This is a genomic window from Lacisediminihabitans changchengi (assembly GCF_016634425.1).
In the GTDB taxonomy this organism is placed as follows: Bacteria; Actinomycetota; Actinomycetes; order Actinomycetales; family Microbacteriaceae; genus Lacisediminihabitans; species Lacisediminihabitans changchengi.
The window spans coordinates 1-57,671 of sequence record NZ_JAEPES010000005.1; the positions used below are offsets into that span (position 1 = coordinate 1).

The 57,671-nt window shown below is 64.5% G+C and carries 44 protein-coding genes, 1 tRNA gene, 1 other RNA gene and 1 pseudogene (1 of these 47 running past the window's edge); 38 read left to right on the forward strand and 9 right to left on the reverse strand.

Features of this window, described 5'->3' with window-relative positions:
- Nucleotides 1-467 precede the first annotated feature (467 nt).
- The 11 genes from IV501_RS13945 to mobF all read left to right on the forward strand — a co-directional run bounded on the left by IV501_RS13945 (nucleotide 468) and on the right by mobF (nucleotide 15,331).
- A complete protein-coding gene (locus IV501_RS13945) occupies nucleotides 468-1,163 on the forward strand; it encodes a cytochrome b N-terminal domain-containing protein (RefSeq protein WP_200556989.1) in 696 nt (231 codons plus the stop codon).
- On the forward strand, nucleotides 1,160-2,173 hold the full coding sequence (locus IV501_RS13950; protein WP_200556990.1) for a hypothetical protein: 1,014 nt from the start codon (nucleotides 1,160-1,162) through the stop codon (nucleotides 2,171-2,173). Before IV501_RS13945 ends, IV501_RS13950 begins: the two co-directional genes overlap by 4 nt.
- A 1,087-nt stretch (nucleotides 2,174-3,260) precedes the next feature.
- The gene (locus IV501_RS13955) at nucleotides 3,261-3,713 is read left to right on the forward strand and encodes an L-2-amino-thiazoline-4-carboxylic acid hydrolase (protein WP_200556991.1); all 453 of its coding nucleotides are present in this window, start codon (nucleotides 3,261-3,263) and stop codon (nucleotides 3,711-3,713) included.
- A gap of 14 nt (nucleotides 3,714-3,727) precedes the next feature.
- Nucleotides 3,728-4,582, forward strand: a complete 855-nt coding sequence (locus IV501_RS13960; protein ID WP_200556992.1) for a DUF4396 domain-containing protein — start codon at nucleotides 3,728-3,730, stop codon at nucleotides 4,580-4,582.
- Between the two features lie 539 nt (nucleotides 4,583-5,121).
- The gene (locus tag IV501_RS13965) at nucleotides 5,122-7,314 is read left to right on the forward strand and encodes a heavy metal translocating P-type ATPase (RefSeq protein ID WP_200556993.1); all 2,193 of its coding nucleotides are present in this window, start codon (nucleotides 5,122-5,124) and stop codon (nucleotides 7,312-7,314) included.
- Between the two features lie 149 nt (nucleotides 7,315-7,463).
- Nucleotides 7,464-9,017, forward strand: coding sequence for a permease (locus IV501_RS13970; protein WP_200556994.1), 1,554 nt, complete (start codon nucleotides 7,464-7,466; stop codon nucleotides 9,015-9,017).
- A 2-nt stretch (nucleotides 9,018-9,019) separates the two neighbouring features.
- A complete protein-coding gene (locus IV501_RS13975) occupies nucleotides 9,020-9,523 on the forward strand; it encodes an ArsR/SmtB family transcription factor (RefSeq protein WP_200556995.1) in 504 nt (167 codons plus the stop codon).
- Complete coding sequence (locus IV501_RS13980; RefSeq protein ID WP_200556996.1) at nucleotides 9,520-9,939, forward strand: DUF6153 family protein; 420 nt, start codon at nucleotides 9,520-9,522, stop codon at nucleotides 9,937-9,939. The genes IV501_RS13975 and IV501_RS13980 overlap by 4 nt, the downstream gene beginning before the upstream one ends.
- A gap of 96 nt (nucleotides 9,940-10,035) precedes the next feature.
- Nucleotides 10,036-10,629, forward strand: coding sequence for a DUF305 domain-containing protein (locus IV501_RS13985; RefSeq protein WP_200556997.1), 594 nt, complete (start codon nucleotides 10,036-10,038; stop codon nucleotides 10,627-10,629).
- A gap of 268 nt (nucleotides 10,630-10,897) precedes the next feature.
- Nucleotides 10,898-11,389 (forward strand): hypothetical protein, encoded by a 492-nt coding sequence (locus IV501_RS13990; protein ID WP_200556998.1) that lies wholly within the window; start codon nucleotides 10,898-10,900, stop codon nucleotides 11,387-11,389.
- 504 nt (nucleotides 11,390-11,893) lie between these two features.
- The gene (mobF, locus tag IV501_RS13995) at nucleotides 11,894-15,331 is read left to right on the forward strand and encodes a MobF family relaxase (RefSeq protein ID WP_200556999.1); all 3,438 of its coding nucleotides are present in this window, start codon (nucleotides 11,894-11,896) and stop codon (nucleotides 15,329-15,331) included.
- Between the two features lie 298 nt (nucleotides 15,332-15,629).
- Here the strand turns inward: mobF and IV501_RS14000 are convergent, their stop codons facing one another.
- Both IV501_RS14000 and IV501_RS14005 read right to left on the reverse strand, forming a co-directional pair.
- A complete protein-coding gene (locus tag IV501_RS14000) occupies nucleotides 15,630-16,940 on the reverse strand; it encodes a Fic family protein (protein ID WP_200557000.1) in 1,311 nt (436 codons plus the stop codon).
- Between the two features lie 124 nt (nucleotides 16,941-17,064).
- A complete protein-coding gene (locus tag IV501_RS14005) occupies nucleotides 17,065-17,259 on the reverse strand; it encodes a helix-turn-helix domain-containing protein (protein WP_307812308.1) in 195 nt (64 codons plus the stop codon).
- 111 nt (nucleotides 17,260-17,370) lie between these two features.
- Between IV501_RS14005 and IV501_RS14010 the strand changes: the two genes are divergently transcribed.
- Both IV501_RS14010 and IV501_RS14015 read left to right on the forward strand, forming a co-directional pair.
- Nucleotides 17,371-17,934, forward strand: coding sequence for a helix-turn-helix domain-containing protein (locus tag IV501_RS14010; protein ID WP_200557002.1), 564 nt, complete (start codon nucleotides 17,371-17,373; stop codon nucleotides 17,932-17,934).
- 28 nt (nucleotides 17,935-17,962) lie between these two features.
- Nucleotides 17,963-19,258, forward strand: a complete 1,296-nt coding sequence (locus IV501_RS14015; RefSeq protein WP_200557003.1) for a site-specific integrase — start codon at nucleotides 17,963-17,965, stop codon at nucleotides 19,256-19,258.
- Nucleotides 19,259-19,337: 79 nt separating this feature from the next.
- Here IV501_RS14015 and IV501_RS14020 read toward each other — a convergent pair.
- Together IV501_RS14020 and ffs are read right to left on the reverse strand one after the other, a co-directional pair.
- A tRNA-Ser gene (locus IV501_RS14020) sits at nucleotides 19,338-19,422 on the reverse strand.
- 101 nt (nucleotides 19,423-19,523) lie between these two features.
- Nucleotides 19,524-19,620, reverse strand: an RNA gene (ffs, locus tag IV501_RS14025) — signal recognition particle sRNA small type.
- Nucleotides 19,621-19,679: 59 nt separating this feature from the next.
- Here ffs and pta point away from each other — a divergent pair.
- The 3 genes and pseudogenes from pta to IV501_RS16250 all read left to right on the forward strand — a co-directional run bounded on the left by pta (nucleotide 19,680) and on the right by IV501_RS16250 (nucleotide 23,523).
- Nucleotides 19,680-21,782 (forward strand): phosphate acetyltransferase, encoded by a 2,103-nt coding sequence (gene pta / locus IV501_RS14030; protein ID WP_200557004.1) that lies wholly within the window; start codon nucleotides 19,680-19,682, stop codon nucleotides 21,780-21,782.
- Nucleotides 21,779-22,947 (forward strand): annotated as a pseudogene (locus IV501_RS14035) (acetate/propionate family kinase). The gene pta and the pseudogene IV501_RS14035 overlap by 4 nt, the downstream one beginning before the upstream one ends.
- Nucleotides 22,948-23,175: 228 nt before the next feature.
- Nucleotides 23,176-23,523, forward strand: coding sequence for a hypothetical protein (locus tag IV501_RS16250; RefSeq protein WP_234698628.1), 348 nt, complete (start codon nucleotides 23,176-23,178; stop codon nucleotides 23,521-23,523).
- A 118-nt stretch (nucleotides 23,524-23,641) separates the two neighbouring features.
- Here IV501_RS16250 and IV501_RS14045 read toward each other — a convergent pair whose 3' ends face one another.
- Together IV501_RS14045 and IV501_RS14050 are read right to left on the reverse strand one after the other, a co-directional pair.
- Complete coding sequence (locus tag IV501_RS14045; RefSeq protein WP_200557005.1) at nucleotides 23,642-24,289, reverse strand: NAD(P)H-binding protein; 648 nt, start codon at nucleotides 24,287-24,289, stop codon at nucleotides 23,642-23,644.
- Nucleotides 24,290-24,415: 126 nt separating this feature from the next.
- Nucleotides 24,416-25,453, reverse strand: coding sequence for a LacI family DNA-binding transcriptional regulator (locus IV501_RS14050; protein ID WP_234698629.1), 1,038 nt, complete (start codon nucleotides 25,451-25,453; stop codon nucleotides 24,416-24,418).
- A gap of 145 nt (nucleotides 25,454-25,598) precedes the next feature.
- Between IV501_RS14050 and IV501_RS14055 the strand changes: the two genes are divergently transcribed.
- The 9 genes from IV501_RS14055 (at nucleotide 25,599) to IV501_RS14095 (ending at nucleotide 38,321) form a co-directional block, all read left to right on the forward strand.
- The gene (locus IV501_RS14055; protein WP_200557006.1) at nucleotides 25,599-26,516 is read left to right on the forward strand and encodes a carbohydrate ABC transporter permease; all 918 of its coding nucleotides are present in this window, start codon (nucleotides 25,599-25,601) and stop codon (nucleotides 26,514-26,516) included.
- A 1-nt stretch (nucleotide 26,517) separates the two neighbouring features.
- A complete protein-coding gene (locus IV501_RS14060) occupies nucleotides 26,518-27,444 on the forward strand; it encodes a carbohydrate ABC transporter permease (RefSeq protein WP_372430756.1) in 927 nt (308 codons plus the stop codon).
- A 48-nt stretch (nucleotides 27,445-27,492) separates the two neighbouring features.
- Complete coding sequence (locus tag IV501_RS14065) at nucleotides 27,493-28,845, forward strand: ABC transporter substrate-binding protein (RefSeq protein ID WP_200557007.1); 1,353 nt, start codon at nucleotides 27,493-27,495, stop codon at nucleotides 28,843-28,845.
- Between the two features lie 97 nt (nucleotides 28,846-28,942).
- A complete protein-coding gene (gene arfA / locus IV501_RS14070; RefSeq protein WP_307812309.1) occupies nucleotides 28,943-30,469 on the forward strand; it encodes an arabinosylfuranosidase ArfA in 1,527 nt (508 codons plus the stop codon).
- Nucleotides 30,466-32,526 (forward strand): beta-galactosidase, encoded by a 2,061-nt coding sequence (locus tag IV501_RS14075; protein ID WP_200557008.1) that lies wholly within the window; start codon nucleotides 30,466-30,468, stop codon nucleotides 32,524-32,526. Before arfA ends, IV501_RS14075 begins: the two co-directional genes overlap by 4 nt.
- A 211-nt stretch (nucleotides 32,527-32,737) precedes the next feature.
- On the forward strand, nucleotides 32,738-35,074 hold the full coding sequence (locus IV501_RS14080; protein WP_200557009.1) for a DNA polymerase III subunit gamma and tau: 2,337 nt from the start codon (nucleotides 32,738-32,740) through the stop codon (nucleotides 35,072-35,074).
- A 2-nt stretch (nucleotides 35,075-35,076) separates the two neighbouring features.
- Nucleotides 35,077-35,676 (forward strand): recombination mediator RecR, encoded by a 600-nt coding sequence (gene recR, locus IV501_RS14085; protein WP_200557010.1) that lies wholly within the window; start codon nucleotides 35,077-35,079, stop codon nucleotides 35,674-35,676.
- Nucleotides 35,677-35,979: 303 nt separating this feature from the next.
- Nucleotides 35,980-37,245: an aspartate kinase gene (locus IV501_RS14090; protein WP_200557011.1), complete on the forward strand. Its 1,266-nt coding sequence runs from the start codon at nucleotides 35,980-35,982 to the stop codon at nucleotides 37,243-37,245.
- Nucleotides 37,242-38,321 (forward strand): aspartate-semialdehyde dehydrogenase, encoded by a 1,080-nt coding sequence (locus tag IV501_RS14095; protein WP_200557012.1) that lies wholly within the window; start codon nucleotides 37,242-37,244, stop codon nucleotides 38,319-38,321. Before IV501_RS14090 ends, IV501_RS14095 begins: the two co-directional genes overlap by 4 nt.
- 20 nt (nucleotides 38,322-38,341) lie before the next feature.
- Here IV501_RS14095 and IV501_RS14100 read toward each other — a convergent pair whose 3' ends face one another.
- Nucleotides 38,342-38,782 (reverse strand): VanZ family protein, encoded by a 441-nt coding sequence (locus IV501_RS14100; RefSeq protein ID WP_200557013.1) that lies wholly within the window; start codon nucleotides 38,780-38,782, stop codon nucleotides 38,342-38,344.
- A 43-nt stretch (nucleotides 38,783-38,825) separates the two neighbouring features.
- Here IV501_RS14100 and IV501_RS14105 point away from each other — a divergent pair, with 43 nt between their 5' ends.
- The 8 genes from IV501_RS14105 to IV501_RS14140 all read left to right on the forward strand — a co-directional run bounded on the left by IV501_RS14105 (nucleotide 38,826) and on the right by IV501_RS14140 (nucleotide 47,378).
- Nucleotides 38,826-39,140: a putative quinol monooxygenase gene (locus tag IV501_RS14105; protein ID WP_200557014.1), complete on the forward strand. Its 315-nt coding sequence runs from the start codon at nucleotides 38,826-38,828 to the stop codon at nucleotides 39,138-39,140.
- Nucleotides 39,141-39,206: 66 nt separating this feature from the next.
- On the forward strand, nucleotides 39,207-39,881 hold the full coding sequence (locus IV501_RS14110) for an SGNH/GDSL hydrolase family protein (protein ID WP_200557015.1): 675 nt from the start codon (nucleotides 39,207-39,209) through the stop codon (nucleotides 39,879-39,881).
- Between the two features lie 21 nt (nucleotides 39,882-39,902).
- Nucleotides 39,903-41,384, forward strand: a complete 1,482-nt coding sequence (locus IV501_RS14115) for a malate:quinone oxidoreductase (RefSeq protein WP_200557016.1) — start codon at nucleotides 39,903-39,905, stop codon at nucleotides 41,382-41,384.
- Nucleotides 41,385-41,523: 139 nt separating this feature from the next.
- Entirely contained in the window at nucleotides 41,524-43,503 is a 1,980-nt protein-coding gene (locus IV501_RS14120) for an intein-containing Rv2578c family radical SAM protein (protein ID WP_200557017.1), read from the forward strand.
- A gap of 171 nt (nucleotides 43,504-43,674) precedes the next feature.
- A complete protein-coding gene (locus tag IV501_RS14125; protein WP_200557018.1) occupies nucleotides 43,675-44,883 on the forward strand; it encodes a sensor histidine kinase in 1,209 nt (402 codons plus the stop codon).
- The gene (locus IV501_RS14130; protein ID WP_200557019.1) at nucleotides 44,880-46,040 is read left to right on the forward strand and encodes a hypothetical protein; all 1,161 of its coding nucleotides are present in this window, start codon (nucleotides 44,880-44,882) and stop codon (nucleotides 46,038-46,040) included. The genes IV501_RS14125 and IV501_RS14130 overlap by 4 nt, the downstream gene beginning before the upstream one ends.
- A complete protein-coding gene (locus IV501_RS14135) occupies nucleotides 46,027-46,704 on the forward strand; it encodes a DNA-binding response regulator (protein ID WP_200557020.1) in 678 nt (225 codons plus the stop codon). The genes IV501_RS14130 and IV501_RS14135 overlap by 14 nt, the downstream gene beginning before the upstream one ends.
- Nucleotides 46,704-47,378: a thymidine kinase gene (locus IV501_RS14140; protein ID WP_200557021.1), complete on the forward strand. Its 675-nt coding sequence runs from the start codon at nucleotides 46,704-46,706 to the stop codon at nucleotides 47,376-47,378. The genes IV501_RS14135 and IV501_RS14140 overlap by 1 nt, the downstream gene beginning before the upstream one ends.
- A 28-nt stretch (nucleotides 47,379-47,406) precedes the next feature.
- Here IV501_RS14140 and IV501_RS14145 read toward each other — a convergent pair whose 3' ends face one another.
- Complete coding sequence (locus IV501_RS14145) at nucleotides 47,407-48,351, reverse strand: sugar-binding transcriptional regulator (RefSeq protein WP_200557123.1); 945 nt, start codon at nucleotides 48,349-48,351, stop codon at nucleotides 47,407-47,409.
- Nucleotides 48,352-48,528: 177 nt separating this feature from the next.
- Between IV501_RS14145 and IV501_RS14150 the strand changes: the two genes are divergently transcribed.
- The 3 genes from IV501_RS14150 (at nucleotide 48,529) to glpK (ending at nucleotide 53,943) form a co-directional block, all read left to right on the forward strand.
- Nucleotides 48,529-50,265 carry a glycerol-3-phosphate dehydrogenase/oxidase gene (locus tag IV501_RS14150; RefSeq protein WP_200557022.1) on the forward strand — a complete coding sequence of 579 codons (1,737 nt, stop codon included), beginning with the start codon at nucleotides 48,529-48,531 and terminating at the stop codon, nucleotides 50,263-50,265.
- A 218-nt stretch (nucleotides 50,266-50,483) separates the two neighbouring features.
- Entirely contained in the window at nucleotides 50,484-52,331 is a 1,848-nt protein-coding gene (locus IV501_RS14155) for an alpha/beta hydrolase family protein (RefSeq protein ID WP_200557023.1), read from the forward strand.
- Nucleotides 52,332-52,425: 94 nt separating this feature from the next.
- Complete coding sequence (glpK, locus tag IV501_RS14160) at nucleotides 52,426-53,943, forward strand: glycerol kinase GlpK (RefSeq protein WP_200557024.1); 1,518 nt, start codon at nucleotides 52,426-52,428, stop codon at nucleotides 53,941-53,943.
- Nucleotides 53,944-54,017: 74 nt separating this feature from the next.
- Here the strand turns inward: glpK and IV501_RS14165 are convergent, their stop codons facing one another.
- Nucleotides 54,018-55,040 carry a LacI family DNA-binding transcriptional regulator gene (locus IV501_RS14165; RefSeq protein ID WP_200557025.1) on the reverse strand — a complete coding sequence of 341 codons (1,023 nt, stop codon included), beginning with the start codon at nucleotides 55,038-55,040 and terminating at the stop codon, nucleotides 54,018-54,020.
- A gap of 137 nt (nucleotides 55,041-55,177) precedes the next feature.
- Here IV501_RS14165 and IV501_RS14170 point away from each other — a divergent pair, with 137 nt between their 5' ends.
- Both IV501_RS14170 and IV501_RS16255 read left to right on the forward strand, forming a co-directional pair.
- Nucleotides 55,178-57,241: a beta-galactosidase gene (locus tag IV501_RS14170; RefSeq protein WP_234698630.1), complete on the forward strand. Its 2,064-nt coding sequence runs from the start codon at nucleotides 55,178-55,180 to the stop codon at nucleotides 57,239-57,241.
- A gap of 41 nt (nucleotides 57,242-57,282) precedes the next feature.
- On the forward strand, nucleotides 57,283-57,671 hold the start of the coding sequence (locus tag IV501_RS16255) for a carbohydrate ABC transporter permease (protein WP_234698631.1). Its footprint extends 499 nt past the window's final position; 389 of the gene's 888 nt are visible here — the first part of the coding sequence; its start codon is at nucleotides 57,283-57,285; the stop codon falls past the right edge of the window.

Sequence of the window (57,671 nt, forward strand, 5' to 3'; positions counted from 1 at the left end):
AGCGGTCATCGTGATGGTGCCTTTCGAGTGGAGGTAAGAGACTTCTCGAAGGTCTCACACGGTGACCGCGCTTACGTCTCGCGACGAGCCGGCCACCAAGAGTTACACCACTTTATGGGGCACTACTCCTCAGTACGGGGCCCACACTTGGGGGGTCACTCCAGTCCTCGGTGCCGCCTGAATGGTCGGATCGGGGATTCTTTGGTTAACGGGAGGCTGCAACCCAAAGGCTTCCGTCGACTGTGCTCGATGTCAATGCCGTCCCGGTGGAGCTCGCGTTGCCTGGTCGACCAGAGCCACTTCCTGAGAGCGTCCCAGGTTCGAGCGTTGGCGACCGGACAGGGCCTTAAGGCCCTCGAGAGCCTTCCAGATCACCAATACCGTTTACGAGTAGCGGAGACAAACCTTTCTCTGATCTCGTATCGAGGAGACCGAAAGGGCCAATGATGCCCGGACCCACTGAACAAATGACAGCCACACCCGCAGAAGAAGCCCCAACAAAGTGGGACCGCTTCAATACGCGAGTGGCCGAGCACGGGAGGGTGCGCGCCGTTCTGGAGTCGTTCGCCTACATTCGGCCCTTCGGCGGCATGTTCGGGAAGATTGTGCCGTTCTATGCGGAGTCGTACTGGTATGCGCTGGGCGGGCTCGCGTTCTTAATGTTTCTCTTCTTGACCGGCAGTGGTATCGCGCTTGCCCTGCTGGGACCGTTCTGGTGGCTCACCAACCCAGTGGGGATCTTCCTGAAGTCCTTCCACTATTGGAGCGCTGAGGCCTTCTTCTTCTTCATGCTGTTGCATATGTTGCGGGTCTGGGCGACCGGTTCATTTCGCGGGCGCCGCATTTTCAACTGGTGGATCGGTATCGCCATCTTCACGTTGGCGATGGGCGAGAACCTGTTCGGGCTGCTGGCCCGCGGCGACTGGGAGTCCCAGTTCGTGGCGATGCATTCCGACAACATGCTCTTCATTCAACCGTTCTTCTTCAACCTCTTCAGCCCGGCCAATTTCACCGCCGACCTGGCAATCCATATCGCCGTTGTCCCCGTTGCCATATTTGCGCTGATCCTGGCGCACATCGTGCTGGTCCGGCAGTTCGGGATGCATCCCCCGCTGACGTCAGAAACCGAGAAGGCGGACGACAACGAGAAGGTGTTCGAATGACCGAAAACGGCGGAAACGTTGGCAGCGACCGTCCGCCTGTCGTGAGCACGGACGCTCCGCCGGAACGTCTGGTTCGGCACGTGTTCTGGAAGTATCCGCTTCTGTCGGTAGTGCTGCTCGTCGTGCTTGTCGCTGTGGCGGCCGTGGCGGGGTCCCCAAATTCTCCGGACGCCACGATTGCCGCCGCCGCGAAGCAAGACGCCGGCGGGGCGGTGCTTGCCTTCGCACAGGAATTGGATGGCACCTCCAGTTCCAGTGCCAACGCTTCGGAGTACGGCATGGGTGACCCTGCGCAGATCTTTGTCGTGAAGCCGCTACGTGCGGCAATTCCCCTTTTGGGGCCAATCAGCCTTCCCAATTGGCCAACCCTGCACGCTACCGACGTGCGGGATGCGGTCGCTATGTACTCTGCGGCGACAGCGAAGCAGCAGATCGACTGGGCCTCCGCGTACGACAAGGCGCTTGGCACCATCACTGCGAAGCCATCAGGCGACGCGATGGGAGCTATGACCAGCCCAAGCTACGCCAAGATTCCGGCTCCTACCGGCAATTTCGGGCCTGTGCCGGTGATGGTCGAGGCGGATGTCAAACTTGCACAAAACGGTTACCTTGAGCAGTACCTTCAAGCCTCCGCGCCCGGCCATTCCACCCAACTCCCCGTCATCTGGCTATACGACCACCCCAAAATGCTGGCCACAGCGAGCCGACTTGGCCTTACGGATGATCAGTGGGGAATGGTGAAAGAACGCGGTTTCCCCGTCGGCCCTTGGTATTTGGCCGTCCCGGCGGTATTTCACGTATATCTGCCAGGCGGTGCCACCGGAACAGGGTTCGTGCTCTGGAACCTTTTGTTCTTTGCCATCATGCTCTTCGCTGTCCCACTCCTCCCCGGGCTTCGACACCTCCCCAGACGCCTAAAGCTGTACCGGTTCATTTACCGCTACCCAACCCCGGGAGAACTAGACAAGCCAGGATTCAAGGAACGATTTGGGTCAACCCATGGAGACTAAATCGGAGTCAACCGATCACGAGGAGGCGGGAGCGGTCCCCACCTCGAGCGATACCCACCCCGCCATCCCACCGCGAAAGCGGCGCGGCGGGGAAATGGTGATACTCCTCCTCGTGTCGATCGTCGGCACATTCGCGTTGGGGATGGGAACCCAGGGGGTGTTCGAGGCCGGGCACCTCAGCGATCTTGTCTGGTTCGCTGTGCTCGGAGGGGCGCTCTTCGTCATCTTCTCCCAGATGGGTCGAGTACACGACACGTGGCCGCGAAACGGCAAGCCGAGCATGCGTGAAAGATTCCGCCAGCGCCCCCGGCGAAAAGATCGGGTTCGCAATTCGCCAAATACGAAGGGAACGACATGAAGATCTTCAGAAGGATCCACCGCGACGTCTACTCGATCACGGTCGCCATTCTCGTATTCCTCGGACTAATTGCGTGGCTGCTCATAGTGGTGGCCCCGATAAGGTGACGATCGCTAGGCCCCAGCCACTCGTCGTGTTCCCATGTCAGAACCGCCAATGCGCGCCCGGCCGCGCACTCTGCTCTCCCTTCCGCCAAAGGTGTTTGTGCCCGGGCGGAGGGCAGTTCAGGAAAGGGGTCGAAGGTCCCTAACGCGGCGAAACCGGTCGACGTACGGTGAGAAACGGAGGCGCGCAGCTAATGTACGAATGGGACGATAGCAACGGGGGCTCCCGCGCCCAGGTTCCGGATGAGTGGCTCGCACGCAGCGAGATCGACGAGGATGAACGCAGAGCACGTCGAGTCGAACAGCGGCCCACGCAATGATGTCCCAGCCCTTGAGTCCCTCACGCCTACTAGGTAGGCGCCGGGTGAGTCGTCGTCTGTCACCGGCAGCTCAAACGGCCGTGATCGCAGTTTTGAAGCCATGGGCGTCATGGGCCGCACGCTCTGCGGTGGTCGGCCGCGACAAGTCGCGCACTGACCCATCGGCGGGCCGGTTCAGTCGCCGGGATGTGCTCCGTGTACTAAAGACGGCATGGGCGCGCTTCGACGCCCTGGCACCGGATCTCCCGGCTGAGCCGACACTCGGGAGCCGCCTCAACGTCATGCTCGCGTGCCTGACAATGGCAATGCTGGACGCACTAACCGCCGCGGGTGTCGAGCGCGGTTACGGAATCGAACTCGTCGGCGATACCTGCTGGAAGATCTACGCCCAATGGGGTCGACTGCCGCGTGCCATGGCGCTAGTGCGTACCCGTGACCCGGCGAAGCGGATGCGCTTCAGCGTAGATGCCTTCTTGCGCTTCCCGTTCAACCGGCCTGGCTACCGCTACGAGGACGTGCCCGAACCGGCGGGGAGGGCGCTGAACATGGTGCGTTGCCCGGTCGCCGACTACCTCGGCGTTCACGGTGCCTCCGACTTGACCGTCGGATCATGGTGCAATCTCGACTTTCAGCTCGCCCACATGTGGGGAGGATCGCTCGAACGGCATGGGTCGATCGCTGGTGGTGCCCCGCTCTGCGATTTTCGGTTCCGAGCCGGGACGCTCGAACCGGCGGAAACGGGGGAACTGGCGAAATGATCCTTCAAGGAATCATGATCCTCTGGTTCGCGGAGGTGGCCGGCTCGGTTGTGTTCGTCGCTGGCGACATCCTCAGAACACCCGAATCCCCAGTTCTGAAGTGGGGGTTCGTTATTGTCACCCTCTTCACCGGTCCGATCGGGCTCGTCCTCTATATCCTCTCCTGCCGGGAACCCCTGCCCGGAGTCCACGAAAACTACGTTCGGGCCCGCTGGCGCCAAGTTGTGGGATCTACAATGCACTGCGTTGCCGGTGACGGTATCGGGATTCTTGTCGCCGCCGCCGTGCTCTCCCCATTGGGGCTGCCCGAGTGGGTAAATTTCCTAGCCGAATACGGCCTCGGCTTCCTGTTCGGCTGGACAATATTCCAAGCCCTCTTCATGCGGGCAATGGTCGGCGGTAACTATTTACTCAGTCTCCGGAAGACCTTCCTGCCGGAGTTCGTGTCGATGAACGCCTTGATGGCAGGGATGATCGCCCTCAGCGTGCCATGGCGGCAAGCGCTCGGGATGCTGGCGACGCCGACGCATCCTGAGTTCTGGTTCATCATGTCGATCTCGCTCACGCTCGGTTTCATCGTGACCTACCCGATGAACTGGTGGCTTGTCTCCGCGGGCCTCAAACACGGCATGATGACGATCCGACCCGAGGGGCACCCAGTCCCACTAGCGGCGGGGCTGGCCCTCGCCGGTGCGGCGATCAGCCCTTCACGCCAAAACCCGTCGATCCCATCCTCCAAAGCGAGCCCCCAAAGCCCCAGCGCGAGGGCCCGCAACTTAGATAAGGCCCGGATGATCGTCGTCAGCCTCGCCCTCCTCAGCATCGGCCTGACCATAGCGGGGACCGTCGGATCACTCACCACCAGCTAGCGCCCGTCGGCGCAGCACACCATGTCGGGACTAAGGACTCTGCCCCATCGTCACCGGATAGCGAATGCTCGATTACAAGTGTTAGCGTTCCCGCGCCCACTCAAAGTCCAACGAAATGAGGCTCACCATGATGTGGGGAAACTACGGTGCCATGGGCTGGGGTTGGGCAATCGGCGCCATATTCGTGATTCTTCTCGTGGCCACCGCCGTGGTTCGCACGGTCAGGACCACTGCTAAGTCGCGCAGGACAAGTGCGGGGCCCTCTCCGAAGGAGATCCTCGATGGGCGTCTTGCAAAAGGCGAGTTGACCCCGGACCAGTATCAGGTTCGCCTCAAGGCGCTGGGGTAGAGCTCCCCATGACCTTGGCAACGAGTGCGCCGCCCATGAGACCGCGACCACACAACGCTCAAAGGCAAACGAGGCGTTCGATCGCCACCCAGACAGCGAGTACCCAAGATCGTGTGTCCGCGATAATTCCCGCGTCCGAATCGATCCCGTCCAGTTTTGATCCATCTCTCCCCGGCGAACGGAAATAGCCATGAGTAGCCATCCCAACAATCAGAATTCGTCGCCCGCGACCGCGGTGGCGGAGCAACCCCAGCCTGACGAGCATCGCGATTCGCAACCGAGCCTCGACCCCTCCTCAACGAGCCACTCGCCCGTGGATCACGCCATGATGAATCACGGCACCGATCACGGCACACACGTGAGGCAGTTCCGTCGACTGTTTTGGATCATGCTGATCGTCGCCATACCGGTGGTCGGGTTCAGCCACCTGTTCGCCATGTTCCTCGGCTACAAGCTTCCCGATCTTGCGTTCGTGGCGTGGGTTTCCCCGGTCCTAGGCACGGTCATGTATGTGTGGGGTGGCCGCCCTTTCCTGACCGGTGCTATCTCGGAGGTACGAAGCCGAAAGCCCGGGATGATGCTTCTCATCGCCCTGGCGATCAGCGTCGCCTTCATCGCATCATGGGGGGCAAGCCTCGGCCTGCTGGATCGCCAGCTGGATTTCTGGTGGGAGCTGGCCCTCCTGATTGTGATCATGCTCTTCGGGCATTGGATAGAGATGCGTTCGTTGGCGCAAACCTCAACCGCGCTCGAGTCGCTGGCAGCGTTACTGCCCGATCAAGCCGAACGTGTCACCGGTGACATCGTCGAGGTAGTCGCTCCTGCGGACCTCGTGGTAGGCGATGTGGTGATCGTTCGTCCCGGAGGTCGTGTCCCAGCCGATGGGACCGTGGTTGAGGGCACGGCCGATGTTGACGAATCAATGATCACCGGCGAATCCCGAGCAGTAAGTCGGGGCCCCGGAGCGCACGTTGTGGCTGGCACTGTCGCCACTGACACCGCTATCCGGGTGAAAGTCACTGCTGTGGGCGACGACACTGCTTTGGCTGGGATTCAGCATCTGGTGTCTGAGGCGCAGAACTCGTCCTCACCAACCCAACGCATTGCCGACAAAGCCGCGGGATGGCTGTTCTGGTTCGCCCTCGGCGCGGGGATCATCACTGCGATCGTCTGGACCATGGTCGGGAACCCAAACCAGGCCATCATCCGAACCATCACCGTGCTGGTGATCGCGTGCCCCCACGCGCTTGGCCTGGCTATTCCGTTGGTCGTCTCCATCTCCACAGAGCGCGCGGCGAAGGCGGGCGTGCTAATCAAAGACCGCATGGCGTTGGAGACTATGCGGAATGTCAACACTGTCCTCTTCGACAAGACCGGCACTCTCACCAAGGGTGAGCCGATCGTCTCAGACATCGCCGTCACCGCCGGCAACACCGAGGACGAGGTGCTGGCTTTGGCTGCCTCCGCCGAAGGCGACAGTGAGCACCCGCTCGCGAAAGCGATCGTCCGTGCAGCACACGCACGCAACCTCGCACTCGGCAGCGCGACCGGATTCCACGCATCAACCGCGGTCGGTGTCACCGCCATCGTGGCCGGGAAGAAGATCTCCGTCGGCGGGCCGAGCATGCTCGCCAACAACAAAACCCACCCGCTGCCAGAAACCTCCGCGTGGGCAGAACAGGGTCAGATCATCCTCCACGTCCTTGCCGATGGAAAAGTTATCGGGGCAATCGGTCTGGCCGATGAGATCCGAGCGGAGTCCAAGCCCGCGGTCGACGCGCTCCATGCTCTTGGCATTCAGGTAGTGATGATCACTGGCGATGCAGAACCCGTCGCAAAGTCCGTTGCCGACACCCTGGGCATCGACCGAGTCTTCGCCGGAGTCCACCCGGACGACAAAGTTGCGAAAGTTGCGGAGCTTCAGCACGAAGGACGAAAAGTTGCCATGGTTGGCGACGGAGTCAACGACGCCCCCGCCTTGGCGCAAGCCGATGTTGGGATCGCGATCGGTGCCGGAACCGACGTCGCCATCGCCTCAGCCGGTGTCATCCTCGCAAGCGACGACCCACGCTCTGTACTCTCCGTCATCGAACTGTCCCGCAAGAGTTACCGGAAGATGAAGCAGAACCTTTGGTGGGCCGCCGGCTACAACCTCATCTCGGTGCCCCTGGCCGCTGGGGTGCTCGCCCCGATCGGATTCATTCTCCCCATGGAAGTCGGCGCCATCCTCATGTCAGCGTCCGCCGTTGTCGTCGCCCTCAACGCTCAACTCCTGCGCCGGCTCGACCTTCGACCGGAGCACCTCAGCGCCATGGTCTCGACGGCCGGTGTCACAGAGCCGGCACCCGCGTTGCCGCGCGAAGGTGAGCAGCAGCGTAGATAGTGGCCGCAGAGGCGCAGCCGGCCAAAATCTACCCTGCGACTTGACCCCGGGGGAATATCCGCACATCCGCACGGGTTTACACTTGAGACAGCCGTCGTGGTTCACTCAGTGAATGCCGCGGCGAGGATCTCAACTGATTGGGTGATGCAATGACGGTACTGACGGCGCTGTGGGACGGATTGTCCGAGGGCTTCTTCATGTTCTGGCAGACCTTGTGGGCGCTGGTTCTCGGATTCGCCCTTTCCGGGGCCGTGCAGGCCTTCGTGTCCCGGAAGCAGATGCGCACCGCGCTCGGTGATCACCGGCCAAAGACACTGGCGAAGGCATCGCTGTTTGGCATGATCAGCTCCTCCTGTTCTTATGCAGCCTCCGCTCTAGCGAAATCGTTGTTCGCACGAGGCGCCGATTTCACTTCCTCGATGGTGTTCATGATTGCCAGCACCAACCTCGTCGTTGAGCTAGGGATCGTGTTGTGGTTACTCATCGGCTGGCAGTTCGCGTTGGCGGAGTTTGTTGGCGGTGCAATCATGATCATCCTTCTTGGGATCATCCTTCCCCGGGCCATCCCCGCAAAAATGACGGATGAAGCCAGAACGCGATTGAACCGCAGCGCATCAGACACGCACGCACATGCTGCTCACGACCACACTGCTCATGACCACACTGATGACGTCGACGAAGACGAACTCGAACAGCAGTCATCGACCGGGTCATTCCGGCAACGGATCTCCAGCCGCACGGGTTGGGCCGATGCCGCCAGCTACACGATCAGCGACCTCACGATGCTGCGCAAAGAACTCGTGATCGGATTCGTGGTGGCCGGGTTCCTGGCCACCCTCGTCCCCAACTTTGTGTGGCAGTCCGTGTTTCTCAGCGGCCACGGGTTCCTCTCCAGCCTCGAGAACGTTCTCATCGCACCGCTAATCGCGATCATCAGCTTCGTCTGCTCCGTCGGGAACGTGCCCCTGGCTGCCGCACTCTGGCACGGCGGAATCAGCTTCGGCGGAGTCGTGTCCTTCGTGTTCGCCGACCTGGTCACCCTGCCACTGCTGTGGATCTACAAGAAGTACTACGGCACCCCCATCACCCTGCGAATCCTGGCTGTCTTCTGGGCGACAATGAGCGCCGCGGGGCTCGCAGTGGAATACCTATTCCAACTGATCCACATCCCGAACCCACCACGACCCACCCAAATCGTTCATATCGGGTTCGCTTGGGATTACACCACCTTCCTCAATATCGCAGCACTGATCGGTTTTGGGGTCCTCTACTGGCTCTACCGGACCCGGGACAAGACGGACACACGGTACGCCAAGGACCCGGTCTGCGGGATGCAGGTCGAAACCGCCAACGCTCCCGCAACCCGGAGGGTCGACACCGGAACGCAGTACTTCTGCTCAGACCGTTGCGCAGAACGATTCGACACCGACCCCGCTCGATACACGAACGCAATGCCCATCGGTACGACGAAGGAGAACGAGATGGCACCCCACGGTCACGCAGGGCACGAACTCGAGAATTCGACTGGGACCGCCATCGACCCGGTGTGCGGAATGAGCGTCGACATCGCGACCGCGCAACACAGCCACACCACGGACGACGGCACCGTCTACTTCTGTTCGGCTGGCTGCCGGTCCGCGTTCATCGCTAACCCCGCCACATACCAGCTCGCCGGTGGAGCAAAACCTCACCTCGAGGGATAGACATGACGATCACCAACCACACCCACCCGATCGACCCAGTGCGGGTCGCGCACGCCCGCGACCGGCTCCCCACCCCAGAGGCGACAACCCGCCTGACCGGACTGCTATCGATGATGGCCGACCCGGTACGGCTGCGCCTCATCTACGCACTCGATGTCACCGAGGAACTCTGTGTCGGCGATCTCGCCCTGGCGCTGGATGTGTCGGAGGACTCCGTCTCCTACGCACTCCGGCTACTGCGAACCGCCGGGTTGCTGGTGACCCGGAAGGAGGGCCGTGTGGTTTACAACCGACTTGCCGACGACTTCCCCAAACCCTTGCGCGACCACTGCCTGCGACAACTCATCGCCCTCACCTATGCGCCCGCAGAAGACGAGGACGCCCAGCATCATGACCACGCGGAACACTCTGATCACGACCGCTCGGCGCACGATCGCGCCAAAAAAAGCTCGACCGGTCCCAAGGATCAGACTGGCCACGAGCATCAGCACTACGATCAGACATGACAATCGGTTTCTCGAGGTTGGGAAAACTCTGGCCGCAACGATCCTTGCTGCCCGCTCTTGGCGTGATCGCTATATTGCTCGGCCTGCTCGGAATGCACTACCTGCCCGTCGATTCACTGATCGCGAATGACTCCATGGTCGCGATGTCGACCTCAGGTGACATCGGTGGGCCAGCGGCCCCCGTTCTCTCGCCGGCAAGTCATCGGCCAGCTGCTCATGAAACAAGCATGGCCATGGAGGAAATGGCCTGCGTGCTGGCGATCTCCATCACGGGCCTGTTTCTTCTCATCGGGCCCGGATTGCCAACCGGCTGGACCGGACTAAAAGCGCTGAGATCACCGCCCCGGGACTGGCGAACGACGACGCCCCCACCGCGACCACCCTCACTCGATCTCCTCTCCATCAGTCGAACCTGATTCGCAGCTATCCGCACCCCCACGGATCACGCTCCACAGGCGCGCCTTTGACGCGCTTTCGAATCTGTCGTTCCACTGACCTGAAAGAGAAAACCAATGAACACTCGATCCACCCTGCTCGTCTCGAGCGCTCTCGCCCTCACTGTCCTGCTGGCTGGCTGCAGCACCGGAACCGTGTCTGGCACCAACCACAGCTCGTCGGCCCCAGCCGCAAACTCGACCGCGACGGGACCCCATAACGACGCCGACATCGCATTCGCTCTCAACATGGCCGCGCACCATCAACAGGCCATCGAAATGGCGGACATGGTTCTCGCCAAAACCGGCGTCGACGGAAAAGTCACCGATCTCGCCAAGAAGATCAAAGCTGAGCAAGCACCCGAAATCACGCTCATGAAGTCCTGGCTTACCGCGTGGGGACAGTCGACTGATTCAAGCGGGATGAGCGGCATGGAGATGAACGGAATGATGTCGCAATCCGATATGGATGCCTTGAAATCGGCCGACGGCACCACCTCCAGCACCCTGTTTCTCACCCAAATGACTCAGCACCACCAGGGAGCCATCGACATGTCAAAGGAAGAGCTCAGCACCGGCAAAAACGCGGCCGCGTTAGAACTCGCCAAAAACATTATCAGCGCTCAAACGACAGAAATCAGCACAATGAAGCAACTGCTCGCAGGCAACTAGTGCGCACCAGAGGATGCCCACGCCTGCCACGCCAGAGAGCGTGGGCATCCTCTCACTACGGCTGCCCGGCACCAGATGACGAGCCCGGAGAGAGAACCCACCGCGCTGAAAGCCCACTCCGACTTGCTCATCGTCATCAACATCGTCGCCGCGACCGCCATCATCACCGCACAGGTCATCACTGTCCGCGTCCGACTCAAGGAGGGAAAACCGTGCCCATATCCAGGCGCTACGCGACGAGACTGAGGTCACAAACGAGGAGTCGGCCATGCCAATCGGACTGACCATCGCGCTGATTACGGTACCGCTGGTATTGTTCACGGCCCGCGCGATCTTCCCCCAACTCCCGTGGAAGCGCTACGCCCGCACATCGTCGTGGCCGGACATCGGCCTCCTGAGCTTCGGCTCCATAGGGCTGATATTGCACTGCGCCGCAATGTTCTACCGAGATCTCGTCCAGACAATCCCTGGTACCGATGGGTACGTCAAGTGGGTCAACGAGATGGGCTGGGTTAGCATCGTCCTCTACGTACTTCCGGCGTCGGTCGTTGTGGTCGCGCTGCGACGCCAGCACCCCCTGGCCGTCGCGATTGTCGCGCTCACATTCATCGCCGTGGGAGTCACAATGTACAACAGCGGCCCACTCAGCACGCACCTCACGATGATTGCCCTCGCCGCCACCGCGCTCGTAGGGACAACATCGATGCTCTTACGCACGCAGCTCAGGCGGAAGGGGCCAGACACGGGCATGGCGGACTGACCTCCGAGCCTCATCTGCCGCGTGCGCGTGATGACCAGGACGTCGTCGACATCTTGCAGCGCCCCCACCCCAGACCTAAATATCACATGCTTTTGTGTTGCCTCGCTGCCAGTGAGCGACCGCCCGTCTTGCTCTCTGCGCGGCCGCGGCAACTGTCCGAAAACGACCGATTTCGGGGCGCCCGGAGATCCCCGTCACCGGGTCACGACACGAAGCACGATCGTGCACCGAAACTATCTACCGAAGCCTTCGCGAGTCGAGAAAGTCTGCTGACCGTTCCGGTAACGCTCAGGCAACTCGCCACAGGGGTGAGCGTCAGAGGAATCCGGCCGACCGGAATCGCTTAGCCGTGCAGCATTAGTGCTTCGCGGGATGTGGCGCCCCAAAGCCCGCCAAATCTCTTCCGGCGCGCACGAAACTCCCACACGACTAGTTCTCTTCTGAATGCACGTATGCTACCGTAGTAGATACACAGCACGCGCTATTAGAAACGAGAGATGCGGGATGAAGGGCGGGGTGATCCTGTTTCGGGGCGCGGGAGCGGATGCCCGCCGCTACCTGGAGTCCGACCGTTCGCGGGCGGACGACTACTACCTGGAAGGCGGCGTTGCCCTGGCCGAGTTCTCGGCCGTGAACGGTGCCGGCGAGGTGATTGGCGAGGTTGGGCTGACGCCGGACGAGTACGCCTCCTGGGTGGATTGGGCGAACCCGCTGACCGGGGAGTCGATGGGCGCCCCTCGCCAAGCCGGGAGTGGACGGCGGGGCTCGCCGCGTTTCGCGGAGATGGTGGTGAACGCGCCGAAGTCGCTGTCGATTGCGGCGGCCTTGCACCCCGAGGTGTCGGAGGCGCTGGACGCGGCGCAGGCCGATGCCGTGGGGGAGATCCGCCGTTGGCTTGGACAGCACTCGGTTACTCGTGTAGGCCCGCGGGGGAGGCAGGAGGTTGTGCCGGTCGAGCAGCTGGAAACTGTTTCGGTTGTGCATCGGACGTCGCGGGCGGGTGATCCGCACTGGCATATCCATTTTCAGATCGGCACGCGGGTGTGGGCGGCCGGAGCTTGGTGGGGACTGGACACGGGGGCGCTGTTCAAGCAGCAGGGCGCAATACGGGCGCTGGGTACCGCGGTGATCGCCGCGCATCCGCAGCTCGCCGCCACACTCGAGGCGCACGGCCTGACTTTGGATCCGGTCACCGGCGAGGTGGCCGAGCTGGAGCGCTACAACCGTGTCATGTCCAAGCGGGCGGAGCAGGTCACCCGCAACCTGACCATGTTCGAGGCCGACTGGCGCGCCAAGCATCCAGGTCAGGAGCCCGGCCCGGTGGACCGTTCGCGGTTGGAGGCGATGGCGTGGGATCACGAACGACCCCACAAGAAGCCCGCCGCGCTCGGAGGCGAAGCGGCGTGGCGCGCCGAGTTGGCGAAACTCGGCTACGCCCCGAGTCCGACGCGTGTACTGGCGCGTGTGCCGGTGTCGCTTGATGATCTGAGCGTTCAACGGGTCGCGTCGCGGGCTCTGGACCGTTGTGCGGCTGCCGCGTCGACCTGGACTGTGCACACTGTCCAGGAGCGGGTCACCGGCATCATCACCGAGGCGGGGGTGCGCGCCACCCCGGAGGCGTTGCGCGACATGGTTGCGATGAGTACCCGGCTTGCGGTGGAGGATTGCCTGTCGGTGTTGCCACCGGAGAGTGTGCAACCCGACCATGTTGCACACCTCACCACAGTGCATGTTGTTGCGGTCGAGACGCGCTTGCGCGACATGCTCGCAGCCCGCGCAACGAAGGGCGTGCACCGTGTATCGGAGGTGACAGGCCTGGCGGGCAAGGGGAACCTTGACCCGGATCAGGCGCACGCTGCCGCCGCAATCGCGGGCACCGAGAGTCTCGTGGTGGTGGAGGGTGCGGCCGGTGCGGGGAAGACCACCATGCTTGGCGCGGCGATCGAAACCGCCGCCGGCCAGGGGCGCGCAACGCGGGTGGTGACGCCGACGAAGAAGGCTGCGGATGTGGCCGCGCAGGAACTTGGTGTATCGACCGACAGTGTGGCGAAGCTGGTTCACGAACACGGCTGGCGGTGGAACGCCGATGGGGTTTGGACCCGCCTGGCCATCGGCGACACCGACCCGGAGAACGGCAGCACTTACAGCGGGCCATCCGTGACTGCGCGGCTGACCCGAGGGGAGCGGATCGTGGTGGACGAGGCCGGGATACTCGACCAAGACACCGCCCTCGCCCTGCTGACCGTCGCGGACGAGCACGACGCAACCCTCGCCTTGGTTGGGGACCGGGCGCAGCTGTCCGCGGTCGGGCGTGGCGGTGTGCTCGATATAGCCGCGCAACTCGCCGGACGCACGTACGACATGACGACCGTGCACCGCTTCACCGACCCGGAGTACGCGAAGTTGACGGTGCAGATGCGTGGCGGAGAGCGTCCCGCGCTGCTGTTCGACCGGCTACACGACCTGGGGCTGGTGGTTCTGCACGACAGCGATGAGGCCGTGCAGGAGTCGATCGCGGGCGATGCGCGCGACGGGGAGGCGATCACGACCGCAACCAACGACGAAGCGCGGGAGCTGAACGCGCGCATCCGCGACCAGCGGGTACAGAGGGGAGCGGTGGACGATACACGCACCACTACCGGCAGCGATGGCCTCTCGATCGGACGAGGCGACGTGATCCAGACCCGGCAGAACAATGCAGACCTACAGGTAGCGAACCGGCAAACGTGGACCGTGCAGGCCGTCGGACAAGACGGAACCGTGTGGGCGAAGGAGAACGCAACCGGCCGGAAGCAGCAGCACACAGTCCGACTCCCAGCCGAGTACGCGTCCCAATACATGCACCTCGCCTACGCCACCACCGCCTACGGGGTGCAAGGCGCAACGGTGCCCAAGTCGCACACGATCCTGACCGACGCGCTCGACGCGGCGGGCTTGTATGTAGGCATGACCCGCGGCCGCACGACAAACCGGCTCCACATCGTCGCCGCCGATCTGGACGACGCACGGGAACAGTTCACCGCCGCGCTCGAGCGTGATCACGCCGACCGCGGCCTTGAGATCGCAACCCAGGCCGCACACGATGCCGTCGCCGGTCTCACCGCCAACGGGCCGGTACGCGTGGTGAACGCCGAGCGCGCCCGCCTGACCCAACAGATCAAGCACGCCAGCCAGCAGGCCGACAAGTGGGCACACGCAGTCGCCGCGCTCGTCCGGCAGGCCGATGCGCACCAAGCCGAATCCGACGAGCAGCAGGAGACCGTCGCCCCCGCGGACATCCGCGCCGCCGAGGTCCGCGCCGAGGTCGTCGCTCCGCTCATCGAGCGGGCCACCACCGACGGGATCGCGTACATCACCAGCCGAGAGCGGATGTGGGAAGCGAACACCGCGCGCGCCGGACGGCTAAGTAAACGTGCCACTAACCGTGTGGCGACACAGGCGACCAGTGAGCATCGCGCAATCGAGACGGCCGCACGGCAGCGCTGGGGCGGACTCCCGGAGACCCTCGCCGGACTCCTACCGTGGGCCGCATCGGTCGTGGAACAGGAAGCCGACGCCAACCCGCGCGTGAGCCAGGCCCGCCAGCACACCACCGACGCCCAGCAAGAGCAGCAACGCCTTATTGCCCGGCAGTCGCGGGAGCGCGCCGACCTCCACCGCCAGATGTTCGGCAACCACACGTCCGGCTCCGCGCAGGCACAAGCCGCCCGGTGGCGGGAACATGCCGAGACTGCTCGGCGCGACCTCGCGGCGATAGAGGCCCTACCGCCCGTCGAAGCGGCGCAACTCATCCGCAACCGCACCGAGCAGGAACAGGCCCAACGTACGGCCGCCGACCGCACTCTGGCCGAACGCCGGGCGCGCGCCGGACGGCTCCATGTCTTCACCCGGCGACCGCCCGACCGTGGCCCGATACCGCCCGACCGCGGGCTTGGGCGATAGCCCGCCTACCATCGAACGAGGCTACTCGGATGCGCCGGGCTAAACCCACAGAGCAGACGACGCAGGTTGTGAACCTACTTGCCGTGATCTCTGCCGCACAACGCCGAGGCGAAGTCATACCGAGCACGGGCGGCTGTATGACTTAGCCGGACAACTCATATTGGGTTCGCTCGCCAGTCGGTGCAGCTCGCACCGGAGTGCATCCTCACTGGTCGTCGCGCCGGCCTCGGTAAATCTTTTCCGACCACCCCAAGGGACGCCTCCCGCACCGCTCAGCCGCGGACGTGGACCGTTGGCGTTACAGCCCCATAGCGTCCCGTCGGATGGGGTGGTCAGGTCGCAGCGTGCTGCTGAACGCGCTCCGGTGTGGTGCGGCGGGACCGAGCCGTGGCTTCCGGTCTCGTGTGTCGCCGCCACCGACGCGGTTGCTGCGCTCGGTTAGTGCGACCAGGGCGAGGTGGCGGTCGGCCGTCCAGCAGATCAGTCGGCCCTTCTCTTTCGCCCGGCCGAGGATGCCTGCCTCTGCCAGTTCGGTCAACGCGCGGTGCGCCGCCGCGGGCGAGACCTGTAGGCGGGCGCTGACAGATTCGGCGGTGAGCACAGGGTCGGAGGCGAGGGTGTCGAGGATGCGCAGCACCACCGCGTCCCGCCGCGGAATCGCCGGGCTCAGGCCGCGCGCACGGCGGAACCGCACAAACTCCTCACCCACCTGCGCATCCAGTGCGGCGATGTCCTCGGAGAGTTGGACGGCGTTGCCGGCGGAGCGTTCGGCAGCCTGGGCGAACCCGATCACCCACTCGTCCAACCGTGGTGGGTCGGCCCGGTAACCGTTCAAGCCCGCGATGTAGGAATCGGTATCGCCCGCGAACACGGTGCTGATCGGGATCAGAGTGTTCCGCAGCGCGTCCGCGCGGCGCAAGACGGTGTGGATGAGGGCACGCCCGGTACGGCCGTTGCCGTCTATGAACGGGTGGATCGTCTCGAACTGGGCGTGGACGATCGCCGCCCGCAACACCGGATTCCCCGATGTCTCGGTCGTGAACCGGGCAAGATCAGCCACCAGCCGTACCACCTCGCTCTCTGGGGGTGGCACGAACGCTGCCCGTAACGGGGACCAGCCTGGGCCTCCCACCCAGTTCTGCTCTTCCCGCAGCCCGCGCGTCAGGCGGGGCTCGATCACGTGCTGGAGATCCACGATGTCCTCAACCGTGATCGCCCGACCCCGATCCGCCAGCTCTGCGATTGCCGCCTCCGTCGCCCGCACGTTCGCCACCACATCCAGAGCCTCCCTCGGCCCCTCATGCAACAATTCTGCGATCGCCAACCGCTTCGGGCTCACCCGGTTGCCTTCGATCCACGACGACGAAATCGACTCCGACCGGATCAACAGGTGATTCAAATACCGCCCGCGCGACCCGATCCGCTCATCCGCCCGCGCCAACACCGCCAACGCATCCTCCACCGCCCCCTGCGCCTCAACGCCGAGGGTCGGGAGCCGGTCGCCCAGTTCGTCCGGCACATAGGCCAGGTAGCGGCCCGGTTCCCGGTCCTTCCGGCTCAGACCGCCTGCGTCCTCCGGATGCCATAATCGCTCCACATACTCAGCCATCGGAACCTCCAACCCACGCCTCAAACTTCTACTTTAGATGCACTAACCGAGGAATAGCGGGATGGCGCTCCCGGCTAGCTTCGGACCCTAAGACGCCCGCTGCGTGTAGGCGGGGGACGATGGCTCACTCGCTGTCGGGATCGAACAGACGCAGAAATTTCTCGCGGGGGATCACCACGCGGCGGCCGAGCTTCACGGAGGGGATCGTACGGTTCTCGACTCCGGCAGTCACTGTGCGGGGATCGACGCCGAGCGCTTGTGCCGCCTCAGTGCGCGTAATTACCAGGCTTCGTGACTCGCGAAGCGTCTCGATCGTCACCGTTACGATTCTCATATCGCGTACCTCGTTCCTTGGATAGCGAGAAATGACGAGATATGAATCTACATGTTCGCGCTTGTTGTGTCAACAGTGACGGTGTACGTTTCTTATATGGATGACAGGAAGCGCGGGAACCCCGCGGGACAGACAAACGAAGCTGTCGCAGCGAACCTTCGCAAAGTGCGTCAAAGCACCGGCGTTGACCTGCGGGAGCTATCCGCACGGATCAAGACGACGGGCCGGGTCATCTCGCCATCGGCACTGAGCAAGATCGAGAATGGCGACCGGCGTGTGGACGTCGACGACCTCACTGTCTTCGCCTACGCCTTGGAGACCACCCCGGCCGCTTTACTCACACCAGCCTCCGAGGAAGCCCAGGCTCCGGCTGGAGTACCGGAGGGTCAATTCACGCCTGAGGAGATTCGGGCTTGGATACAGGGCACTGTCAAACTCACCACCGAGGACCTTTTGCGGTACTGGAAGGAGCAGGCATTCGACTCGGCCAGCTACATACGCCGCTCCGAGGACATCCTCGCGCAGTACGACCAGGGACAGGTCGGCGTTACCCCGCGCGAGGTCTACGAGAAACGGATTGCCACCCATCGAGGACGTCTCGCCACAATCACTGGACGTCAGCTCGAACTCGACCCGATGTCCATCCCCATCGACATTTGACCCGACGCCAGTCAATAACAAGAAAGAGATGCGAAAGGTGCGAAAAGCGACGAACATCCCCAAAGGCCGCGCCGTCGGGAAAGACCCTGAAGAGCTAAACGAGAACAAGGTCCGACGGTCTCGATCACGACATGCGGGGTCGCTGGCCGACTACCCGACGAAGACGGGACTGCGGTGGAAATTCCAGATCTACGCGCTCAAAGACCCCGAGAAACCGGAGCTTGGTGAGACCCGCATCACCCGTGGCGGATTCAAGAACCTAGAAGAAGCCCAGAATGCCCTTGCGAGCGCGCTAAAGAAGAAGGCACAGAACGAGAGGTTCCAGGGCAAGGTACCCACTATCGCGGACTACGCCGACCAGTGGGTCGGCGGGCTCCGACTGCAGAACTCGACGATCCAGGGCTACCGCAAGATCATCCGCAATCACATCAGCCCTTCGCTCGGCGAGCTCAGTCTGGACAAGCTCACCGCGACCAGGATCGCCGCCCACTACCGGGCACTGGAGAAATCAGGTCGGCGGGACACGACTGGTCGTGGAAAGCCGCTCTCAGCGAATAGCGTGAACAAGGTGCACGTCGTGCTGGGTGCCATACTCGACGCCGCGCTCGATGATGGCTTGATCGGCGCGAACCCGGCCAGGAAGAAGCGCACGGTCAATGCTCCAACGGGTTCTCAGATCCGTGCGCATCGTCCTGAGATTACGACATGGACGGGCGGCGAACTCCACGCCTTCCTCACCTGGAACCGGGACGTGCTCAAGGACGAGCTCTTCCCGCTGTGGCGCACTATCGCCTACACGGGGATGAGGCGCAGCGAAGCTCTCGCGCTTCGCTGGGGCGACCTGAATGTCGCGAGCGGCAGGCTGAGTGTCAGACGGGCCGCTGACGTGACCATCCGCAACGTGGCGAAGTCCACAAAGACGGGGTCATCACGCGTGCTGGACCTGGATCCGGAGACCATGGGAATCCTCAAGGCCTACAAGGCGAAACGCGGCGCAATCTCACTAGATCTTGCCCGCGCGGACTCCTACATTTTCGGCAACGACGCAGGCGCGATCCGATCACCAAACGAGGTCGGCCGGCGCTGGACGTTCCGCGTAGAACGCGCACAGGCGGCAATGAACGGACTACCCTGGGTCACCCTCAAGGGCCTGCGGCACACGCACGCGACCCTGCTGCTCGAACTGGGCGAACACCCCAAAGTGGTGCAGGAACGCCTCGGGCATTCCACGATCACCACGACGATGAACATCTACAGCCACGTCACCCCGACGATGCAGAAGGCCGCAGTAAGCCGCTTCGCGGAGCATCTCGATCAGGCTTAGCACATATCTCAGCACATGGAGCGGAATATGCCCTCGCTTGCGAGTATAAAAAACCTGATCAGAGGCAGTTTTAAATCGGCGGAGAATGGGGGATTCGAACCCCCGAGGGCGTTAACCCAACACGCTTTCCAAGCGTGCGCCATAGGCCACTAGGCGAATTCTCCTTGACGCGGCCGAGCGGTTCGAGCGAACGACCATCAAGAATCTTACGGGATGATCGCGGCCGCCGAATTCGCACCGACCAGAACAACACACTGAGTACAACGAAAAGGACCCCTCGCGCACCCGCCAGAGCCCGGTTACCCTTGCTACGTTTCCGTCCTGGGGGAGTTGGCCTGGATGGCGCCACGCGAGGAGCCACGACGAGTTTAGCCCTAACCCGGCTCCCCTCGCACACAGGTCCGCGGCCTAGGGTTAAGCAGTGGCGCGAAGCATTTACATCACCTCCGTCGAGGGACACACCGGCAAGTCAACCGTCGCGCTCGGGATGCTCGACACCCTGAGCCATCAAGCCCGCCGCGTGGGGGTGTTCCGGCCGGTCGCGCGCTCCAGCGAATCCCGTGACTACGTGCTCGAGATGCTGCTCGCCCACGACGGCGTCGAGCTTTCGTATGACGAGTGCATCGGGGTCGGCTACGACGCGGTGCACGCCGACGCCGACGCAGCCCTCAGCGAGATCGTCTCCCGGTTCAAGGCGGTCGAGCGGCAGTGCGACGCGGTGGTCATCCTGGGTTCTGATTACACGGATGTCGGCTCGCCGACCGAACTCGGATTCAACGCGCGCGTCGCCGCCAACCTCGCCGCTCCGGTGCTGCTCGTTCTGGGTGGGCAACAGCACGACGAGCAGGGGGCGCGCAGCGCCGGAGACCTGCGCCAGATCCTCGGCTTGGCGAGCACCGAGCTGTCTGCGGCGCACGCCAGCGTGATCGGCATCGTGGCCAACCGCGTCGACCCCGGAATGCTCGACGAGGTGGTTGCCGCGCTCGCTGGCGATAGCAACGGCGTGCCGGTCTGGGCGATCCCCGAAGACCCCTTCCTCATCGCCCCGAGCGTCGGCTCGATCATGGAGGCGGTACACGGCACCCTGCTTTCCGGCGACACCGCGCTGCTCTCCCGCGAATCCCTCGGCACCGTGGTGGCCGCGATGTCGATGGAGAACGTGCTCACCCGCCTCATCGAGGGCGGAGTCGTGGTGATCCCAGGCGATCGCTCCGACGTGCTGCTGGCCGTACTGATGGCCAACGCGGCCGAGACGTTCCCGTCGGTGGCCGGCGTCATCCTCAACGGCGGCTTCGAGCTGCTGCCGCAGATCGCCCAGCTGATCGACGGCCTCGACAACGCGTTGCCGATCATCAGCACGAACTTCGGCACGTACGACACGGCCCTGCGCATCACACAGACCCGCGGCCGCCTCGCCGCCGACTCGCAGCGCAAATACGACACCGCGCTCGCCCTGTTCGAGCAATACGTCGATTCCGGCCTGCTGCTGGAACGGCTCGACGTGAGCCGCACCGACGTGGTGACGCCGTTGATGTTCGAGTACGACCTGCTCGACCGCGCCCGCAGCAACCCCCAGCACATCGTGTTGCCGGAGGGCGGCGACGATCGCATCCTGCGCGCGGCGAGCACTCTGCTTCGGAGGGCCGTGGCGAAGCTCACGATCCTCGGCGACGAGAGCGAGATCCGCGCGCGGTCGGCCGAGCTCGGTCTCGACCTGAGCGACGCCGGCATCCTGAGCCCCTTCGATCCCGAGCTGCGCGAGCGTTTCGCGATCGAGTACGCGAAGCTGCGCGAGCACAAGGGCGTCACGCTGGAGGCGGCGCGTGAGACGGTGACGGATGTCTCCTACTTCGGCACGATGATGGTGCACCTCGGTCTCGCCGACGGCATGGTCTCCGGGGCGGCGCACACGACCGCGCACACCATCCGACCCGGCTTCGAGATCATCAAGACCGATCCGGGAGTCTCGGTGGTCTCCAGCGTGTTCCTCATGTGCCTCGAAGACCGCGTGCTGGTCTACGGCGACTGCGCGGTCAACCCCGACCCGAACGCGACGCAGCTCGCCGATATCGCCATCTCCTCTGCCACCACCGCGGCGCAGTTCCAGATCGAGCAGCGGATCGCCATGCTCTCCTACTCCACCGGGATGTCCGGGGCCGGCGCCGATGTGGAGAAGGTGCGCGAGGCGACGGCTTTTGTGCGCGAAAGGCGTGCCGACCTCAAGGTGGACGGCCCGATCCAGTACGACGCCGCGGTCGACGCATCCGTCGGTCAATCGAAGATGCCGGGATCGGAGGTGGCCGGGCGGGCGACCGTGTTCATCTTCCCCGACCTCAACACCGGCAACAACACCTATAAGGCGGTGCAGCGCAGTGCGGGTGCCGTGGCGATCGGCCCGGTGCTGCAGGGGCTGCGCAAGCCGATCAACGACCTCTCGCGCGGCGCGCTGGTGCAGGACATCGTCAACACCGTCGCCATCACCGCCATCCAGGCCCAATCTCGTTCGCAGAAGGTTGCATCATGACCCAGATCTTCGTCGTCAACTCCGGTTCGTCCTCGATCAAGTACCAGCTGATCGATATGGACACCCAGCAGCCGGTGCTCTCCGGTCTGGTCGAGCGCATCGGCGAGGCCGGATCGGATGTCCCCGACCACGAGACCGGCATGAAGCAGGTCATCGCGCGTCTGGGCGACTCCCACACGATCGCCGCCGTCGGACACCGCGTGGTGCACGGGGGGTCGCTGTTCGACGCTGCGACCCTCGTCACCCCCGAGGTCGAGGTGCAGATCGAGGAGCTGTCCGCCCTCGCGCCGCTGCACAATCCGGCGAATCTGCAGGGCATCCGCGCCGCCCGTGCGGCACTGCCGGGCGTGCCGCAGGTGGCGGTGTTCGACACCGCGTTCCACCAGACGCTGCCGCCCGCCGCGTATACCTATGCGATCGACGCCGAACTCGCCGAGGAGCACCGGGTGCGTCGCTACGGCTTCCACGGCACTTCCCACAAATACGTGTCAGAGAAGGCGGCCGAGTTTCTCGGCCGCCCGCTGTCGGAGCTCAAGACGATCGTGCTCCACCTCGGCAACGGGGCATCCGTCGCGGCCATCGACGGGGGAGTCTCGGTCGAGACCAGCATGGGGATGTCGACGGGGGAGTCTCGGTCGAGACCAGCATGGGGATGACGCCGCTGGAAGGCCTGGTCATGGGCACCCGCTCCGGTGACATCGACGCCGCGGTGCTCATCCATCTCCACCGGCAGGCCGGGCTCGGATTCGATGACCTGGATGTCCTCCTCAACAAGCGCAGCGGACTGCTGGGTCTCACCGGCAACGGGGACATGCGCAACGTGCAGGAGGCGGCATCCGCGGGTGATCCCACCGCCGAGGCCGCGCTCGCCGTGTACCGGCATCGCCTTCGTCGCTACATCGGGGCATACATCGCGCACCTCGGCGGGCTCGACGCGCTCGTGTTCACCGCCGGAGTGGGAGAGAACAACGCCCTGTTGCGCCGTCGATCACTCGCCGGGCTGGAGTTCCTGGGAATCCAGGTCGATGACGACCGCAACGAATTGCAGTCGTCGGCCCCGCGGTACATCTCGCCGAACGGATCGCCGGTCGCGGTGCTCGTCGTCCCCACCAACGAAGAGCTGGAGATCGCCCGCCAGGTAGCAGCGCTGCTGAGCGAGCTCTAACACGCGACACGCGCGCTCGGCAGTGACCATCGACGGAGTCTCGGTTCCGTTCGCCGCCACCAGCCCGACGAACATCACAGGCCCGGTCACCTTCGACGGCATTGCCGGTACCAACCTGACGGTCGGTCGCGATTAACGCTCTGACGCCCGACAATGGGGGCATCGGCGGTGGCACGGTCGTGACCATCACGGGCACGAACCTGGGTGGCGCGACGGGAGTCACGTTCGATGGAATCGCTGGCACCGACCTGGTCGTCAGCAGTGACACCAGCCTTCGGAACGACAGCGGCGACCAGTTTCACCGTGAACAGCGACACCCAAATCACCGCGATCAGCCCCGCTGGTACCGGTGTGAAGGACGTCACCGTCGTCGGTAGCCCGGTCTGCGGCACCCAGACGCTGGCAGATGCATTCACCTACGGTGACCCGGTGACCCCGGCCGCCGCGGGCAACGGCACCGGGCTTCTCTCCTTCACTGGAGCGAATGTCCTGCCCTGGCTGATCGCTGGAGCGCTGGTACTGATGCTCGGAATCCCGCTGGTGTTCATCGGGCGCCGTCGCCGCGCGGAGAGGTAGACAGATCGCCACAGACTGACGGCCGGCCTCGCATTCGTTCGGGTCGGATGCGCGCCAGATAGGTCGTCAGGGCACGCGGATGCAGCGGTGTAATCACCCGCTGCATCCGCGTAGCTCGTTAAAGGGCGCTGAGCGCCTCGTCGACGGGCACTCCGCCACCGGTGACCTCGAACACCGTACGAGGCGCGAGGCCATCGGTGACCACTGCGGCGAGAACAGCGGCGACGTCGGCGCGCGGGATGCTGCCGTGCTCGACGGTCGCGCCGACGGTGACCAGGCCGGTCGGGGAATCGTTCGTGAGCGAGACCGGGCGCACGATCGTCCAGTCCAGGTCCAGCTGCTGGACCGCCGCATCCGCTTCGCCTTTGGCGAGGAGGTAGACGGCCATGTCGCCGTCGGGCACATCGGTGCCGGTCGCCGCCCCGATGCTGGACACGACGACCAGGCGCCGCACGCCCGCCGCCACGGCGGCATTGGCGAACAGGATCGCTCCGTCACGGTCGAGCGAGAGCTTGCGAGCGTCCCCGCTGCCGGGGCCAGCGCCGGCAGCGAAGACGGCCGCATCTGCGCCGACCAGTGCGGCCGCGACATCCGTCACCGGACTGTTTTCCAGATCGAGCTCGATGACATCGGAGCCGGCTCGGGCGAGATCCGCCGCCTGGTTCGGATTCCGGATGATTCCGACCGGCTGGTGACCGGCGTCCGCGAGCCGACGGGAGAGAAGCAGGGCGATTGTGCCGTGACCACCGGCGATGACTATGCGCATGACGCTGACGGTACGCCCACCCGTTGCCGGCAGAGGGGGAGTGCAGAAAGAGGCGCAGCGCAGACAGAGGTGCAGTGCAGACAGAGGGGCAGTGCAAGCGGGCAGGAAAGCGGGTAGTAGCCGCGCTCAGGCGGGAGGGGGCGCCGTGCTCGAGCGCAGCACCAGCGTGGTCGGCACGATGCTGGTGCCGACGCCGCGCTCGTGGTCGTCGATCTCGTGCAGCAGCATCTCGATGCAGCGGCGACCGACCTCGGAGAAGTCCTGGTGGATGGTCGTGAGTGGAGGCCAGAAGGCGGATGCCTCCGCCATGTCGTCGAACCCGACCACGCTGACGTCGTCGGGCACGACGCGGCCGCTCTCGTGCAGCGCGCGCAACACGCCGAGGGCCATCTGGTCATTGCCCACGAAGATCGCGGTCACGGCGGGGTCGGCGGCGAGTTCCAGGCCGGCGCGGTATCCCGACTCCGCGCTCCAGTTGCCGACGATGGGCTCCGGCACGACGGCGCCGGCACGCTCGAGCGTCGCTCGCCACGATGTGGTGCGACGCACGGAGGAGTACGACGAGTTCGGTCCCGCCACGTGGTGCACCGTGCGGTGGCCGAGGGAGAGCAGGTGCTCGGTGGCAAGACGAGCGCCCTCGGCCTGATCGGCGTCGACGACCGAATACTGATCCCCGGCATCCGAGTCGACGATCACCACGGGGATGCCGCTCGGCAGCGAAACCTGAGCCTGGTCGAGGATGTGCGCCTCGATGATGATGACGATTCCATCTACCGCCTGCTCGGCGAGCCGATCGAAGGCGCCGGAGACCTGCCCCTGGGTCGGCATCTCGATCGGGAGCAGCGTGATCGTGTAGCCGGCCTCGGCGGAGGCAGTGGCGATCGCATCCAGCGTCCTCATGTTGCCGAAGGTCGACAGCGTGAACGTGATTACGCCGATAGATCGAAAACGCCCGGTCTTGAGGGCGCGGGCGGCGCTGTTCGGCCGGTATCCGAGCTCGTTCATGGCCGCGCGAACGCGGTCGCGAGTCACAGCATCCACATTGCTGAGGCCGTTGGAGACGCGGGAGACGGTCTGCGACGACACTCCGGCCAGGCGCGCTACGTCGGCCATGGACGGACCGCGCCGTTCATTCTTGGGTGCGGCGTTCTTCAGAGTGGTCATCGTCGATCCTCATTCGGGATGTTTGCGTAAACATGCTAGCGTGTTCACGTTCGATGTTTGCGCAAACATTTTCGCCGATGTGTGCAGACGAGAAGCCAATGCCGGCACCGCCAACGCCGGCCGAGAGAACGAAGAGAATCAGCGGATGACGACGATGTCGCAGGCCCGTCCCGTCGCGAAAGCGGCGCAGAAGCCTCACAAGCCCAAACTCGATTGGGCGGGCTGGAAGTTCGTCGGGCCGTTCATGGTGGTCTTCGCCTTCGTGCTCATCGCCCCGGTGGTCTACTCGATCTACCTCAGCCTCTTCAAAGAACAGTTGATCGGCGGAAACCAATTTGTCGGGCTCGCCAACTACGCGCAGGCCTTCACCGACCCGAAGCTCTGGAACGCTCTCGGCCGAGTCGTCCTGTTCCTCATCGTGCAGGTGCCGATCATGTTGGTGATCTCGCTGGCCGCGGCGCTCGCCCTCGACAGCGCGCGCCTCTACCTCTCCTCGTTCTTCCGTATCGCGATCTTCCTGCCGTACGCAGTGCCCGCCGTCGTCGCCACCCTGATGTGGGGCTTCATGTACGGCACGCAGTTCGGTCTGGTGCGCAACATCAACGATTGGCTCGGTACGCATCTCGCGCCGCTCTCCAGCAACTGGGTGCTCGTCGCCGTCGGCAACATCAACACCTGGGAGTTCATCGGCTACAACATGCTGCTGTTCTACGCGGCACTGCGCGTCATCCCAGTCGACCTCTACGAGGCAGCGGAGCTCGACGGTGCAGGAACCTTCCGTGTCATCCGCAGCATCAAGCTGCCCGCGCTGCGTCCGGCCATCGTGATCGGAGTGATCTTCTCGATCATCGGCAGCTTCCAGTTGTTCAACGAGCCGAACATCCTGCGGTCGCTCGCTCCGAACGCGATCAGCACCTTCTTCACCCCGAACATGTACGCGTACAACCTGTCGTTCTCGGGTCAGCAGTACAACTACTCGGCGACCATCGCGATCATCGTGGGCGTGCTCACGGCCGTGATCGCCTTCATCGTGCAACTCACCGGCTCTCGAAAGGAGGCGTGAGATGGCGAACGCGACCATGACCGCCCCCCAGCGCACTCTCGCCCCCAGCAAGCGCACGCCCGGTCGCAGGATCGGTGCCGGAATGGTGCGCCCCAAGTCGATCCCGCTGACCGTCATCATGGCGATCCTCGTGATCTACAGCCTGCTGCCGCTGTTCTGGCTGTTCGTCGGATCGACCAAGACGCAGAGCGAGCTGCTGAACTCGTTCGGGCTCTGGTTCAGCGGACCGTTCTCGCTGTTCGACAACATCGCACAGACCCTCACCTACGACAACGGCGTCTTCGTGCGCTGGTTGTTGAACACCCTGCTGTACGTGGTGGTGGGTGCGGGTGGCGCGACGTTCCTGGCGCTGCTCGGAGGCTACGGCCTGGCCAAGTTCACCTTTCCGGGCAAGAAGGCCGTCTTCGCCGTCGTGCTCGGAGCGGTGGCGATCCCTGGAACCGCCCTCGCCGTGCCGACGTTCCTGATGTTCAGCCAGATGCACCTCACGAACACTCCGTGGGCGATCATCCTGCCCTCCCTGATCAGCCCGTTCGGCCTCTATCTGATCTGGACCTACGCGCAGGATGCCATCCCCAGCGAGTTGCTGGAGGCTGCGCGCATGGACGGCGCTGGCGAGTTCCGCACCTTCTTCACCATCTCGTTGCGGCTGCTCACGCCGGGCCTGATCACCGTGCTGCTGTTCACCCTGGTCGCGACCTGGAACAACTACTTTCTGCCGCTGATCATGCTGAGCGAGCCGACCTGGTATCCGCTGACCGTCGGCCTTAACCAGTGGAACCAGCAGGCGCAGACCGTCGGTGGCCAGCCGATTTACAACCTCGTCATCACCGGTTCGCTGCTCACGATCGTGCCGATCGTCGTCGCGTTCCTCTTCCTCCAGCGCTACTGGCAGTCCGGCCTCGCAGCCGGAAGCGTCAAGGCCTGAAAAACTCCTCACCCCACCACCACCTTTACAAGGAAGTGAAAGGCACCAATGAATAAGAAGCACAGCACGCTCCGCCGAGTGGCGACCGCCGTTGCGAGCGGCGTGGCACTCACCGTCGCCCTCGCCGCCTGCTCGTCCGGAGGGTCCACCTCCGCCGACAGCGGCAGCGCGAGCGACATCACCGCTGCCCTGCAGAAGAAGTCCAGCATCACCGTGTGGGCCTGGGCTCCGGCAGTCAAGGACATCGCGGTCTCGTTCGAGAAGAAGTACCCGAACGTCACGGTCAAGGTCGTCAACGCCGGTACCGGCAACGACCAGTACATCAAGCTGCAGAACGCGGTCAAGGCCGGTTCCGGGGGCCCCGATGTTGCGCAGATCGAGTACTACGCCCTCCCGCAGTTCGCTCTTGGCGACTCCCTCGCCGACCTCAGCAAGTTCGGGATGTCCGACCTGAAGAGCAAGTACACGACCGGCACCTGGGGTTCGGTCAACCTGAACGGCAAGCTCGCCGCCCTTCCGCAGGACTCCGGCCCCATGGCGCTGTTCTACAACAAGACCGTCTTCGACAAGTACGGCATTGCCGTGCCGACCACCTGGGACGAGTACATCGCCGCAGCGAAGACCCTGCACGCCGCGAACCCGAACGCCTACATCACCAACGACACCGGTGACGCCGGCTTCGCCACCAGCATGATCTGGCAGGCCGGTGGCCAGCCGTACCAGACCAGCTCCGACGGCAAGAAGGTCACGATCAATCTGCAGGATGCCGGCGCCAAGAAGTTCGCCAACATGTGGAGCCAGCTGGTCGACGGCGATCTCGTCTCGCCGATCTCCTCCTGGAGCGACGAGTGGTACAAGGGCCTCGCTGACGGTTCCATCGCGACCCTGGCCATCGGCGCGTGGATGCCCGGCAACCTGGAGACCGGCGTCGAGGCGGCATCCGGCAACTGGCGCGTCGCACCGCTGCCGACCTACACGGCAGGCTCCGCTGCCACGGCCGAGAACGGCGGAAGCGGCGACGCGGTCATGGCTGCGAGTAACAACAAGCTGGTCGCGGCCGGTTTCGTGAAGTACATGAACGCTCAGGAGGGTACGCAGATCTCGATGGAGGCCGGCGGATTCCCGTCGACCACCTCCGATCTGTCGTCGAGCAAGTTCCTCGACGCGGCTCCCGACTACTTCGGCGGGCAGCAGATCAACAAGGTGCTCGCCCAGGCATCGAAAGACGTCGTGAAGGGCTGGTCCTACCTGCCGTTCCAGGTCTACTCGAACAGCATCTTCGGTGACACCGTCGGCCAGGCCTACGCCGACAAGGCCAACCTGAACGACGGTCTGAAGGCGTGGCAGAAGTCCACCGCGAGCTACGGCTCCGAGCAGGGCTTCACCGTCACCAGCAAGTAAGTCGCCGCTAACACAGGGCACCATCGCACGGGCCGCGGCCCCTCACTCACAGCGAGTCGAGGGGCCGCAGCCATGTCGGGAAAACCAAGGAGTCATCGTGTCCGCACACATCCGCGTCGATCGGTCGACGCCGATCGCGCCCGTCGCGTCGCGGCTGTTCGGCTCATTCGTCGAGCACATGGGTCGCTCGGTCTACACCGGAATCTACGAACCGACCCACCCGACCGCGCTGCCGAACGGCTTCAGGGCCGACGTGCTCGAACTGGTGAAGGAACTCGGGCCCAGTATCATCCGGTATCCGGGCGGCAACTTCGTCTCCGGCTTTCGCTGGGAGGACTCGGTCGGCCCGCGCGCCGAGCGTCCGGTGCGTCTCGACGCGGCCTGGCACAGCGTGGAGACCAACGAGGTCGGTCTTCACGAGTTCGCCGAGTGGGCGGAGCTCGCCGGCGTCGAGATCATGCAGGCGGTCAACCTCGGCACCCGGGGGCTCGAGGATGCCGCGGCGCTTCTCGAATACACCAACCACCGGGGCGGCACCGCGCTCGCCGAACAGCGTCGCGCCAACGGCCGGGATGAGCCGTTCGGCGTAACCGTCTGGTGCCTCGGTAATGAGATGGACGGCCCTTGGCAGATCGGCCACAAGACCGCGGAAGAATACGGCCGGATCGCGGTCGAATCTGGCCGACTGATGAAGTGGATCGACCCCTCCATCGAACTAGTCGCTGCCGGAAGCTCGAACTCGGAGATGCCGAGCTTTGGATCGTGGGAGCGAACGGTGCTCGAGCACAGTGCAGAGGTCGTCGACCACATCTCGCTGCACGCCTACTTCGAGGAACGTGACGGTGATGCCGCCAGCTTTCTCGCCTCCGCCGTCGAACTCGATCGCGCCATCGCCACGATGGCCTCCGTCATCGACGAGACGCTCGCCGCTCAGGGGCTGGACAAGACGATCGGTATCAGCGTCGACGAGTGGAATGTCTGGTACCTCGAGCGGTTCAATGCCGTCGACAAGGAGCCGCTGCTCACCGGGGTCTGGGCCGAGCATCCGCGCATCATCGAAGACGAGTACAGCGTCACCGATGCGGTCGTCGTCGGCTCGCTGCTCATCTCCCTGCTGCGCAACAGCGACCGCGTGTCGATGGCGAACCTCGCCCAGCTGGTCAACGTGATCGCGCCGATCCGCTCCGAGCCGAACGGGCCCGCCTGGCGCCAGACCACCTTCTACCCCTTTTCTCTCACCGCAGCGGCCGCCCGCGGCGATGTGCTCTCGATGAAGATCGACAGCGAGCAGGTGCCCACCTCCCGCTCAGGTGACGTCGACCAGATCGACGCCGTCGCAACCGCCACCGAGGACGAGCTCGTGCTCTTCCTCGTGAACCGCTCGCTCGAGCGGGCGGAACCCGTGACCATCGACGTGGGCGACGGTACGACCGCCGTGCGCAGCGCCAGCACCATCACGCCGCCAGTGGGCGGCACACGATTCACCGCCAACACGGCGGACCGACCGGAAGCAGTAACACCAATGCCCCTCACCACCGTCGCGCTCGAGGGTTCGACCCTCACCGTCGAGCTTCCCGCCCTCTCCTGGTCGGTCATCCGGCTCTCGCTCGCGGGTCAGGCATGACCGCGCGCTGGGTGCGCTGGCCCGAGGAGCACGATCTCGCGGACGGAACGAGAAGCCTCGCGGCGGGCACACCGCGCATGGGCTTCGGCGCAGACTACAACCCCGAGCAGTGGCCGGAAGAGGTCTGGGCCGACGACGTCCGGCTGATGCGCGAGGCCGGCGTCACCATCGTCAGCATCGGCATCTTCTCCTGGGCGCTGCTCCAGCCCACCGCCGACAGTTGGAACTTCGGCTGGCTCGACCGCGTGATCGACCTGCTGCACGACAACGGCATCGCCGTCGACCTCGCCACCGCCACCGCCAGCCCGCCGCCGTGGCTCACGGCTGCGCACCCCAAAGTGCTGCCGGTGAACCGCCTCGGCGAGACGATCTGGCCGGGCGGCCGCCAGCAGTGGCGCCCGACCTCTCCGGTGTTCCGCGACTACGCGCTCGAACTCGTGCGGGTGATGGCAGAGCGCTACGGCCAGCACCCGGCCCTCGCGATGTGGCACGTCAGCAACGAGCTGGGCTGCCACAACGTCTACGACTTCTCGGATGATGCCGCCGCCGCATTCCGCGTCTGGCTGCGGGGGCGCTACGGGTCCGTCGCCGACCTCAACCGCGCGTGGGCGACGGCCTTCTGGTCGCAGAGCTACTCCACCTTCGATGAGGTGCTGCCGCCGCGGCTCGCGGCGACGCATCCCAATCCGACGCAGCAGCTCGACTTTGCGCGGTTCTCGAGCGACGCGCTGAAGGACTACCTGATCGCCGAACGCGACCTGTTGCGCGGGGTCACGCCGGACATCCCGATCACCACCAACTTCATGGTGATGGGGGAGACCAAGGCGATGAACTACGCCGACTGGGCGAGCGAGGTCGACATCGTCTCGAACGACCACTACATCCTGGGCGCAGACCCGCTGGGGTTCGAGGAGCTGTCGTTCTCGGCAAACCTGACGGGGCACCTGGCCGGCGAGCCGTGGTTCCTGATGGAGCATTCCACCAGCGCGGTCAACTGGCAGCCGGTGAACCTGGCCAAGACGCCTGGTCAGCTGCGTCGCGACAGCCTCACCCACGTGGCCCACGGCGCGGATGCCGTCTGCTTCTTCCAGTGGCGGCAGTCGCTGGGCGGCGCGGAGAAGTTCCACTCGGGCATGGTGCCGCACGCCGGCGCCGACAGCCAGGTCTTCCGCGACGTCGTGGCGCTCGGCGCCGATCTACGGGCCCTCGCCCCCGTCGTCGGCTCGCGCACGAAACAGGCGAGCATCGCCATCCTGTTCGACTGGGAGAGCTGGTGGGCGTCCGAGCTCGACTCGCACCCCTCCGACCTGCTGCGCTACAAGCACGAGGCGATGGCCTGGTACGCGGCGGTGCTGCGGGGTGGGCTGAGTGCCGACGTCATCCCGGTGTCCTCGGCGTTGGACGGTTACGACATCGTCATCGCGCCGATGCTGTACCTGGTGCCGGCCGACACCGCGGATCGCCTTGCCGACTTCGCCCGCGGCGGCGGAAACCTCATCGTCGGCTTCTTCAGCGGCATCGTCGACCAGGACGACCGGGTGTATCCCGGCGGCTACCCGGGCGCCTTCCGCGAGCTGCTCGGCGTGCGCGTCGAGGAGTTCGGCCCGTTGCTGCCCGGCGTCACCACCACCCTCGATAACGGTGCCGTCGGCACGCTGTGGAGCGAGAACGTGGCGGTCGAGCCCGACGTCGAGGTCATCGCGCGCTTCGTCGACGGGGCGTTCCCCGGCGTTCCCGCGATCACCAGCAGAACAGTGGATGCCGGCGCCGCCTCGTACGTCGCGACCTCGCTGGGTGAGCGCGAGCGCACCGATCTGCTCGCGTTGTTCGCGCGTCGTGCCGGAATCGAGTCCGGCCTGGACGCATCCGTTCACGGCACGGTCGAGCTGATCACCCGGGTGACCGACACCCACGAGTACCGCTTCGTGGTGAACCACAGCGCGGCGACGGTGCAGGTGCCGGGTGTCGACGGCGTCGACCTGCTCGGCGCCGACGTGTCCGACGGCGTGCTTACGCTCGGCCCGAACGGCGTGGCCGTGCTCGAGGTATCCCGCTAGGGCCCACTCTGGAGACCCGGGCCCTGGGGTCGCGCTGAGTTGCATGTTTTGGTCGTTATGAGCGGCTCAAAACGACCAAAACATGCAACTCACGGATGTCTGCGCCACCGCGAACCCGCGGTGACAGGATTCCCGCGGTCGGGTGCGGGCATCCGCTCACAGCGCGCACCCTCCCGGCCGGAGTGTCGGTGGCGCCGGGTAGTCTTTACCGGTGGTCACCGCCCTATATCGCCGTTACCGGCCAGAGAATTTCGCCGAACTGATCGGCCAGTCCCAGGTGACCGATCCGCTGCGCACCGCACTGCGCACCGACCGGGTCAACCACGCCTACCTGTTCAGCGGACCGCGCGGCTGCGGCAAGACCACGTCGGCTCGCATCCTCGCCCGCTGCCTCAACTGCGTCGAAGGTCCGACCGACACCCCGTGCGGCGTCTGCCCGTCGTGCGTCGAGCTGTCCCGCGATGGTGGCGGCTCGATGGATGTCGTCGAGATCGACGCCGCGAGCCATAACGGGGTGGATGACGCCCGCGACATCCGCGACCGTGCCGTCTTTGCGCCCGCCCGCGATCGCTTCAAGATATTCATCCTCGACGAGGCGCACATGGTGACGCCGCAGGGCTTCAACGCGCTGCTCAAGATCGTCGAAGAGCCGCCGGAGCACGTCAAGTTCATCTTCGCGACCACCGAGCCCGAGAAGGTCATCGGCACGATCCGGTCGCGCACGCACCACTACCCCTTCCGTCTGGTGCCGCCGGCCCAGATGCTCGAGTACGTGCAGTCGCTCTGCGTCTCCGAGGGCGTCGAGGTCGAGGGCGGTGTGCTGCCACTCGTCGTTCGTGCAGGCGGCGGGTCCGTGCGGGACACGCTGTCGATCCTCGACCAGCTGATCGCCGGGTCCGATGGTTCGTTGGTGCAGTACGAGCGTGCGGTCGCCTTGCTCGGCTACACCCACGGCGCGCTGCTCGGCGAGGTCGTCGACGCGCTCGGTGCCCGCGACGCCGCCGCGGCCTTCACCGCGGTCGACCGCGTCATCCAGACCGGGCAAGACCCGCGTCGCTTCGTCGAAGACCTGCTCGAGCGCCTCCGCGACCTCATCGTCGTCAGCGCATACTCGGTCGGGTCCGTCGCCGAGGGTGCCGCCGCTGTTCTCCGCGGCATCCAGCAAGACGAACTCGACCGCATGGCCGCGCAGGCGGCGCATTTCGGTACAGCCGAGCTCAGCCGCGCGGCGGATGTCGTCAACGCGGCCCTTACGGAGATGACGGGCGCCACGTCCCCGCGTCTCCACCTCGAACTCATGATCGCCCGCGTGCTTGTCCCCGCCAGCGACGACAGCCAGCGCGGCGCTCTCGCCCGGGTCGAACGGCTCGAGCGTCGCATCGGGGTCGCCGGGCCCGACGCGCCCCGCTCGGTCCCGGAGCCCGTCTCGGTCCCTGAGCCTGGGCCCACGCCGCCGGTTCCGAACGATCGCGCCAGCGATCGGGCGGCCGTGCCGGTGGGGAGCGAAGGGCGCCCGGCCGCACCCGCACCTGCCCCCTCCGCGCCGGTCGAGGTCGTCACCGAGGTGCAGTCGCCCACCATCTCCGCTGGCACCATCGAGGAGCAGAAGCCGGTCGCGGTAAAGACGCCGCCCGCCGCCGGCACGGTCACCCTTCAGCACGTCAAAGACGCCTGGCCCGAAATCCTCGAGGCCGTCAGCAAGGCCAAGCGCGCGGCCTGGATGGTCGTCTACACCGCCGAGCCGGTGGAGCTTCGTGACGGGAACATCCTTGTCCTCACCTTCCAGAGCCAGTCGGATGTCGACGCGCTCAAGCAGGTTTCAGCGCCGGGCGAGGGCGTTGCCGACCACCTCAAGCAGGCGGTGCTCGACGTGCTCGGATTCAAGCCGCTGCTGATCGCGCGCGCCGACAGTGCGCGGCCCGGTGCTCCGGCAGCTGCGCAGCCTCCGGCGCCAGCTCCGGTCGTGGCGCCGGCACAGGCTGCGGCTCCTGTCACTTCCGCCGCTCCTGCTGCTGCCGCTTCTGCCGCTACAGCACCAGCCGTCACGTCGATCCCGACCGTGACGATGCCGGTGACGCACTGGGTGACCGCGCAGCCGCCGGTGTCTGATCCTGCGCCAGTCGCGGCATCCGTGCCCGCCTCAGCCGTGCCCGCAGCCGCCCCGGTCGCGCCGGCGGCTCCATCCGCACCCGTCGACGATATGCCGCCGTACGATGATGTCCCCCCGGAGCCTCGTGAGCCCGACATCGAGCCCCCGCTGCCCCCAGACGGCATGAGCTGGGCCACCGCAGCGATCACCGACGCGGAGCCGGAGACCCGGCCCGCGCGGGCGCCGGAGCGCAATGCTCCCACAGCCGAGAAGCCCGCCCCCGAGAAGGCCGCTTCCGTGGCGGAAGCTCCCGCGGCTCCGACGCGTCCGGTGCGCACACCCGTTGCGATGGTCGATGGCAAGCAGCGCTACGGGGAGTCCGTGGTGCGAGAGATCCTCGGCGCAAGCTTCATCGAAGAGCAGGCAATCGCGCCGCGCGTCGCCCCGAGAGAGCAGTAGGCGTGTACGACGGAATCGTTCAGGAGCTGATCGACGAGCTCGGTCGCCTTCCCGGCATCGGCCCCAAGTCGGCGCAGCGCATCGCGTTCCACATCTTGCAGACGGAGACCTTCGACGTCACCCACCTCGCCGAGGTGCTGATGACGGTCAAAGAGAAGGTGCATTTCTGCGAGATCTGCGGCAACGTCACCGAGCAAGACACCTGCAGCATCTGCCGTGATGTTCGCCGCTCGCCGACCACCATCTGCGTGGTCGAGGAGGCGAAAGATGTCGTCGCGATCGAGCGCACCCGTGAGTTCAAGGGTCTGTACCACGTGCTGGGCGGTGCGATCAGTCCGATCGACGGCGTCGGACCGGATGACCTCCGCATCCGTCAGCTGATGCAGCGTCTCGCCGACGGCACCGTCACCGAAGTCATCATCGCCACCGACCCGAACCTCGAGGGCGAGGCGACCGCCACCTACCTTTCGCGCATGATGATGCACCTCGGACTCCGCATCACACGTCTCGCCTCGGGCCTGCCGGTCGGTGGAGACCTCGAGTACGCCGACGAGGTCACCCTCGGTCGAGCATTCGAGGGCCGTCGCGTCGTAGAGAACTAGGCTCCTGAATTTCGTGGGCGGGCCCTCCTGCCCCTTACTGCTCACCTGAGAACCTGCCAGCTCACCTGAGAACCTGACTGCCCACCTGAGAACCTGCCAGCCCGACAGACTTCCGTTATTCAGTTCTTTCTGCACGACGGTGGTTCGTTACACAGGACCGGCTGTCGTAACGGTCACCGTTGCGCAGGATCGCCCTGTCACCGGCAGCCAGAGTCACATATGAAATCCTCACTCGGCTGCCCGATACAATCAGGAGTTCGGCCGTTCAGAGAGCCGAATCCCGTGATTTCCAGGAGAACCACCGTGGCCTTGATCGTGCAGAAGTACGGTGGCTCATCCGTCGCCGACGCCGAGAGCATCAAGCGGGTGGCCAAGCGCATCGTCGAGACCCGAAAGAGCGGCAACGACGTCGTCGTCGTCGTTTCGGCGATGGGCGACACCACCGACGAGCTCCTCGACCTCGCCAGCGCCGTCACACCGCTCGCCTCCGGACGAGAACTCGACATGCTGCTCACCGCGGGCGAGCGAATCTCCATGGCTCTGCTCGCCATGGCCATCAAGAGCCTCGGCCAAGACGCTCGCTCATACACGGGGAGCCAAGCCGGCTTGGTCACCGACGCAAAACACGGCAGCGCCCGCATCGTGGATGTCGCCCCCAAGCGGGTGCGCGAAGCTCTCGACGCCGGGGCGATAGCCATCGTCGCCGGCTTCCAGGGATTCAGCCGAATCACCGGGGATATCACCACCCTCGGTCGCGGCGGTTCCGACACCACCGCTGTTGCCCTCGCGGCGGCCCTCAACGCCGACGTCTGCGAGATCTACACCGATGTCGATGGCGTCTTCACCGCCGACCCCCGCGTCGTCCCGGCGGCCCATAAAATCGACACCGTCACGAGCGAAGAGATGCTCGAACTCGCAGCAGCCGGCGCCAAAGTGCTCTATATACGCGCCGTGGAATATGCCCGACGCCACGGCGTCACCCTGCACGTCCGCTCCTCGTTCAACAACAACGAGGGCACGCTCGTCATCAACCCGAAAGAGGGAGAGAACGTGGAAGAGCCGCTCATCGTGGGGGTCGCCTCCGATCTCAGCGAAGCCAAGGTCACCGTCGTCGGCGTGCCAGACGTGCCCGGCAAGGCAGCCCAGATTTTCACCATCGTGGCCAGCACCGACGCGAACATCGACATGATCGTGCAGAACGTGTCGACTGCGGCCACCGGGCTCACCGACATCTCTTTCACACTGCCCAAGTCGGATGGCGGCAAGGTGCTGAAGGCGCTCGAAGACGCGAAGAGCGACTCGGGCTTCCACTCGCTCCAATACGACGACCAGATCGGCAAACTCGCCCTGGTCGGCGCCGGAATGCGCACCAACGCGGGCGTCTCGGCCAAGCTGTTCACCGCGCTGTACGAGGCCGGGATCAACATCGAGATGATCTCCACCAGCGAGATCCGCATCAGCGTGGTCACCCGCGCCGACACGATCAACGACGCCGTGCGCGTCGTGCACACGGCCTTCGGGCTCGACAGCGACGAGGTCGCACAGGTACACGGAGGGACTGGCCGATGAATGCCACCACAGCGAGTCGCATCGAAGGCGTCCGAATCGGCGTCGTCGGCGCCACCGGTCAGGTCGGCGCTGTCGTGCGTCGGCTGCTCGCCGAGCGAGACTTCCCCGTCGCCGAAATCCGATACTTCGCCTCCGCGCGATCGGCGGGCACCACCCTGCCATGGGGCGAAACGGATGTCGTAGTCGAAGACGCTGCCACCGCCGACCCGACCGGCCTCGACATCGCCATCTTCTCGGCCGGAGCAACCACGGCGAAGGAACAGGCGCCCCGCTTCGCCGCCGCCGGTGTCACCGTGATCGACAACTCGTCCGGCTTCCGCATGGACCCCGACGTGCCGCTCGTGGTGAGCGAGGTCAACCCGCACGCGATCGCCGAGGCACGCAAGGGCATCATCGCCAACCCCAACTGCACCACGATGGCCGCGATGCCGATCCTCAAGGCGCTCGACGTCGAGGCGGGTCTGGAACGCCTCATCGTCTCCACCTATCAGGCGGTATCCGGCGCCGGTCTCGCCGGCGGCGAGGAATTGCTCGGGCAGGTGCGGGCAGCGCTGGAACAGGACACCATCGCGTTGGTGCACGACGGAGCATCCGTCGAATTCCCGGCGCACGAGACGTTTCCGGAAACCATCGCCTTCGATGTGATCCCTTTCGCCGGCAACCTCGTCGACGACGGGCTGTTCGAGACCGACGAGGAAAAGAAGCTCCGCAACGAGAGCCGCAAGATTCTGGAACTGCCGGAGCTGCGCGTCAGCGGCACCTGCGTGCGGGTGCCCGTGTTTACTGGCCACTCGCTCTCGATCAACGCCGAGTTCGCCTCCGAGCTCACGGTGGAGCGGGCGCGCGAGCTGCTAAGGGATGCCCCGGGCGTGCAGCTCACCGACATCCCGACGCCGCTGAAGGCCGCCGGCACCGACCCGTCGTATGTCGGTCGCATCCGACAGGACGAGGGCGTTCCCGGAAACCGCGGACTCGCGCTGTTCATCAGCAACGACAATCTGCGCAAGGGCGCAGCGTTGAACGCCGTGCAGATCGCCGAACTGGTCGCCGCGCAGGTCTCCGCCGCACGTCTGTGAGCGCGGATCGAACCCTGTAGCTAGCGCGAGCGTCTGCGCGCCAGCGCGAGCACACCGCGCGTAAGCAACACCAGCACAACGCCGACCGCGGCGCCGGCCGTATTCGCGGCCACGTCCGCCCAGGTCGCGAACCGCGAGGGAAGAAAAAGGTACTGCCCGAGCTCGATGGCGCAGGAGAACCCGACGCCGGCGACGATCGCCACGAACCAGAGTCGTTTCGGCAGGATCACCGTCAGCAGCATGCCGAGGGGCACGAAGAATACGACGTTCGCCGCAGACTCGACGGTGCCATAGGTGATCGCGTCGGGGAGGCCATCGAGGTGGAGCGCGTCGAGATGTGCGAGCAACCAGCCCCTCGCGAGACCGTCGACGGGCGTCGACCAAAATCCGATGAGCAACGCGGCGATCAGGTAGACGACGAGAAGTGTCCCAAGCCCGACGGTGCGCTGTCGGGTGGTCATCCTCGAAGTCTAGAGTGACGAAAACACCCTCAAAGGAGAAGCCATGTCCGTCGTCATCGTCGCCATCCTCACCCCGGTCGCGGGAGCCACGCAGAAGGTCATCGCTGGATTCGAGCAGCAATCGCCGCTCGCGCATCAGGAGGAGGGCTGCGAGCTCTACTCGGTCGGCATCGACCAAGACGGACTCGTGGTCGTCGTCGAACGGTGGGCCAGTCAGGAGAGCATCCAGAAGCACGCGACGGGCCCGGTGTTCACTCGCCTGATGGAGCTCATCGGCGATTCCCTGGCCAAGCCCCTCGAACTGCACCAGCTGACCTCTATCCCGATCGGCGACCCGCTCAAGGGCACCATCCAGTAGCGACCTGCCAGTAGTGACCATCCAGTAAAGACCTGTCGGGAGCGCTCGCCGCGCCGAACCCCCAGCATGAGCCGTGCCGCCATCGCCATCGTCGCCGTGATCGCCGTCGTGCTGCTGGTCACGGTCGGCGCGATCGTTCTGACGACGAGTCGGTCCGCGCCGCAGCCGGCGGCGCAGGCGAATGGAACCAGGGTGGCCTTTTACGGCGACTCGTACACGCTCGGCACCGGGGCATCCGCTCGGTCCAAGCGCTGGTCGACGGTGATCTGCCGGGAACGGGGCTGGACCGAGTTCAATCACAGCACCAACGGTCTCGGCTTCATCAACAACCGCGCCGAGCTGCGCATCGACGAGCCAGCCCAGGTGATCGCCGACAAGCCCGACATCGTGTTCATCACCATGGGGCTCAACGACAATTTCTCGTACGACACCTCGGCGAAGCAGATCCACGCCCAGATCGGCACCGACTTCCGACGGTTGAAAACAGCGCTGCCGGATGCCCGCTTCATCGTCGTCGAACCGTTCTGGTACACCGACCAGCGGCCGACATCACTCGGAGTGATAATCCGCTGGGTGAAGGAGGCGGCATCCGATATCGATGCCGACTACATCCCGGGGGCCTCACGGTGGATCGAGCATCACCCCGAGTGGATGGCCTCCGACGGCCTGCACCCGAATGACGCGGGCTACGCCGAGATGGCCAAGCGCATGGATATGGAGCTGTCGAGGCTTGGTCTATGACAGCGCCCGTAAGCTGAGATTGTGAGCAACAGCCCGGAACCCATCGACGTCGTCCTCATCGGCGGTGGCATCATGAGTGCCACCCTCGGCACCTTCATCAAGCAACTGCAGCCGGACTGGACGATCCGCATCTTCGAGCGGCTGGCGGATGTCGCGCAGGAGAGCTCGAACCCGTGGAACAACGCCGGCACCGGCCACTCCGCGCTCTGCGAACTCAACTACACCCCCGAAAAGGCGGACGGCACGATCGACATCACCAGCGCGGTGAAGGTCAACGAGCAGTTCCAGGTCTCGCGCCAGTTCTGGAGCTACCTGGTCGGCAAGGATCTGCTGCCCGATCCGCAGGCCTTCCTCAACCCGGTTCCGCACATGAGCTTCGTTTGGGGCGAGGAGAACGTCGACTACCTCCGACGCCGGCATGAGGCGCTGAAAGACCACCCGCTGTTCGCCGGAATGGAGTTCAGCGACGACCCCGCTGTCATCCGTTCCTGGGCTCCGGCGATGATTCCGGGCCGCGCCAAGTCGCAGGTGTTCGCCGCGACCCGCATCGATGTGGGAACGGATGTCGACTTCGGCGCGCTCACGCGCGGGCTCCTCGACTACCTCATCCGCCACGGCGCCCGGCTCTACACCGAGCACGTGGTCAAGAACATCAGCAAGCAGAAGGACGGCACCTGGCGGCTGCGGGTCTCCCATGACGTGGGTGGCACCGCCTTCGACGTGCGTGCGAAGTTCGTCTTCGTCGGCGCCGGTGGCGGCGCGCTCAAGCTGCTGCAGAAGTCGGGTATCGCCGAGGCCAAGGGCTTCGGCGGATTCCCGGTGAGCGGCGAGTTCTTGCGCACCGATAATCCGGATGTCGTCGCCCGCCACCAGGCGAAGGTCTACGGCAAGGCTGCCGTCGGTTCGCCGCCGATGTCGGTGCCGCACCTCGACACCCGCATCGTCGACGGCAACGCCAGCCTCATGTTCGGTCCGTACGCGGGCTTCAACACCAAATTCCTCAAGAACGGATCCTGGACCGACCTGTTCTCGACGATCCGCCCGCACAACCTGATCCCGATGGTGCGCGCCGGCCTCGCGAACCTCGATCTGGTGAAGTACCTGGTGGGTCAGCTCGCGGCGAGCAAGAAGACCAAGTTCGCCGCGCTGCAGGATTTCATGCCGAATGCCGACCCCGCCGATTGGTACCGCATCACGGCCGGTCAGCGTGTGCAGGTCATCAAGAAGGATCCCGAGAAGGGTGGCGTGCTGCAGTTCGGTACCGAGGTCGTCACCGCGGCGGACGGCAGCATCGCGGGCCTGCTCGGCGCCTCGCCGGGGGCGTCGACCGCCGTTCCGATCATGCTCGACATCCTCCAGCGGTGCTTCCCCGACCGCATGGACGGGTGGCTTCCGCAGATCAAGCGCATGGTCCCGAGCTACGGCACCAAGCTCTCTGACCAGCCGACGCTGGCCACGAAGACTCTCGCCGCGACGGCGAAGGTGCTGGAGATCGTCGAGTAGGCGTTTCCGCATCCGTCCGTCCGTCAACAGGATGAGATCGCCGAATCGTCGGTCAACAGGACCAATCCGGGAGTTTTGAGCCCGCCATCCTGTTGACTGCCGCGTTGACATGATGTCGAACACATGTTCGAATGTCTGCATGCGGTGGAGTGGGCAGGAATTAGACGCGGAGTCGGATGCGGCGCTGCCGGGGCTAGCGCGCTTGTCCAACCTCGTCCGCTCGGTGACGACACCGGAGTTTGCCGGCATCCGCTTCCACGAGGTGCTGGCGAAGTCGGCCCTGAATCGCGTGCCGACCGCCAGCGACATGCCGTTCGGCTGGACGATCAACCCGTACCGGGGCTGCAGTCATGCGTGCTCATACTGCCTGCATCCGGAGACACAGATCCTGATGGCAGATGGCCGGCAACTCCCGCTGTGGCAAGTGAAGATTGGCGATCGCATCTACGGCACTGAGGTGCAAGGCAATTACCGTCGTTATGTCGTCACGACTGTGCACGCCATCTGGAACACGAGGAAGCCCGCTCACCGCGTCGCGTTGGCAGACGGCACAACTCTCGTCTCCAGCGGCGACCACCGATTTCTCACGGACCGTGGATGGAAGCACGTCGCAGGCCAGATGAGCGGCCCAGGAACTCGCCCGCATTTGACTATCAACAACACGTTGATGGGCTTCGGGTCGATGGGGTTATCGGACATCGACCAGCCGCAATTCTTCCCGGAGCAATATCGACGCGGCTATCTCACCGGGATGATCAGAGGTGATGGTCATCTCGGGCACTACGAGTACGCGCGGTCATCGGGCAGGCGAGGTGAGGTCCACCGATTCCGCCTAGCGCTTGCCGATGCCGAGGCGCTGAACCGCACTCGTACCTACCTGGATTGGGAAGGGATTCCCACAACCACGTTCGCCTTCTCACCGGAGTCGGAAACCCGTCGACCAGTCACTGCCATACGCACATCAAGCGCCCGTGCAGTGAGTGCGGTCGAAGAGCTCGTGGAGTGGCAGTCGGTGCCGTCGAACGACTGGCACGCGGGCTTCTTAGCCGGAGTTTTCGATACGGAGGGCAGCTGTTCGCAGGGCGGGCTGCGAATCAGCAATAGTGACCCGGAGATAATCGCCCAACGAAAACTCTCGATCGAGGGCGCGGCCGTCACGTCCGACGCGCGGCTCGACGTCGTCTCGATCGAAGATCTGGGCGAGGTCATCGACATGATCGACATCACCACGGGTACGGGCGACTTCATTGCCAACGGCGTTATCAGCCATAACTGCTTCGCCCGCAAAACCCACGAGTACCTCGACCTCGACGCCGGCAAGGACTTTGACAGCGAGATCATCGTCAAGGTGAACGTCGCCGAGGTGTTATCGAGGGAGTTGGCGAAGCCGACCTGGGGGCGGCATCCGGTCGCCCTGGGCACGAACACCGATCCGTATCAGCGGGCCGAAGGCCGGTACTCGCTGATGCCCGGCATCATCGCGGCGCTGGCCGAGTCGGGCACACCGCTGAGCGTGCTCACCAAAGGCACGCTGCTGCGGCGTGACTTAGCACTGCTCTCCGAGGCGAACACGGTAGTGCCGGTGGGACTCGCGATGTCCGTCGCGATCTATGACGACGCTCTGCAGCAGTCGGTCGAGCCGGGCACGCCGAGCACGGCGGCGCGGCTGGCCACGGTGAAGGCAGCGCGAGAACTCGGCCTCGACTGCGAGGTGTTCATGATGCCGATCCTGCCGTACCTCACCGACACCCGCGAGCATCTCGAGCACGCGCTCGGACTGATTCGGGATGCGGGAGCCACCTCGGTCGTCTACGGCGCGCTTCACCTGCGGCCGGGTGCCAAGGAGTGGTTCATGGAATGGCTGGAGCGCGAGCATCCCGAACTCGTGCCGCGCTATCGCGCTATGTATGCCCGAAACTCATACGCACCCCAGGAGTACCGCGCCTGGCTGGGCGCGAAAATCGTGCCGCTGCTGCGCAGGTTCGGGCTCAGTCGCGGGAGCGAAGACCCCGCTACGGGCACGGTGCGGTCGAGGTCCCTGGCCGGTTCGGGGTCGACCGCTCCGGATTCGCTGCTCGCCGCGGCGCTGCCGAACGGCCATCTCCCGACGCTTTTCTAAGCGCAGGGAGGTTTTGAGCGCGAACGGGATCTGAGCGTGGGAGCAGTTCGCCGATTGGGGCACAAACCGGGTCAGGTCGCCCCGAATGCGCGCGCCTTGGGCCCAGAACGTGGGGTACACGCAACCGGCGTGCGCTGACATACTGAAAATCGATCAGGGGAGGGGGAAGCGATGTCGCTCGGCCTGCCAGCCCACCTCATTCCCCGCTCCGAAGACTCCGTCACGCTGCGCGCTACACACGCGGTCGGCATCACCTGTCTGGTCTCGGCAGTCCTCGTGGCGGTCGGCTACCAGTCGATCGAACCCGGCAGCGCGCTCTGGCCGGCGATGGTCGCTCCCATAGCCTCGATCGCCACCCTGTTGTACGCCGCTCGTCGCGCCACCGTCGGCTCCAGCATCCTGGCGTTGGCGGTTGGTGCACTCGGACTCGCCGTCTACATCGTGACCTTCGCGGTCGCGGGCGTGCTGGGCCGAGATGACTTCAGCCTCGCGCTCCCGGCGATCGCGCTGCTGGTGGTCGGCGGCCCCGGTGCCGGCCTGCTCGCTCGGGTTCTCTGGGAGCTGCTGGGCTACGCGATCTCGCAGCTGGTAGTCGCCGCGGTGGCCATCGGCACAGATCGTGATCTTCGCTTCGACAGCGCCACCGTGGTCGCGTTGGCGGCAATCCTCCTCATCCAACTGCTCAACCTGGCGCTGCGCAGCCCGTTCACCACGGCGCAGCCCCGGTTGCATCGCGCCACTCGCGAGGAACAGGTTGCGCTGCTGCGCTATCGCATGGAGGTTCGCGCGGCGGCTCTCATGCACGACACCGTGCTCAGTCACTTGGCCGCCCTCGCGGGGTCGACCGACCCGGTCGCCAATCCGCAGCTTCTCACGCAGATCGCGACCGATCTGGCAGTGCTGCAGGGCGACGAGTGGCTCGATGATGTGACGACGGATGCCGGTGGCCCGGCCACGGCCGCCTGGCAGCAGAGTCCCCTGTTCGCCGCCATCGCCGAGTCACGCAAGCAGGGGCTGGAGGTGGACGCCACCGGTGATCTCGACGCCGTCGCGCGACTGCGGCGGAGCTCAGCGCAGGCGCTCGCGTTAGCGGTGAAGCAGTGCCTTGTGAACGTGCTGCGCCATTCCGGCACTCGATCCGCAGAGGTTGTGGTCTATGCACTCGACGACGAGGTCTCGGTCATGGTCATCGATGCCGGTCGTGGCTTCGTGGAGGCGGAGGCTGGGTCGGACCGCTTGGGCATCCGTCAGTCGGTGCGCAGCCGGATGGAGGCGGTCGGCGGGAACGTGCAGGTGTGGTCGACTCCAGGTCGTGGCACCTCGATCATGATCCGCGTCCCGGTCGCCAGTGAGTCGAACGGTTCGGCGGTGGGGCGGTGAGTGCACCAGAGCGAACGCGCCAGCAGCTCGATCCCATCGGCACCACCGGGGTCGCGAGCATCTCGGTCGTCCTGCTGTTATGTCTCCTTGGCTACTGTGCGATTGCGACATTGGCGGTCGGGGACCGCATTCGCTTTCCCCTGGTTGCGATCGCGGCTCTGGTCACGCTCGCAGTGGGCGTCGGGTTGGCAGCGGTGTCCGTCAGTCCGTATCGCGCGCCGTTGCGGCAGGGGCGGCATCTGGTCACGCTGGGAGTGCTGCTCTGTGCCGCGGTGCTCGCCGAGGTGTCGACCTGGGGGGTCCCCGTACTCGGCTGGCAGAGCTGGGGACCGATCGCGGTGGGCGGGTTGTTGCTGGTCCTCGGACCGTTCCGTCCCGCGCGGGAGCTCATCTGCTCCGGCGCGGTGGCTTCGCTGTTTCTCGGATTTCTCGTGCTCGTCGAGGCTGGAGACTATCCGCGGGATGTGCCTGCCATCGTCGCCGTGCTGGCGCAGGTCACGCCCGTGCTCGCCTTATGCTTCGCCGGGTCCGCCTATTCGCTCGGGGTGACCCGCCAACTACTGCGCTGGCAGCAGGACGTTGCAGAGTCGAACGGGGAAATCGTGGATCAACTGCGCAGTGGCATTGCGACGTCGGTGCGGAATGACCGGATCACCACGCTCGACCGGGAGGTGATCCCGTTCTTCAGTCGGATTCTCGCCGCCGGAACGGTGACGGACGCCGATCGCGACCGAGCGCGGGAGATCGCTCAGTCCATCCGCTCCATCATGGTGGCGGAAGTGGATCGCAGTTGGCTCGAGGTGATGATCGAGACGGCAGGGGGCGAGGGGCCCGGGCGTTCCGGTGCCGCTGCCGCGGTCATCCGTGATCCCGACCGTCTCGCCGCGCACATGTTCGTCGAGCAGCGCACCGCCATGAGAGCGCTGATCTCCGCGCTTCGAGATCAGCAGGGTTTCACCCGCGACGATCTCGACATCATCATTTCGGCCGATGGCGATCTGTGTCGAGTGGACGTGGCCGCGCGAGTGGAAGCCAATACCTATCCCAGGTCGACGTTCGTGCCCTACCTGGCCCTCTTGCGCAGCGCTTTCGACGAGGTCGAGATGGACTTCGACCCCCCAAGCTTACGGATAAGGTTTTCGTATGAGCAGCACTAGTTCGGCGGCTGCCGCTCGATCCGCGCAGGCGGTGAGGCTCGCGATTCTCGATGACCACGAGGTGCTGCTCGACAGCCTGAGCAGCTGGATCAATTCCAACGCCCCAGACTTCCAGCTGGTGCTGAGCGCGCACACCTGGTCGCAGTTGGTGCACAGCGACAACTTCCCGACCGACCTGGTGTTTCTGGATTTCCAGCTCACGGAGCCGGTCTCGATCGAAGCGCGGGTTCGTACCTGTCGGGCCGCGGGCGCGAAAGTAATGGTGTTAAGCAGCCTGGATACCCGAGAGGCCCGCGCACGCGCCCTTGACGCGGGGGCGTCCGCTTTTCTCTCCAAGTCGGTACCTATGCGCGAAGTGATGGCGTCAGCGAGAGCCGTCATGGGAGTGGCGGCGGGGGAGCACCTGCAGCGGGACTGGAGGCCCCTTCCCGTCGGAGCGGTGACCCACCAACGTCCCAAGCTGAGCGCCGGTGAAGCGGAGGCTTTCACCCTCTATGTATCAGGGCTGAGTACGGTGGAGGTCGCAACCCGGATGAATGTGCAATACGAGACAGCGAAGACCTATCTCCGCCGGGTGCGAGAAAAATATTCGAAGGCGAACAGGCCGGCGAGCAAGAAGGCGGATCTCATCCGTCGCGCCGCCGAGGACGGATACCTGCAGTAATGGCGAAGCTCTACTTCCGCTACGGCGCGATGAACAGTGGCAAGAGTACGGCGATGCTCCAGGCCGCCTACAACTACGAGGAGCGCGGGCAGATCGTGCTTCTCGCGAAGCCACAGATAGACACCAAGGGCGACAGCGCTATCGTCTCCCGACTCGGCGTGAGCCGCCCGGTCGATTTCGTAATCGCGCCAGGCGACGACGTCTACTCACGGTTCGAGTTCGAGCGCGCGCTGGTGCGGGAACGTACCGGCCTCGACGTGAGCTGCTTTCTCGTCGATGAGGCGCAGTTTCTTACCGAGCAACAGGTGGATGATCTGCTGCGGATTGCGATCATCGAGCCGGTGCCGGTGATGGCCTATGGCATCCGTACCGATTTCCAGACCGTCGCCTTCCCTGGCAGCCGTCGACTGTTGGAGATCGCCCATTCGCTCGAGGAGCTGAAGACGATCTGCCGCTGCGGTCGCAAAGCGGTGTTCAACGCCCGGCGCATCGGCGAGCAGTTCATCTTCGACGGCGATCAGGTGGCGATCGACGAGGGAGCCGTGACCTACGAGTCCCTCTGCGGTCAGTGCTACCTGGAAGAGAGCGGGGGCCTGCTCGGAAGCGGGCGACGCCGCGTCTTGATCGAACCGGGAACGGTCTACTCGACCGCCCCCGACTCAGACTTCAGCTGACCGGCCTCCGCGTCTTCTGCGCGAGGGCCTAGCTCGGCTCGTAGCCCAGCAATGCGCGGCCGGTATCTTCATCGATGATCAGGTCGGTGATGAGACCCGCGGCGAGGGCCCCGGTGAGCGCGGGGATCTTCGACGTGCCGGAGACGACGCACACCCGTCGTGACGCCCTTCGCAGCACCGAGAACGATGGCCCGCTTGCACGGTCGTTCATAGGGATGTTGTCGGTCGTTCCGTCCTGTCGGTAGAACACGGTGGCGACGTCGCCGACCACGTTCGACGCGCTCAGAGCGGAGAAATCCGCGTCGTCGAGGTATCCACCGATGTATACGCGACTCGGCACCTCGGCAAAGGGAGTGCCAAGGCCGAAGAGCGCGACATCCATTCGGCGTTGCATCTCGAGAACTCGGATGGTCGAGCGCTCGTGCCAGAGCGCCTCTTTCGTCGACGCTCTATCGAAGAAGGCGGGGACGGGAAACTGTTGGACCTTCGCGCCGAATGCGCTTCCAAATCTCTGGAGAATCTCACTCGAGTAGTCGATACCCGTCGTCTCGGTATTGCCGGCCCCGTTCAGTTGCACGACTTGGGTATTCGACGTCTCCTTCATGCTCAGGTGTCGGCTGATCGCACTCACGGTGGATCCCCACGCGACGCCGATGATCATGTTCGAATCGATAAAGCGAGTGAGTAGACGCGCGGCAGAGAGCGCCACCCGTTCCAACCGATCGACATCGCTGGTGTTGCTGCCGACGGGGACGACGTGCGGGGTGATGCCGAATCGGTCGTGCAGCCGGCGTGCGATCTGATCCGAACGATCGAGCGGGGAGGTGACGTGGATCTCCACCAGGCCGGTCGCTCGAGCATGACTGAGCAAGCGAGAAACGGATGACCGCGACGTTCTCAACTCGTGCGCTATCGCCTCCATGGTGAGGTCTTGGAGGTAATAAAGCTGAGCCGCCCGCAGAGCATCGACCATCTTCGGCGGGTGTTCCTCGGTAGACGCCGTCGAGGCGGCCGGCGATTTCGTCGCGCCGCTGAGAGAAGCGGTTGCACGTTTGTTCAATGGCATTGACCAAATGTAACGCGCCACTCAGACTTGCTATCGCAATGGCAGGAGAAAATCCTGCTCGCTCTAAGCGGAAGAGGAACGATCATGGCTCGCACAGTCGACCCGAGCGGGAAAAAGCTGAGAGCCGAGGTCGCAGAACTTCGTCTTCGACCGTCAGCAGACGTTCTCATCGTCGGCGGTGGAATCAACGGGCTCTCTACTTTTCGCGACCTCGCGCTTCAAGGTGTCGACGTCGCTCTCGTCGAACGCGGTGACTTCCTGTCCGGAGCATCCAGCGCTTCGTCTCACATGATCCACGGCGGTGTGCGCTACCTCGAGAACGGCGAATTCCGCCTGGTGAGCGAATCCGTACACGAGCGCAACGGCCTGTTGCGCACGGCTCCCCACTACGTGCGTCCGCTGCAGACCACGATTCCGATCTACTCGACCTTTGGCGGTCTCCTTTCCGCGCCGTTGCGCTTTCTCACCCACAAGTCTGGGGCGCCGAAAGAGCGAGGCGCGTTCCTGATCAAGGTCGGCCTGTCGATCTATGACTCGTTCTCGCGCGACGGCGGTGCGGTTCCGCGCCACGTCTTCCATGCGCGGAAGCGGTCGCTTCGCGACCTGCCCCGACTGAACTCGCGGGTGAAATACACCGCGACCTACTACGACGCATCGGTCAACGAGCCCGAACGACTCGGCCTCGACGTGCTCGCAGATGGTCTGGCGGCCGGTCCGGTTCGCGCGGCGAACTACGTGGAAGCGGTGCGGGCGGAAGGCGGCGCGATCGTGCTGCGCGATGCAGAGACCGGCATCGAATTTCCGTTCACTGCCAAGGTGCTCGTAAACGCGTCAGGACCGTGGACCGACCTCACGAACGAAGCTCTCGGCAAGAAGAGCAGTCGCCTGATGGGGGGCACGAAGGGCTCGCATATCGTTCTCGACAACGATGAGCTTCTCGCGGCAACGGGGGGACGCGAGATCTTCTTCGAGAACGACGACGGCCGCATCGTGCTCATCCAGCCCATCAAGGGACGCGTGATGGTCGGGACGACCGATCTGGAAGCCGATCCGCGAGAGCCAGCCCTGTGCACCGAAGAGGAGGTCGACTACTTCTTCAACCTCGTTTCGCACGTCTTTCCCACGATCACGCTGGACCGGACCCAGATCGTCTATCGCTTCTCGGGAATTCGGCCGCTGCCTGCGCACGAGGACACTCAACCGGGCTTCGTCTCGCGTGACTACCGGATCGTCGAGACCGCGATGCCGGCGCTGCCTGACGTGCACGCGCTGAGTCTCGTCGGAGGCAAGTGGACGACATTTCGAGCCCTCGGGGAGCAGCTCTCGGCCGCCGTGCTGGCGAAACTCGGGGTCTCGCGCACGGTATCGACTGTCAACCTCGCAATCGGAGGCGGACGGGACTTTCCCCGCACTCCTGACGCGCGCACCCGCTGGGTCGAAGCGCATCGGGACGCCATGTCCCGGGCGCGAGCCGACCAGCTGCTCACGCGCTATGGCACCCGTGCCGCAGAGCTCATCGATGCGATCGCTGAAGTGCGCGATGAGCCGTTGGTGAACGATGCATCCTACAGCCGTGCGGAAATCACTCATCTTGCTCGCGAAGAGCACGTCGTGCGCTTGCTAGACCTTGTGCTGCGACGCACGAATCACGCGTTCACCGGCGGCGTAACCGTAGAATTGCTCGCCGAACTGAGCGAGATTGTCGGAGATGCTCTGGGCTGGGACGAACTCCGCCGGGCCGACGAGATTCTCCAGACGGTAGAGACTCTGACTTTTTCCCACGGAATGACGCTCGAACAGCAGGAGCAGCACCCCGCCTAAGCTTCGCCACCGAGCTGCGCATCTGTGCGGCACATTCCCAGGCGTTAGCTATTGCGCGCCAAGAAATGTCGGTTGTGCACCTTTCTGTCGAAAGGTCTGCACGTATGTTCACCAGCCTTGCGCGTCATCCAGCCGCGCAGATTGAATCAGTTCGCTCCACCCGAGTCATCGTCCACACAGCAAAAGATCGTCCACCCAACAAAGGAGTAGGGACACCAATGAAACAAAGATTCTTCAGGAGGAATGCCTTCTGGCTGGTCCTCTCTCTCGTACTCTGCCTCGTATCGGCGTTGGGAGCGTCTATCACGCAGAGCGCGGGCGGCGCGGTGAGTGTCACGAAGCTCACGTTCCCCGGAGCTAGCGGCGGCACGATCAGCGCTCTTTTGCTCAAGCCAGCGGGAGCGGACGCGACGCACAAGCGTCCGGCGATCGTGCTCGCGCACGGCTGGTGGAACGAAAAGGAAATGCAGGACTCCAACTACGTGGAGCTTGCTCGTCGCGGGTACGTGGTCATGTCCATCGACATGTACGGCCACGGAAGCTCCTCCTACATGAAGGAGGGCAACGAGGCGGTTGCCGGGACCGGAATGTACGACGCGGTGAAAGAGATCGCGACGTTGCCGTATGTCGACACCTCGAAGATCGGCATCAGCGGCCACTCCAACGGCGCGCGTGCCGCCAACTGGTCGATCCCGCTGGATGACGCTGCCGACACGCAGCTGATCAAGTCCGTCTACCTGGTCGACAACGACCCGATCTACGCCGACCTCAAGACCGGCAAGTTCATCAACTACTACGGCTCGCGCGACGTCGGCGTGCAGGCGGACCAGTTCGATGAGTTCTTCTTCCGCAGCTACGACAAGACCGGAAAAGCCATCACCACGCCGGGGGAGTACATCGGCACGCCGAACGCGCAGTCGTTCCTGAACTTCGGGGCGAACCCGTCGGGCTCTGAGCGCAAGTCGTACCACTTCTACACGAAGGATGTCGACGGCGCGAGCGCAATCCGCGTCATCGACAACCCGCCGCAGACTCACCCCTGGGGCCCGTTCTCCAAGCAGGAGGTCACCAACGTACTGACCTTCTTCAACAAGTCGCTCGGCACCCCGAACCCAATCCCGGTCGGCTCGCAGATCTGGCAGCTCAAGGAGTTCTTCAACGCGCTTGGCCTCGTCGGCTTCGCGATCTTCCTCCTGGCCTTCACTCGTGCGTTGCTCACTGTTCGTCCCTTCGCGGGGCTTCGCATCACGGAGCCCGCTGTGCTCACCGTCCGCGACAGAAAGGGTCACGCCTGGTTCTGGGGCGCACTGGCAGTATCCGCAGTGTTCTCCGGCGTCAGCTACCTCTTCCTGAGCAACTTCACGCCGCTGTCCCTCGTGTACTTCATCGGCGCTCCGCCGGTGATCCCGCAGGGCGCAGTGTTCTTCATCGGGCTCTGGTCGGCGATCAACGGCATCTTCGCCCTCATCGTGATGATCGTGTCGTACCAGCTCTTCGGCAAGCGCAACGGGATGAGCCTTCGCGAGTCGGGCATCCTGCCCGGCTGGAAGAAATTCTGGCTCGGAATCCTGCTGGGTCTGATTGTGGTCATCGCAGCGTTCGGAATCGTGTTCGTCGTCGGGTGGCTGTTCAACACCGACTTCCGCCTCTGGGTTCTTGCGATCCCCACGTTCGGGCCGGACAAGATCGGCATTGCGCTGATGTACCTCCCGCTGTTCCTCGTCTACTACATTGCGAACTCCGTAGCGATCAACAGCTTCAACCGGTTCACCATCCGAGGCAAAGAGTGGATCAACACGGCAGTGCTTGCCGTGTTCAACATCCTTGCCCCGCTGGTTCTCGTCATCGCGCAGTACACGGTGTTCGCGGTCTCCGGTGAGCTCATCCCCGGCTTCGGTGGGATCTTCTCGATCTGGCTGTTCCCGGTCATCGTGTTCCTCGCCACCGCGGCGGTTATCAGTCGCAAGATCTTCCGTGCGACGCACAACCCGTATATCGCCGGCTTCATCATGGCGTCCGTGGCAACGGTCGTGTCTGTGACCAACACGCTCACGTACATCAAGTAGCGAACATCCTGTCGGAGGGCCCGAATCGGGCCCTCCGACAGTCACGTCGCAATGCATTCACGCAACAATGCAGTCACGTCACAATGAGGTAGACATGTCCGAATACATCCTCTCCATCGATCAGGGCACGACCAGTACCAGAGCGATCCTGTTCGACCATTCCGGGTCGATCGTCGCCACGGGCCAACTCGAGCACCGTCAGATCCTTCCGCGAGCCGGCTGGGTCGAGCACGACCCGATGGAGATTTGGGACAATACCCGCGAGGTGATCGGCCAGGCCTTGTCGAAGGCCAATGTCACCCGACACGATGTGAAAGCAATCGGGATCACCAACCAGCGCGAGACCGCTGTGGTGTGGAACCGATCGACCGGAGCACCGATCTACAACGCGATCGTCTGGCAAGACACGCGAACCCAATCCATCGTCGATCGGCTCGCTGCTGGTGACGTTGATCGATACAAGAGTCGCGTCGGGCTTCCCCTCGCAACCTACTTCGCCGGCACCAAAATCGTCTGGATCCTCGAGAACGTCGACGGTGCCAGAGAGGCGGCAGAGGCCGGCGACCTGATGTTCGGCACCACCGACAGCTGGGTCCTGTGGAATCTGACCGGCGGCCCCGACGGGGGAGTCCACGTCACCGACGTCACGAACGCGTCGCGCACACTGCTCATGGACCTGGTCACCCTCGACTGGGACGACGAAATCCTCTCCGACTTCGCAATCCCGCGGTCGATGCTGCCCGACATCCGCAGTTCGTCCGAGATCTACGGCTATGCATCCACCCACAGCCTGCTGAGAGAGGTCCCGGTCGCCGGCATACTCGGCGACCAGCAGGCGGCTACTTTCGGCCAGGCGGCATTCGACAAGGGGCAGTCGAAGAACACCTACGGCACCGGCAACTTCCTCATCGTGAACACCGGCGAGCAGATCATCCCGTCAAAAAATGGTCTGCTGACCACCGTGGCGTACAAGCTGGGGGATGCGCAGCCCCGCTATGCGCTCGAGGGTTCGATTGCGGTCACCGGCTCGCTGGTGCAATGGCTTCGCGACAACCTCGGCATCATCCATTCAGCGGACGAGGTGGAAAGTCTCGCCCGATCGGTGCCCGACAACGGGGGTATCTACTTCGTCCCCGCGTTCTCCGGCCTGTTCGCCCCGTATTGGCGCCCCGATGCCCGCGGGGCAATCGTGGGCATGACGCGATTTGCGACCAAGGCTCATCTTGCCCGCGCCGCGATCGAAGCAACCGCCTTCCAAACACAGGAAGTGCTGGAGGCGGTCAACCACGACATGGGCGAGAATATCGTCGAGCTGAAGGTCGATGGAGGGATGATCGCGAACGAGCTGCTCATGCAGTTCCAGGCCGACCTCATCGGGGTTCCCGTCGTTCGCCCGCGAGTTGCCGAAACGACCGCACTCGGCGCCGCCTACGCCGCGGGACTGGCCGTGAAGTTCTGGAGCGACCTCGACGAACTTCGCGACAAATGGCAGGAGAAGAAGCGCTGGGTTCCGTCGATGGAGGCGGACGAACGCGCACGGAGACTGCGACTCTGGAAGAAAGCGGTCACCCGCTCATTCGACTGGGTCGACGAGGACACCGAGAAGCAGTAACGCGGGGCGACAGAGGGAGTCCGCCACCGGCGCCAAGTGCCCACTGATCCAGAGACCTCAGGGAGTGCGGCGACCTACGCCGAATCTCGCCACACGATCGCCGTGTCCAACATGATGCCGCCCTCGCCGGGAACTGCACCCTGGATCTGGCTGAGCACGCTTTCTGCGGCTCGACGTCCGAGTTCATCCGCCGGTTGCCGCACCGTCGACAGCAGAGGCTGGCAGCGCAGTGCCCACGCGCTGTCGTCGAAGCCGACCACTCCGATGTCGAGCGGGACTGCCTTGTTCGTGCCCCGCAGCCAATCCATAGCGCCTGCGGCGATCGCGTCTGACGCGGCGAACACCCCGTCGATGTCTGGTGAGCGGCGAAGCAGTTCGGCCATACCGTCTGACCCCGACCGATAGGCGTACAACGGGTAATCGACGACGAGCCCGGGATCGAACGCATCTCCCAGGGCGTCTCTGAAGCCGGCCAAGCGGTCCCGTCCGGAGTCACGGTCGAGAGCGCTGACGATCATCCCGACCCGCCGGCGCCCGGTAGCGATGAGTCGCGCGGTGATCGCTCGGGCGGCGGCACGGTTGTCGATTCCGACCCAGGGGATCCCCGAGATTTCCGGCGGGTGACCGACGAATGCCGCCGGTATGCCGAGCTTCGCTACCGCTCGCGCGATGGGATCGGCGGCTCGGGCCGAGATGATGACGACCCCGTCAACGAAGCCCCCGCTGAGGTACTCAGCGACGCGCGCACTATCGCGATCGGAATCGACCACCAGCGACACGAGCTGGTAGTCCGCCTCCGAGAGCACGGTGTTGGTGCCCAAGAGGATCGCGCCGATATTGGGGTCTTCCAGAAACACGGAGTGGGGCTCGTGCACGACCAGGCCGATGGCACGGGAACGCTGCGACTTGAGGTTGCGAGCCGCGGTATTTCGCACGTACCCGACCTTGGCCACCGCGGCCTCCACGGCGATGCGAGCCTCCGCCGAGACGTATCGCTCGTCGTTCAGCACGCGAGAAACCGTTCCGCGCGAGACCCCGGACTCCGAGACCACGTCGTGAATGGTCGCCCGTCGAGGCCGCCGATCGTCGTTGGGCATACTTCACCCTAGCGGGCGATTTCCCACCGATATTTGACGCGAGCCGCCGAGTCTGGCTAATCTGGGATCGTTCACAGAAATTCCGGTGAATTTTCTTTTTTCTGCTATCTGGGAACGTTCCCATTTCGCTACGACCAATGACGATCGGGGTGCTGATGCCTGGCGCAAAGAGCGACATCCAGAGCGATGCCGACGCTGGAGCAGTCCGCGAACATCCCGAATTCCGTTCGGTCGGTATCGAGTTCGGCTGCGACTACAACCCCGAGCAGTGGGACCCCACCGTGTGGTTCGACGACGTGCGCCTGATGCGCGAACTCGGGGTGACGTTGGTCGCTATCAACGTCTTCGGCTGGGCACTGGTGGAGAAGTCGCCGGGCGTCTTCGACTTCGATCAGCTCGACTCCGTGATCGACATGCTGCACGCCAATGGCATCGGCGTGAACCTGGGAACCGGCACATCGTCGCCGCCGCCGTGGCTCACGACGTTGCACCCGGAAATTCTTCCCAGCGTGAAAGACGGCACAACGCGATGGCCAGGCGGGCGCCAAGCCTGGTGCCCTAGTTCGCCCGTATTCCGCACATACGCGCTTCGCCTCGTCGCGGCCACCGCCGAACGCTATGGAAATCACCCGGCGGTACGGCTGTGGCACGTCTCCAACGAACTCGGCTGCCACAACGCGCTGTGCTACTGCGACACATCAGCGCTCGCTTTTCGTCGGTGGCTCCGCGAGCGCTACGTCACCGTCGACGCGCTGAATGCGGCGTGGGGCACGACGTTTTGGAGTCAGAACTACGGGAGCTTCGACGAGGTGCTGCCCCCGCGGGCGACGCTGTCGACGACCAATCCGACTCAAGAGTTGGACTTCTTACGATTCAGCTCTGACGAGATCCTCGACTATTACCGGGCAGAAGCCGATCTGATCCGCACCCATAGTTCCGCGCCGGTCACGACCAACTTCATGATCACCGCGCACATTCGGACTCAGGATTACTGGGAGTACGCGAAGTACGTCGACGTTGTCGCCAACGACCACTACCTCGACCACCGCCTGGCCGACCCCGTTGCCGAACTGTCGTTCTCGGATGACCTCACCCGAGGAATTGCGGGTGGGCAACCCTGGCTGCTCATGGAACAGTCGACCAGCGCTGTGAACTGGCAGCCCCGCAACATCGCGAAGGCGCCGGGCGAGTTGGTGCGCACATCCCTCACCCACCTCGCGCGAGGAGCGGACGGCATCGCGTTCTTCCAGTGGCGAGCGTCGACGCAGGGGTCCGAGCAATTTCACTCCGCGATGCTCCCTCACGCCGGAACCGACACCAAGGTCTGGCGAGAAGTGACCGAACTGGGGCACGTGCTGGGATCGGTACGGGAGGTCGCCGGGTCACGTGTTGTGGCAGACGTTGCGATCGTCTTCGGTTGGGACGCCTGGTGGGCGACCGACCTCGACAACCATCCGTCGAAGGACGTGCGATACCTCGAGCAGGCTCACCGCGCGTACGCTGCGCTCCGGGCCATCGGCGCGACCGTCGATTTCGTGGCTCCCGGAGCCGATCTGACGGACTATCGTCTCGTCGTGGTCCCGTCTCTGTTCCTCATGAGCGACGGCGATGCCGCAGCGATCGAACAGTATGTGAGCCGTGGGGGCAATCTCCTCGTGACCTTCTTCAGCGGAATCGTTGACGAAGACAATCGAGTACGGCTCGGCGGGTATCCCGGGGCACTTCGAGACGTTCTCGGTATCTCGACCGAGGAGTTCTTTCCTCTGCGTGGCGACGAGACGGCCGCTCTCGATGACGGCTCGCTCGGGGAGCTCTGGTCTGAGTGGATCACTCTCCGCGGTGCAAGCGCCGTGTCGCGATACACCGAGGGACCACTCGCCGGCCTGCCGGCGGTCACCCGGTTCGGCTCGGCATGGTACGCGGGCACCGCTCTCGACGCCCCGTCTTTCGCTCGACTGATGCTGCGAGTCGCCACAGAGGCGGGGGTGAGCCTCGCTACCGAGCTCGCGGCTGCGGGTGGCGAGCTCGTCGTGCGTCGATCGACGGAGGCAGACTTCATTTTCATCATCAATCACTCGATGGGCACAATCACCCATCAGGGCATCTCAGGCGTCGAGCTCATCACCGGCGAACCCGTCACCGACATCCTCGACATCCCGGCCGGTACCGTGCGTGTTGTGCGCGCGCCACTGAACGACTAGATCTGGAGACCTAGACAATGACGTCACCTACCCTGGCCGCTATGCCGCGACGGCGGAAGCGGATGCAACCGTCGATCGTGCGGGCGATCCTCATCTTCATCGTCCCGTTTGGCGTGCTCTTCATCGCCTTCTACCTGATCCCCATCCTGTACGCCGTGTGGGAGTCGCTTCAGGTCATCCAGCGCGAGGGCACGTATGGCGCTCCCCGGCAGGTGTTCGGCGGATTCAGCCAATACCTGATCGTGTTCCAGAGCAGTGACTTCTGGGGCGCCATCGGGCGGGTCTTGCTCTTCGGCGTAGTCCAGGTTCCGGTCATGCTCGGGCTCGCGCTCGTCTTCGCCCTGCTGCTCGACTCGCCCCTTCTTCGGGGCAAGAAATTCTTCCGCCTGGCGTTCTTCGCTCCGTACGCCGTTCCCGGAGTGATCGCCGC

What these genes read in the sequence shown, in the direction of transcription:
- IV501_RS13975 (WP_200556995.1), top strand. Translation starts at nt 9,020, where the DNA reads ATGACGATCACCAACCACACCCACCCGATCGACCCAGTGCGGGTCGCG.
- IV501_RS14015 (WP_200557003.1), top strand. Translation starts at nt 17,963, where the DNA reads ATGCGAAAGGTGCGAAAAGCGACGAACATCCCCAAAGGCCGCGCCGTC.
- mobF (WP_200556999.1), top strand. Translation starts at nt 11,894, where the DNA reads ATGAAGGGCGGGGTGATCCTGTTTCGGGGCGCGGGAGCGGATGCCCGC.
- glpK (WP_200557024.1), top strand. Translation starts at nt 52,426, where the DNA reads ATGTCCGAATACATCCTCTCCATCGATCAGGGCACGACCAGTACCAGA.
- IV501_RS14120 (WP_200557017.1), top strand. Translation starts at nt 41,524, where the DNA reads ATGCGGTGGAGTGGGCAGGAATTAGACGCGGAGTCGGATGCGGCGCTG.
- IV501_RS14170 (WP_234698630.1), top strand. Translation starts at nt 55,178, where the DNA reads ATGACGATCGGGGTGCTGATGCCTGGCGCAAAGAGCGACATCCAGAGC.
- IV501_RS13950 (WP_200556990.1), top strand. Translation starts at nt 1,160, where the DNA reads ATGACCGAAAACGGCGGAAACGTTGGCAGCGACCGTCCGCCTGTCGTG.
- IV501_RS14060 (WP_372430756.1), top strand. Translation starts at nt 26,518, where the DNA reads ATGGCGAACGCGACCATGACCGCCCCCCAGCGCACTCTCGCCCCCAGC.
- IV501_RS13965 (WP_200556993.1), top strand. Translation starts at nt 5,122, where the DNA reads ATGAGTAGCCATCCCAACAATCAGAATTCGTCGCCCGCGACCGCGGTG.
- IV501_RS13990 (WP_200556998.1), top strand. Translation starts at nt 10,898, where the DNA reads ATGCCAATCGGACTGACCATCGCGCTGATTACGGTACCGCTGGTATTG.
- IV501_RS13955 (WP_200556991.1), top strand. Translation starts at nt 3,261, where the DNA reads ATGCTGGACGCACTAACCGCCGCGGGTGTCGAGCGCGGTTACGGAATC.
- IV501_RS14055 (WP_200557006.1), top strand. Translation starts at nt 25,599, where the DNA reads ATGACGACGATGTCGCAGGCCCGTCCCGTCGCGAAAGCGGCGCAGAAG.
- IV501_RS14010 (WP_200557002.1), top strand. Translation starts at nt 17,371, where the DNA reads ATGGATGACAGGAAGCGCGGGAACCCCGCGGGACAGACAAACGAAGCT.
- IV501_RS14155 (WP_200557023.1), top strand. Translation starts at nt 50,484, where the DNA reads ATGAAACAAAGATTCTTCAGGAGGAATGCCTTCTGGCTGGTCCTCTCT.
- IV501_RS14045 (WP_200557005.1), bottom strand. Translation starts at nt 24,289, where the DNA reads ATGCGCATAGTCATCGCCGGTGGTCACGGCACAATCGCCCTGCTTCTC.
- IV501_RS14095 (WP_200557012.1), top strand. Translation starts at nt 37,242, where the DNA reads ATGAATGCCACCACAGCGAGTCGCATCGAAGGCGTCCGAATCGGCGTC.
- IV501_RS14105 (WP_200557014.1), top strand. Translation starts at nt 38,826, where the DNA reads ATGTCCGTCGTCATCGTCGCCATCCTCACCCCGGTCGCGGGAGCCACG.
- IV501_RS14000 (WP_200557000.1), bottom strand. Translation starts at nt 16,940, where the DNA reads ATGGCTGAGTATGTGGAGCGATTATGGCATCCGGAGGACGCAGGCGGT.
- IV501_RS13970 (WP_200556994.1), top strand. Translation starts at nt 7,464, where the DNA reads ATGACGGTACTGACGGCGCTGTGGGACGGATTGTCCGAGGGCTTCTTC.
- IV501_RS13985 (WP_200556997.1), top strand. Translation starts at nt 10,036, where the DNA reads ATGAACACTCGATCCACCCTGCTCGTCTCGAGCGCTCTCGCCCTCACT.
- IV501_RS14150 (WP_200557022.1), top strand. Translation starts at nt 48,529, where the DNA reads ATGGCTCGCACAGTCGACCCGAGCGGGAAAAAGCTGAGAGCCGAGGTC.
- IV501_RS13945 (WP_200556989.1), top strand. Translation starts at nt 468, where the DNA reads ATGACAGCCACACCCGCAGAAGAAGCCCCAACAAAGTGGGACCGCTTC.
- IV501_RS14065 (WP_200557007.1), top strand. Translation starts at nt 27,493, where the DNA reads ATGAATAAGAAGCACAGCACGCTCCGCCGAGTGGCGACCGCCGTTGCG.
- IV501_RS14110 (WP_200557015.1), top strand. Translation starts at nt 39,207, where the DNA reads ATGAGCCGTGCCGCCATCGCCATCGTCGCCGTGATCGCCGTCGTGCTG.
- IV501_RS14075 (WP_200557008.1), top strand. Translation starts at nt 30,466, where the DNA reads ATGACCGCGCGCTGGGTGCGCTGGCCCGAGGAGCACGATCTCGCGGAC.
- IV501_RS14145 (WP_200557123.1), bottom strand. Translation starts at nt 48,351, where the DNA reads ATGGTCGATGCTCTGCGGGCGGCTCAGCTTTATTACCTCCAAGACCTC.
- IV501_RS16250 (WP_234698628.1), top strand. Translation starts at nt 23,176, where the DNA reads ATGGAATCGCTGGCACCGACCTGGTCGTCAGCAGTGACACCAGCCTTC.
- IV501_RS14140 (WP_200557021.1), top strand. Translation starts at nt 46,704, where the DNA reads ATGGCGAAGCTCTACTTCCGCTACGGCGCGATGAACAGTGGCAAGAGT.
- IV501_RS14050 (WP_234698629.1), bottom strand. Translation starts at nt 25,453, where the DNA reads ATGACCACTCTGAAGAACGCCGCACCCAAGAATGAACGGCGCGGTCCG.
- IV501_RS14135 (WP_200557020.1), top strand. Translation starts at nt 46,027, where the DNA reads ATGAGCAGCACTAGTTCGGCGGCTGCCGCTCGATCCGCGCAGGCGGTG.
- IV501_RS14165 (WP_200557025.1), bottom strand. Translation starts at nt 55,040, where the DNA reads ATGCCCAACGACGATCGGCGGCCTCGACGGGCGACCATTCACGACGTG.
- IV501_RS13960 (WP_200556992.1), top strand. Translation starts at nt 3,728, where the DNA reads ATGATCCTCTGGTTCGCGGAGGTGGCCGGCTCGGTTGTGTTCGTCGCT.
- IV501_RS13980 (WP_200556996.1), top strand. Translation starts at nt 9,520, where the DNA reads ATGACAATCGGTTTCTCGAGGTTGGGAAAACTCTGGCCGCAACGATCC.
- IV501_RS14100 (WP_200557013.1), bottom strand. Translation starts at nt 38,782, where the DNA reads ATGACCACCCGACAGCGCACCGTCGGGCTTGGGACACTTCTCGTCGTC.
- IV501_RS14125 (WP_200557018.1), top strand. Translation starts at nt 43,675, where the DNA reads ATGTCGCTCGGCCTGCCAGCCCACCTCATTCCCCGCTCCGAAGACTCC.